This is a genomic window from Bacteroides sp. AM41-16, assembly GCF_003603495.1.
Classification (GTDB): domain Bacteria; phylum Bacteroidota; class Bacteroidia; order Bacteroidales; family Bacteroidaceae; genus Bacteroides; species Bacteroides uniformis.
Genome location: NZ_QTNE01000019.1, coordinates 1 through 57,671, shown reverse-complemented (window position 1 = coordinate 57,671; position 57,671 = coordinate 1). Strand labels below are relative to the sequence as shown.

The following is a 57,671-nucleotide window of genomic DNA, read 5'->3' as shown; positions in this document are numbered from 1 at the left end:
GATGGTGTCTTTACGGTCTGCAAGCTGTAGGATGACTCCATTGCTCAGGTCGGTCTTTTCATTTTCGCCTATGGGATAGGCTATAACGGCTCTGGAAGTCAATGACGCTGATTTGAGATATTCCTTGCAGACTTCTGCAATGGGTATCCCTTCGTGATAAATTCTGTACACATTTGAAAGAGAAAAGGAGAGAGCGGAGATATGTATGGCAGTGTAATCTTCCATATTGTCGGTGTCGATGGGAGGGAGGCTGCTCCATTCCTTGATTTTTCCGGCAAAACTGCTCAGTACGTTGCTGTTGCTCTGCATGGCTGATATGTTAATGATACATTGCGTGCTGCTACTCATTTCCACTTCGGGTATTGCACAACTGTATATACGTCCGCTCCACTCCATAATGAAGGATTGCTTGCCATCATTTATCGTTTGGGGTATGATGATGAATTCCTTGCCGGTAAGTTTGTTGTCTTTGACGCTCCATTCGCCGGAGGCTATGATGTCTTGTGTCCCCGTAAGATTACTGAAAGTCCCGTCTTCCAGATTATAATCGGCCGAGGTCTTGAGCCCGGTTGCGATGATACGCGGATTGGCTTTCAGCAAATCATTGGCAGAGTTGCTTGCGTCGGGTGTCAGAGAGATTGCCAGTTTGGACAGCTTGTGTTGGAACTCCAGGGTTACAGATTTGGTTTTACTGGTGATTCCTTGCGCTTTAGCTACCAAGAAGTCACTTTGTGCGCGGTTTTTCTCATTGCTCTGGTCTATCTGCACAGATACGGGAAGAACGGGTGTACCGGCAGCTACCCCTTCGGTTTGGTAAGGGTGGTAACTGATAAAGTCCAGTGACACATCTCCTTCCGGATAGAATACTGTCTTTTTGGGAACCAGTGTGGAGCCTTCCGTATATTCCAGGGCCAGATTGTCAATATACCGTTTTCCCTTGATGGAGCCGGAGGAAGTGGTTGCAAACAAGCCCATTCTGTCTCCTTTTTCAAAGGCGGTGTTTGTGACCTTGGTACTGGCCTTTTCCATTTTGATAGAGAACGTGATAGGTGTCGTCCCTTCCTCGATTTCCGCTTCTGATTCTTCGTCAATCCGGTTCACACAAGCTGTATTCCCTAAGGACATGCAGCAGAATAAAGAGGCAGCCAAGACTCCTCTTGCAAGAATAAGTTTCTTCATTATATTATTATTGTGGGGCAACGGTTTTTCCGCTTTCCCAATTATACTCAATGAACCTTGTCTTAAAAATATGGATTTAGCAGAGCTATAACCGGTATGGAAAAGTCTTTTACGCTTTTGGATGCTAATTATCAGTATCACGCTTGATGCCGCAGTGCTTTTTAATCTTATTTTTTAATAACTTTTAATAGGTTTCGGGTACAAATGTAATTAAACGTGTTAAATGAAGAGGGATAAATCGATAAAACTTTTATAATTTATTTATCACACTCTGATTTTTTGCCTAACTTTACACGCTAAAATCGTAGACAGTAATAAGTTAAACCATAGATATAAACTCATGCCTTTAAATTTACCCGATAAACTACCCGCTATCGAGTTGCTGAAAGAGGAGAATATATTTGTCATTGACAATTCCCGGGCAACCCAGCAGGATATCCGTCCGCTGCGTATCGTGATTCTGAACTTGATGCCGCTAAAGATTACAACGGAAACGGACCTGGTGCGTCTGCTTTCCAATACTCCGCTTCAGGTGGAAATCTCGTTCATGAAGATAAAAAGCCATACTTCCAAGAACACTCCGATAGAACACATGAAAACATTTTATACGGATTTCGACAAGATGCGCGGTGAAAAGTACGATGGCATGATTATCACCGGTGCTCCGGTAGAGCAGATGGATTTTGAGGAGGTGACTTATTGGGATGAGATTACTGAAATCTTCGACTGGGCGCGTACGCATGTCACCTCTACGCTCTACATCTGCTGGGCGGCGCAGGCAGGGCTCTATCATCATTATGGAGTGCCGAAGTATGCACTGGATAAGAAGATGTTCGGTATCTTTGAACATCGTACCTTGCAACCGTTGCATCCCATTTTCCGTGGATTTGATGATATGTTCTATGTGCCGCATAGCCGCCACACGGAAGTGCGCCGGGAAGATATACAGAAGGTTCCGGAATTGACGCTGCTTTCCGAGTCGGAGGATGCTGGTGTATATATGGCGGTGGCCCGTGGAGGGCGTGAGTTCTTCGTGACCGGCCATTCGGAATACTCCCCGCTGACATTGGATACAGAGTATCGCCGTGACTTGAATAAGGGCCTGCCCATTGAGATACCCCGTAACTACTATGTGGACGATGACCCGGACAAAGGAGTGCTGGTGCGTTGGCGTGCCCATGCCAATCTGTTGTTCTCCAATTGGCTGAATTATTTTGTATATCAGGAGACGCCGTATAATATTAATGAAATAGGGTGAGTTACTCGTAACTAAACGATGATAAAGCAACGTAAAATAGAGCTGCTGGCTCCTGCCAAGAATTTGGAGTGTGGCATAGAAGCAGTGAATCATGGGGCAGATGCGGTATACATCGGTGCACCCAAGTTCGGTGCGCGTGCGGCTGCTGTCAACTCTTTGGAGGATATTGCCGCTTTGGTGGAGCATGCCCATCTGTATAATGCCCGTATCTATGTGACGGTCAATACCATTCTGAAAGAAGAAGAGCTGAAAGAGACGGAGAGGATGATTTGGGAGCTGTACCGCATCGGTGTGGATGCACTGATTGTACAGGATATGGGGATTACGCGGTTGAATTTGCCGCCCATTCCGTTGCATGGCAGTACGCAGATGGATAACCGTACGCCGGAGAAAGTACGTTTCCTTGCCGATGCCGGTTTCCGTCAGGTGGTGTTGGCACGCGAACTTTCTTTGCAGGAGATACGCGGTATCCATGAGGCGTGTCCCGATGTGCCGCTCGAAGTCTTTGTACACGGGGCTCTTTGCGTCAGTTATAGCGGGCAGTGCTATGTCAGCCAGGCTTGTTTCGGACGGAGTGCCAACCGGGGGGAATGTGCGCAATTCTGCCGTTTACCCTTCAGTCTGGTAGATGCCGATGGCAAGACCATTGTGCGTAATAAGCATCTGCTTTCTTTGAAGGACCTCAACCAAAGCGAGGTGTTGGAAGAACTGCTGGATGCCGGAGCCACTTCGCTGAAGATAGAAGGCCGCTTGAAGGATGTGACCTATGTGAAGAATGTGACGGCGGCTTACCGTAGGAAGCTCGATGCCATTTTTGCCCGTCGCAAGGAATATACCCGTGCTTCTTCGGGTACTTGCCATTTCGACTTCCAACCGCAGCTTGACAAGAGCTTCAGCCGTGGTTTCACGCATTACTTCCTACAAGGCAGGGGAGGGGAAATCACTTCATTCGATACGCCCAAATCTTTAGGAGAGGAGATGGGCACTTTGAAGGAACAGCGCGGTGGATATATTACGGTGGCAGGCGTGAAGCCTTTCCACAACGGAGACGGCGTCTGTTTTTTGGACGAGCAAGGACGTTTGCAGGGTTTCCGTATCAACCGGGTGGATGGTAACAAACTCTATCCGGCAGGGGAAGTGCCTCGCATCAAACCTCGTACACGGCTTTATCGCAATTTCGACCAGGAGTTTGAACGTATCCTTACCCGTAAATCCTCCGAACGCAAAATCGGTGTTTGTTGGGAGTTGGCAGATACTTCTTTCGGGTTTAGCCTGACGGCTGCGGACGAGAATGATAACCGCGTGACACTTTCTTTCCCTTATCCGAAAGAACCGGCACGCACGCCACAGGCGGATAATCTGCGCAGCCAACTGGCTAAGTTGGGGAATACCCCTTTCGAGGTAGCCGGGCATTTATCAGAAGAGGCGTCGGGTATCAGGCTCAATCTCTCTGAAAACTGGTTTCTTCCTGCTTCCGTGGTGGCAGACTGGCGTCGGCAGGTGATAGATAGGCTGATTGTGGCTCGGCGTGTTACTTATCGTCGTGAGTTGGCTGTCTGGAAACCGACAAGCCATGCTTTCCCTGCTACTTCACTGACCTATCTGGGCAATGTGATGAACAGTGCTGCCCGGAGTTTTTACCGTGAGCATGGACTTTCGTCTATAGCACCTGCCTACGAGGCACAAGCGGTTCCGGATGCTGTACTCATGTTCTGCAAACATTGCCTGCGTTTCAGTATGGGATGGTGTCCCACCTATCAGAAAGGACATTCTCCTTATAGGGAACCTTATTATTTGGTTGGGACGGACGGCAAGCGTTTCCGCTTGTCTTTTGATTGCAAGAATTGCCAGATGAAAGTCATTGCTCATGAAGAGCCGCTTTAATGAAGGACGAAGAATGAGGAATTACTAATAAAGACTTGAAAATGAGGAGTGAGGAACGGGCACATAATGAAAGGCTGGCAAATGACCGGTACCGGGAAGCGGGCAGGGACAAACATCCTTTGCGTTCACTGCGTTCCCTCCTATTCTGCATTCTTTATTTTTCATGCTTCATTGCTTTAGTTTCCTGCCATTATTCCCGTCCTAATCTTGAAGATGAACATCTGTCTAAGGAGACGCGTGATTCGCTGGCCTATCTTTTTGAGCGGCATTATACTTGGAATACCAATCTGGAAGTGCTGGCAGATTCTGTGAATTTGGCTTGTCTGCCCGTGAAGGACTGCTATAATATGCTTTATCGGGGAGACCGCGTGGTGGTTGCCGAGTTCGCCATCCATCCTGCCGACAGTGTGGATAGTGTATGGGTGAAGCTTGCCCATTCGCAGGAAGTGCAGGGTTGGTTGCGGGAGTCCGAAATGATGCATGCCTTTGTTCCTACAGACAGCATTTCGCAGGCCATCTACTTGTTCAGTGATACCCATGCCTCTTATTTTATCATTATTTTTGCCTTGTTTGTGGCAGTCTGGCTGTTCCGGGCTTTTCGGCGCAAGCAGTTGAGGATGGTGTACTTTAATGATATAGACAGTCTCTATCCGTTGTTGCTATGTCTGCTGATGGCGTTCTGTGCCACTATTTACGAATCTATACAAGTGTTTGCGCCGGAGACGTGGCAACACTTCTATTTTAATCCTACCTTGTCGCCGTTCAAGGTACCGCTTGTGCTTTCTGCTTTTCTGATGGGTATCTGGCTGTTTATAGTGGTGTTGCTGGCGGTACTCGACGATTTGTTTCGCCAGTTAAGTCCGGCGGCGGCCGTATTCTATCTGTTGGGACTGGCCTCCTGCTGCATCTTCTGTTATTTTTTCTTTATCCTGACTACATCTATCTACGTCGGATACTTGTTTTTGACCGCTTTTGTATGGGTATTCCTCAAAAGGCTTCGCATTTCGCTGCTGGCTTCACGCTATCGTTGCGGCAGATGCGGGCAGAAACTGAGGGAGAAGGGAGTCTGCCCACATTGCGGAGCTATCAATGAATAAAAAAGCTTTGTAACTTTTCCATATTCAGTAGGAAAATGTAACTTTGTAGTTGAACTTTTAAAAGGAGGAATTGATTATGAGTAGTTTGGAGTTGGAAGCCGGAAAATTGGAGTTGATTCGTGAGATAGTCAATATCAATAGCAGTACTGCATTGGAGAGCCTCAGAAAATATATGAAGGAGGTTTTGAATAAGAATAGTCATTCCATTCCGACAGCGGCAGATAGCAAATTGCTGACTAAGCGTATGCTTGCAAAGTATGCCGGTAGTTGGAAGGACAATCGTGATTCTGATGAAATCAATGATGATATATATGCATCACGCCTTTCTCGAAAAGAAGAAAACTTTAGCCCCTTTGACGAATGAAACGATATTTGCTTGATCTAATATTTGTGTTCACTTCATGCGTCAGAAATTTGGAGTAGACGAACATATTGAAAAGGTGGGCTGGGAACATTGTTGCATTTCGGAGGTTACGGTAGCAGAGTTGTTGTTCGGTGCAGAGCGAAGTAATAATGTGGAGAGAAACTTGCAGCTTGTTACTGATTTCTGCCAAGATATCAAGGTAATACCTTTGTCCTCGGCTTTATGTTGTTATGCCCGGAGTAAGGCTGCCTTATATAGTCAAGGAACTCCCATTGAGGATTTGGACTTATTTATAGGATGTACAGCGGTGGCTAACCAAATGATAATGGTTACTGAAAACAAGAAACATCTGGAAAGAATACCTAATATTGAAATTGAAAACTGGGTACATAGAGGATAACTTCTCCTCTGTCAGATAGAAACATAGAAACGGTCGTTCGGGTATGCAATGTGTAAGTACCCGAACGACCGTTTCTATTTTCCTTTACTTTCGGAGGGACAAAGCTCTCCAATCAGAACCTGCACCTCAACTCTATTCCCGCCTGCACAGGCCGTCCTTTCTGCATAAATCCGTTCCCCATACTCTCAAAATAGAACGAAGCATACTCTTTGTCCAGTGCATTGCGCACCCAGAAATCAATCTGCCCATGTCCTTTCTGGAAACTGATGCGTCCGTTCAGCGTGCCGTAGAAGGCTTGGCTTACGCTGTTCTCTTCGGTCCAGTAGATGCGTCCGGCACCGGTGTAGTTGGCATTCAGCTGGATGCGGTCCAGCCAGTGCCCCGGACGGATGCGGAAGATGTACTGACCGCCCACGTTCATGGTATGCTTGGGAACAAAGGGTACGTACTTGCCGTTGTAGCTGATTTCCTGAAGCTCCCCATTCACTTTCTCGTTGGTGATGTAATCCTTAAAGGTGGCATAGGTATAACCATAACTTGCATTCAGCGTGAAGTCCGTAGCAACGGCAGCCGTCAAGGCAACCTCTGCCCCCTGGCTGCGGCTTTTGCCGGCATTTGCCGTTTCGCGTCCCAGTCCGCTTGGGGCGAAGCGTGAAATCTGCTGGTCGCGGGTTTCCAGCCAGAAGATGGCGGCGTCGGCATGCAGACGTCCGTCCAGCAGATTCAAGTGTGTTCCTATTTCGTAGTTCCAGGTCTGTTCGGGCTTGTAGACGGTGGCGGATTTTGCATCCGGATTCTCTCCCGCATCGGGGAAGTATTTGCCCACCAGCTCTTTGTAGGCATCCGGCACGTTGGGCATAATCGCCTCTTTGCTTTGCCGCATCATGTCATTCTTCAAACTGGATTGCAGCAAGTCGGAGAACATCTGCACGTTGTAGCCTCCCGAACGGTAACCTTTGCTGACCGCTGCATATACATTTCCTCTGTTTCGCGCAAAGTCATACTGCAAAGCAAACTTGGGCAACAGCTGAAGATAATCCTTATCAATGTTTCCTTGGTAGCGCGACTCTACGGTCAGCGCCGTCTCCGGCATCATCTCTATTTCGCGGATGACGACGTCGCCCCGCTTCATTTCTCCCTTGATGCCCACCTTGTAGTCCAGGCTGGTGCCGGAGTTGTAATCCATCTTCATACGCTCATAATCCAGGCGTAACCCGGCAGTGAACGACACTCCTTTCAGCCCGAATAAATCTCTGAAGGTGGATTGATGAAAGAGTGCCCCATTCAGCAGCGGAGTGTCGAAACTGCCCCCGATGGGCATGGTCCGGCTGCTGATGCCCAGTGAGGGCAGGATATTCATACTCATGGACGGTCCCATCTCTACTTGTATTTGCGATGGGATGACACTGCCCAACATCTGGTTCAGCATCCCCATTCCGGCTTCCCTGAAAGTGACGGGAGCTTCCGTATTCAGCCATTGGTAGAAGCCGAAGGCGCCGGTGGTCCATTGCCAGCGGCTGCCGCTTTTACTCTTCAAGATGATTTCCTCGCTCAGTGCGTGGGAGCGTTGTTTCTGTTGCAGGGTATAGATGTCGTTGGCGGTGAAGTCTTGGTCTATGTCCATGCAGTCCTTTAGAAACTGGTAGCCGGTGACCATGCTCAACGTGAAGTGCTGTGCCTGGTATTCCAGGTTCAGACCCGTGTTCAGCAGGTTGCGGTAGTAGTTGCTACGGGCGTTATTGGAGATTTTTCCGATGTAGGGCTTCAGCGGCTCGCTCTGTGCTTCGGGGGCTAGGCTGCCTTGGTAGAAATACGGGTAGCCACCCTGGTCGCTGTATTCGTAGTTGATGTTTAGGTCCACCTTCCAGTTGTCCGAGGGGAGGTAGATGGCGCGGATGCGTCCGCCTGCCGATTGCCCCTTGTCCGCTTTCTCGTCCCTCACCGTGTTGCGGAAGAATCCTCCTTGATAATCGTAAAAACCTCCGGTGGAAAAGGCGAACCGTTCCGAAAGGCGGTGATAGTGGGTCAGCGAGGTATTATAGGCATTGTACGTACCTGCCCCCATGCGGAAGTCCGTCCCCTGGTAGGAGAAGGGCGATTTGGTGTGCACCTTAATCAATCCGCCCATGGCATTGCGCCCGTAGAGCGTGCCCTGCGGACCGCGTAGCACGTCGATGCGCTCTACGTCGGCATAGCTGAAGTCGAAGGCTGACTTGTCTATATAAGGTATATTGTCTACATAAAGTCCTACGGAGGGAGTGTTGATGCGCGAGCCGATGCCGCGGATATAGACTGCCGAAGTCAGTCGCGAGCCGTAGTCGGGGATAAACATATTGGGCACTACGGATGTCAGATTCTTGATGGAGTTCACCTGTGCGTTCTGCATGTCCTGCTGCGAAAGCAGGGTGACGGCGGCGGGCTGCTCGCGCAGTTTCCGGTTTTCTTTGGGGGCGGCAATGACGGTTATTTCCTCTACATCCACCACTTTCAAGGTGTCTGCCTCTTCGGCAAGTACGTTGCCGGTTGCCAGGAGGCAGAAGATACCGGTCAAAATTCTATATCTATTCATAAACTGGTTTTTTAGCGCCTGCAAAGTAAAGGGATTCTTGCGGAAGGGACAATCCTCATTTATTAGGATTTCGTTCCTGGAGTGCTAATCTTAAATCGTTCCATCATGCGGAAAATATCGTTCCTCCGTGGGGTAAAAATCGTTCCACCATGGTGGAACGATTTTTACCCCACGGAGGAACGATTAGATGTTAGCACATTAGCACACTAATTGGGGCGAAGTTTTTCTGAAAAGACTTCGCTTCTGATGTATCCGGTTGTAGGATTATATTCTGTCCGCTTCCACATATCCGTGCATCACGGCATAGATAGTCAGCCCGGACACGGACTTGATACCCAGCTTCTCGGTGATATTCTTGCGGTGTGAGATGACGGTGGTCAGGCTGATGTTCAGTTTGTCGGCAATCTCCTTGTTGATGAGACCTTTGGTAATCAGCACCAGCACTTCTATTTCGCGGGCGGAAAGGTCGTGCCCGGCGGCTGTATTTATTGCCATATCCGAGTGTCTGGCGGGTGCCGGCTTTCCGTGGTTTTGTCTGTATTGGTTTCCGTATTGGCGCAGCTGCAGAATGTTTTTTGCCAGATTTTGTTCGTCCTGATAGATGTTTAGCGTCGGCATGCCCGACAGTTGGGGGACGGTTTCACCATTGACCAGCACAATGGTTTTGGGCTTGCGCTCCAGAAAGAAAGCGGTATGCTCGAAGTAAATCTGTGAAGAGATGAAATAATGCACATACATGTCAGGCGTATCATCCATCAGTTCGCCAAAGGAACGGAAAGAGCGGATGATGGCTGTCGGGATGATTTCCTCCAGCAAGTTCTGCAGTCCCAGACAGGAGAGGGTGTTGGAGTCGACGATTGCTATTTCAGGAGTCATTCTCGTTTTTTTGTTTCTGCAAAAATACGGATTATTTTTTAGGGTTTGTCTGTGCGGGGCTGCAAAATGAAAAATTCTCCTATGCAGAACTATTCTCCCTCTCCTTTTGGGGAACGGGGAGTGTCTCCTTTCGCATATTGGCTGGGGCTGACATTGAAATATTTCTTAAAGACTTCCCGGAAGTATTTCCCATCGCAGAAACCGGTTCTTTCTGCTACTTCAGTCACGGAATATTTCCCTTCTTTCAATAGCTCGGCAGCATGTTTCAAACGGATATTCCGTACGAAATCTGCCGGTGCCTGGCCGGTCAGCGCTTTCAGTTTACTGTAGAAACTGGTACGGCTCATATTCAGGAGCGAGCACAATACGTCCACTGTGAAATCGGGATTATCCATGTTCTCCTCGATATGTCTCTTTACATTCGACATGAATTTCCAGTCGAGACTGTTGGAGCAAGTGGTAGTTGTGGAGGGCTCTTCTTCTGTATTGATTTCCAAATTCGCATATCTCTTGCGCAGCAATGCGCGGTTGGCAAGCAGATTGGCAATGCTGGCTTTCAGTATGTTTATGCTGAAAGGTTTTACAATATATTCGTCCGCACCGATATGGAGTCCTTCGAGAATGTTCTTTTCATCTCCCAGTGCCGTCAGCAGTACTACCGGGATGTGGGATGTTTCAATATCGTTCTTGATGGCGATGCATAATTCGTCGCCTCGCATTTCCGGCATCATGATGTCGGAAAGAATCAGTCCCGGCCAGAATTGTTTTACAATGGTCAGCGCTTCCTTGCCGTTGTTGCATACTTGTACATTGTAAATCGGAGAGAACGACTGGAAGAGATAGTTGCGCAGCTCGTCATTGTCTTCTACAATCAAGATGCGATGCAGTTTGTCATTGTCTTCAGTCCGGAGTTCTCCGGCAAGTTTCAAAGGAACGGTGGGGACATCCGGTTCATAGAAGGTCTTCTTATCCTTAACGGACAGAGTGAAGTTCTTGAACTGTTCTTTCTCTTTGGGAAGGATGATTCTGACAGTACTGCCTTGGCATTCGGTGCTCTCAATGTATATTTTTCCATTGTGCAGGCTTACCAGCTTCCGCACCAGCATCAGACCGATACCGCTTCCCGTTATTTTGGAGTTGATGGCATTTGTTCCACGGAAGTGCATCTTGAACAGTTTTCTTTGTTCTTTGGCGGGAATTCCTATTCCATTATCTTTGACTTCTAGTCTCCAGGAGCTTTTCATGTCATAAACAGAAATGAGTATATCGCCATTTTGGGGAGTATACTTCAGAGCATTGGATATGACATTTTCCAGGATAGAGTCCATCTTCTCTTTGTCGAACCATACATTCATGTAGCTGAAATTGCTTTCGTATCTGAAAGTGATATGTTTTATGGTGGCATAGGTCTGGAAATTGTTGTATATCTCCTTGATGTAAGTATTCAATTCATATTCTGCTATGTACAGATGAGGGGAATATACTTCTGCCCGTTCAAAGTTTATCAGATTGGTAGTCATGCGCAGGAGGGAGTTGACATTTCTCAGTGCCATGTGCATATTGTTGGTCTCGGCTTCGTTCAGTGTCTTGTTTTCAAGCATTTCTTCCAGAGGTGCCTTTATCAGTGTCAATGGCGTGCGGATATCATGCGCGGTATTGACAAAGAAACGGGTTTTCTCATCGGATATCTTTTTCTGTTTTCTCAGTGCCATGACACGGAAACCGACAACGGACATCAGTACTGTCAGCAGGACATAGCAGGCTATGGCCCAAAAACTGAACCAGACGGGGCGCGCAATGCTGATGTCGATGCTTCGCTCTTCAAAATAAAGATAAGGCTCTTCCTTGGATACCGCCCGTATGTAAAGTTTGTAATCGCCCGAGGCAAGGTTGGTGAAGCGGAGATGCCCTTCTTCACCCAGGCGGTTCCAGTCATCGTAAAAGCCTTCCAGCTTCCAGTAGAAAGTGACATTGTCCGGCGCGTCATAATTGATGGATGAAATACTGAGGGAAAAAGTGTTCTGGTTATATTTCAGCTTTAACCGGTCTGTCTGGTTGATGTTTTCCTTCAAGGGGGAATTCGGACTGCCGGGAAAGACTGTCTGATAGAGTATCTGAAAATCGCTGAGTATCATAGGAGAGTAGATGTACTTGGGCAAACGGGTTCCTTCGGGAAACTCGATGGCTCCGTCTGTGCTGCCAAAGACAAAACCCTTGTTCTTGCGTAGCGTTCCGGAAGAGGCACTGAAGCAGGAGGACATCAGCCCTTGCTCTTTAGTCCAGTTGTGGAATGTCTTCTCCGTAGGGTGGAAACAGCTGATTCCGTTTTCGGTACTCATCAGGATATGCCCGTCCGACTCGGGGAGTATGGTGTAGATGTTGTTTGAAATCAAGGCACAATTGTCCTTGTGATAATGCTTGAACGTACTGTCCTTTGCGTTGTAGACAACCACTCCGGAGCCGTTTGTTCCTATATATAGAGAGAGGTCTTCCGCTTGGTAAAGTGTGTTGATGTAGGTCATCTCTTCCTGCAAGGCGACATATTGGAATCTACCCGACTCTTTGTCCAGCAGATACAGTCCGGCACTTGTCCCAATCCACATGTGTCCGTCATCCTTTTCTGTAATGGCGGTGACGGAATTTATTCCGGGATACAGACGGACGGAATTCAGGGACAAATCGAAGCACTTCAGATTATAGAACCCTCCGGACCAGATATATCCTTTGGAGTCTTTTACAATGTCGCGGATATACTTGTCAGGACGAATGTTGTCCGGATTGAGCAGGTAAGGGGAGAAATATTCTACCGAGAGTGTCCTTTTATTTATTTTGTATACTCCCGAAGTATATCCTCCTGCCCAAATAATGCCGGGTGATACCTCGCATAGCGTAATGAAGATGTGATTCTTGTTTTTCAGTTGATGGTCGAAGGAGCTCAGGAATGAATGCCACTGCCCGGTTTTCGATTGATAAAAGCTGATTCCGTTACTTGTTCCGAACCATAGGTCTCCGTCACTGTCTTCAATGACAGAGTGTACCTGGTCGTTGACCAGCGATTGTCTGTTTCCGATAGAATGCTTTATCCAGTTGTAGCTTTTGTACCGGTTGTCTATAATGGTAATTCCTTCCGGGTAGTTGGCTATCCATATCCGCTTTTCTTCATCAATATAAATGTCATTGATGTTATTGCTGTTCATCTCATTGTGGCTTTTGTAGCTGGAGACGATGTACGGTTCCGAGATACACGAGTTCATGTTGATTTTGTGTATACCCATACCTTCTGTCGCTATCAATAGCTCTGTCTGGTTCAGAGGTTTGATTCGGGCAATGTTTACATCGCTCAAATCCGTATTGGAGTGTATAATCCGTTGTTGCCGTATGTCGTAGGCAAAGACTCCTTTTTCAAAAGTACCGATGAAAAGTCTTTGTGATTCTTGGTGGAAATAGAGTGAACTGATTTGGGCCTGGATTTTGTCAAGAGGTTCAAGAGGGACAATCTGCAATGTCTCATTTTCGAGTTTGACGTATCGCACTCCCTTGTTGGTGGTCATGAAGAAGTGGTCGTTGTCCACTTGTTCGATACTTGTAATGCTACTTTTCAGTTCATTGGGCATTTGATGGGTCTCTCCGGTTTGTGTGTCGTAAAGAGCGATACTGTATCTGCTGCACAGCCAAATCCTATGATTGTGGTCCATATAGCCGTAGCTGATATTGACCGGTGTCTTGGGCAGTTTATATACTTTATTGAACACATCGTGTTCTTGGTTGTATTGAAAAATGCGGCCGGCTTTACCTATGACCCATAACTTCCCCTTCTCTTCAAAATACAACCAGCCGAGATGGATGGGGGAACTCGATTCTTTGTTTTCTCCTATTAATTTATAATGTTTGATGTCTTTTCCATTGTACCGGTCTATGCCTTCGTTGGTGAGGAACCACATGTAACCTATCGAATCCTTTTGAATGTCGAAGATTCTGCGGTTACTCAATCCGTTTTCTACTCCTATGTATTTATAAGTTTGCGCCGTGGCAATGAGGGGTAAAAGGAATAGAAAGCATACAATGTTTATGATGAATCTCATATAAATATTTATCTATAAATACAATATAACAACATGCGTGTGATAATAGTTTACAAATTAAACGAGAAAAAGTGAGATTTCAAAATTTAAATGTCAATATTGCAGCTTAATCAAGGAATGCCTTTGCAGCTTCTGCACACCGTTCGCCGTCAATCCCGGCAGAAACGATGCCTCCGGCATATCCGGCGCCTTCTCCGCAAGGGAACAATCCTTTTATACGTACATGTTGCAGTGTTTCCTTGTCTCTTGTTATGCGTACCGGTGCCGATGTGCGGGTTTCCACTCCAATCATTGTCGCCTCGTTCGTCAATAACCCCCGGCTGTATTTCCCGAATAGCTGGAAACCTTTGCTCAGGCGTTCTGCAATGAAAGAGGGCATCCAGAAGTGGAGAGGTGAGGATACCAAGCCTGGTGCGTATGAGGTTTCCGGCAGGTCGTAGCTTAGTTTCTTCTTGGTGAAGTCCACCATTCTCTGTGCCGGTGCTGTCTGCTTCATATTGCCTTGTTGCCAGCAGAGGTACTCTAGATACTCTTGAAAATGCATCATACTCAATGGAGAATTGGCAGTTGACAATTGACAATTGGCTGCGCTGTCGTGCTGCATAGCAATTGTAAATTGTAAATTGTCAATAGTAAATTGCTCCAAGTCTTCCGGGCGTAGCTCTACCACCATTCCCGAATTGCTCCAACGGGAACCGCGGTTGCTGGGACTCATCCCGTTGACTACAATCTGCTCGGGACCGCTGGCGGCGGGCACAACGAAGCCGCCGGGACACATGCAAAAGCTATATACTCCTCGTCCGTCCACTTGGTTTACAAAACTATATTCGGCGGCAGGCAGATATTTTCCCCGTCCGTTCCGGTTGTGATATTGTATTTGGTCTATCAAGGTGGCAGGGTGTTCCAGTCGTACGCCTACGGCAATGCCTTTAGCTTCAATCTCTACATTGTTGGCGGCAAGCCAGCGGTATACGTCCCGGGCAGAGTGACCGGTGGCAAGTATCACCGGGCCAAGGAAAGTCTTGCCGGTATTTGTTTCAATGCCTTTGACTTCATCCTTCTCTATGAGCAGGGCGTCCATGCGTGTTTCAAAGTGGACTTCGCCACCGCACTGGATGATAGTGTTCCGCATGTTTTCAATAACACGCGGCAGTTTGTCCGTACCTATGTGCGGATGTGCATCTACCAGTATGGAAGTGGAGGCTCCATGTTGGCAGAAGACATTCAGAATCTTGTCTACATTGCCGCGCTTTTTGCTGCGTGTGTACAGCTTGCCATCCGAGTAGGCTCCGGCACCTCCCTCTCCGAAGCTGTAATTGGACTCCGGGTTAACGAGTTGCTGGCGGCTGATTTGCGCCAGGTCTTTCTTGCGTTCTCGTACGTCCTTTCCACGTTCCACAATGACGGGGCGCAGCCCCAGCTCTATCAGTCGCAGGGCGGCAAAAAGTCCTCCGGGGCCGGCACCTACCACTATCACTTGGGGCTTTCCTTCTACATTATTATATAAGGTATGTTGGTATTCATCCTCTTTTGGCATTTCGTTCAAGTAGGCACGCACGTTGAGGTTGACGTAGATGGTCCGTTGGCGGGCATCGATACTGCGCTTCAAGATGCGCGTTGCTGTTATCTCCCGTGCATTCAGTCCTTTCTCATGTACTAAGTACTCTTTCAGGCGTTGCTCGTTTGCCGCTACTTCGGGCAATACGCGCAGTTGGTATTCTTGTATCATAATGATTATCCGAATAGGGCACGGAATGCTTCTTCCACCTTCCGTACCGGTATCAATTCCATTTTAATCTTCTTCGTGTTCAGTCCTTGCATATTATACTTGGGAAGTATGAATCGCTTGAATCCAAGTTTCTCTGCTTCTCCGATGCGCTGCTCTATGCGGTTCACTGGGCGGATTTCACCTGACAGACCTATTTCTCCCGCCATGCACACCTCCGGCTCTATGGCCGTGTCCATGTTGCTGGAGAGGATAGAGCTGATGACGGCAAGGTCTATTGCCGGGTCGTTCACTTTCAATCCGCCGGCAATGTTGAGAAAGACGTCTTTCTGTGCCAGCTTGAAGCCTACACGTTTTTCCAATACGGCCAGCAGCATATTCATGCGGCGGATGTCGAACCCTGTGGCAGAGCGTTGTGGGTTACCATATACGGCACTGCTGACCAATGCCTGCGTCTCGATGAGGAACGGTCTGATACCTTCTATCGCGGAGGCGATGGCTATGCCGCTCATACCTTCATGGTCTTGGCTCAGCAGCAGTTCGGATGGGTTGCTCACCTGCCGTAATCCATCTTGCCGCATTTCGTAAATACCCAGTTCGGCAGTGCTTCCGAAGCGGTTCTTGATGCTACGCAGGATGCGGTACATGTAGTGCTGGTCGCCCTCGAACTGGAGTACGGTATCCACGATATGTTCCAGTACCTTGGGGCCGGCTATGCTTCCTTCCTTATTAATATGCCCGATGAGGATAACCGCCGTATGCGTTTCCTTGGCAAAGCGCAGGATGGAGGCGGAACATTCCCGTACCTGGGCAATACTCCCCGGCGACGATTCAAGGGTTTCGGTAGAAATCGTCTGTATGGAGTCGATGATGACGATGTCCGGGCGGATGTTCTTGATATGGACGTAAATCTGTTCCAGGGAAGTTTCGCACACGATGAGGCAATCACTGGAAGCACTTGTCAAACGGTCGGCACGCAGTTTCAACTGACGGGTACTTTCTTCGCCGGAGACGTAGAGGATACGTTTCTCCGGTATACGGAGTACGGTTTGTAGCACCAGGGTGGATTTCCCGATGCCCGGTTCGCCGCCAATCAAAACAAGAGATCCTTGTACAAGACCACCACCTAGTACCCGGTTCAGTTCGGCATCATGGAGGTCAATGCGCGGTTCGTCATCGGCTACAATTTCATGGAGGGTTATGGGTTTGGCTTTGGCGGTCTCTATGCCCGATACGGGACGCTTGTTCACCACTTCTTTCCGTACCACCTCTTCCACATACGTGTTCCACATTCCGCACGACGGACACTTGCCTACCCATTTGGGAGAGTCTTGTCCGCAGTTGCTGCATACATAAACCGTCTTCTCTTTAGCCATAGTTGTGCATTCTCTTCTAAAATGATTGCCCAAAGGTACAATTTTTCGATGCAGGGCTTGCAGACTCCCATAGAGTTTTTTTATTTTTGTGAGTAGAAAACAATAACATGTTATAAAAGCCATGATAGAAGATATTCTTGCATACAACAAGCGTTTTGTAGCCGAGAAGGGGTATGAGAAATACATCACGAATAAATACCCGGATAAGAAGATTGCCATCCTCTCTTGTATGGATACCCGTTTGACCGCTTTACTGCCGGCAGCCTTGGGCATCAAGAACGGCGATGTGAAGATGATAAAGAATGCGGGTGGAATCATTTCACATCCGTTCGGTAGTGTCATTCGTAGCCTGATGGTGGCCATTTACGAGTTGGGCGTGACGGAAGTGATGGTTATTGCCCACTCCGATTGCGGTGCGTGCCACATGAGCAGCGCCCAGATGATAGAGCATATGAAGGCCCGGGGCATCAAGCAAGAGACGATTGATATGATTCGTTTCTGCGGAGTGGATTTCGAGTCTTGGCTGTATGGATTCGAAGATACGGAGAAATCGGTAAAAGGTACGGTGGAAGCTATTATCAATCATCCGCTGATACCGAATGATATCAATGTCAGCGGTTTCATAATAGATTCTGTGACGGGAGAATTGACCCCGGTGCAGTGATAGTTGTGCTTCACACGGTAATTTCCCCTGCCAGCGGTCGTCCCATCAGTTCGCGTATTTCGGCAGGCGGATAATCGTGCCCCAGAAGGAACATCAGCTTGGTTACGGCAGATTCCGTTGTGCTGTCATATCCGCAGACAACTCCTGCCTGCATCAGTTGGTAACCGGTTTCATAGCGCTCCATTTCAACAGTGCCGGCACTGCATTGGGTGACGTTGACAATGATGATGCCTTGTTCGCAGGCATCATGCAGGCGGCGTAGAAACCATTCCTTTCGGGGAGCGTTGCCGGAACCGTAGGTTTCGAGGACTACGGCCTTCAGTCCTTTAGTGGCAAGTATGGCTGCCACGACATTTTCCTGAATACCTGGAAAAAGCTTCAGTATGGCGATGTTGGTATCAAGCAGATAATGAGGCTCCAGTTCGTGGGGAGTGCCGTGCGTATGAATTTGCACATTATTATATTTAATATGTATACCGGCGGAAGCGAGTACCGGATAATTGAAGGAACGGAAAGCATTGAAGTTCTCCGCGTTCATTTTGGTGGTACGGTTGCCGCGCATCAGGTGGTTTTCGAAGAAGATGCAGACTTCGGGTACGATGGGCTGTCCGTTGGAGTGGCGGTCGGTGGCTATTTCGATGCTGGTCAGCAGGTTTTCCTTGCCGTCTGTGCGGAGCACGCCAATGGGCAGTTGCGAGCCGGTTAGGATGACGGGCTTGTTCAGCCCTTCAAGCATGAAGCTGAGTGCAGAAGCTGTGTAGGCCATGGTGTCTGTGCCATGCAGGATGACGAAGCCTGTATATTGGTTGTAGTTGTTGCTGATGATGCGTACCAGTTTGCGCCAGGCATCGGGGTCCATGTCCGAGGAATCCATGGGCGGGTCGAATTGATAAGTGTCGATACGGAACGCAAATCTCTGAAGTTCGGGAACATGTTTCTGCAACTGCTCGAAGTTGAAGCTTTCCAGGGCGCCGGTTTCTGCATTCTCTATCATTCCGATAGTTCCACCGGTGTATATTAGCAAAACGGAAGTGTTTTCTGGGTTCATGCGCACTTTTCTTTCATGTTTTCCATGCAAATATAATGATATATATTGAGAATGATAGCAAAATGTTAGAAAAGAATAAACGGATATACAGAAAAAAGGTATGGAAAGTGTGAAAGTGTAAGCCGTAAGTTGTGCATATTTCTTGCCTTTTTAGAGGCTTTCTGCATTTTTATCGCAAAAAAGTCGCAAAAAGTGATAGATTGAATGTTTTTATTGTTACTTTTGCAACACTTATCATAAATGATAGAAACAAGAGACTATGAACAAGTACTATCAACATACAGTCACATCCATGTGGACCATGACCCTTAGGGGTTAGGGATAGTATTTTGTGTTTCTACGTGTTACACCATTTTCAAGCAGTTTTTCCATTTAATTAAAGTCAATGCAAGCCGTAGCAGCTTGTTTCCGACACATTGTATCAACCATCTCAACAATATAAAGAGAAATGAAAGTAATGAAATTCGGCGGAACGTCCGTAGGTTCCGTGAACAGTATTTTGAGCGTCAAGAGAATTGTAGAAGCAGTCGATGAACCGGTTATCGTGGTGGTGTCCGCATTGGGCGGCATCACGGACAAGTTGATAAACACCTCTAGAATGGCGGCAGCCGGTGATGCTTCTTACGAGAATGAGTTCCGGGAGATTGTCTATCGTCATGTGGAAATGATTAAGGAAGTGATTCCGGCAGGCGAGGCGCAGGTTGCCTTGCAACGCCAGATTGGTGAGCTGCTCAACGAGCTGAAGGACATCTTTCAGGGCATTTATCTGATAAAGGACCTTTCGCAGAAGACGTCCGATACGATTGTGAGCTATGGCGAACGTCTTTCATCTATCATCGTTGCCCAGTTGACGGGAGCGGAGTGGTTTGACTCACGCAAGTTTATCAAGACGGAAAAGAAGCATTCCAAGCATGTGCTGGATACGGAGCTGACAAATTCGTTGGTGCGCGAGACATTCAGTAGCCTGCCCAAACGCGTATTGGTTCCGGGTTTTATCTCCACAGACAAAATGACGGGAGAGGTAACGAACCTGGGTAGAGGTGGCTCTGACTATACGGCGGCAATCATTGCTGCTGCACTGGATGCCGACAGTCTGGAAATCTGGACGGATGTAGACGGATTCATGACAGCTGACCCGCGTGTGATTTCCAGGGCATACACTATCAATGAATTGAGCTATGTGGAAGCTACGGAGCTTTGTAACTTCGGTGCGAAAGTGGTCTATCCGCCTACAATCTATCCGGTTTGCCACAAGAATATCCCCATTCTGGTGAAGAATACCTTCAATCCGGAGGGTGTGGGAACTGTCATCAAGCGAGAGGTTTCCGACCCGCAAAGCAAGGCCATCAAGGGTATTTCATCCATCAATGATACGAGCCTAATTACAGTGCAAGGCCTTGGTATGGTAGGTGTCATCGGTGTGAACTACCGTATCTTCAAGGCGCTGGCAAAGAATGGCATCAGTGTGTTCCTTGTGTCCCAGGCTTCTTCGGAGAATTCAACGTCTATCGGTGTGCGCAATGCGGATGCTGATCTGGCTTGCGAGGTGCTGAACGAGGAGTTTGCCAAAGAAATAGAGATGGGAGAAATTTCTCCTATTCAGGCAGAAAAGAACCTGGCTACCGTGGCCATCGTAGGCGAGAACATGAAGCATACGCCGGGTATTGCCGGAAAGCTGTTCGGTACGTTGGGGCGTAACGGTATCAATGTGATTGCTTGTGCGCAGGGTGCTTCGGAAACCAACATCTCGTTTGTAGTGGACAGCAAATCATTGCGCAAATCGCTGAATGTCATCCATGATTCTTTCTTCTTGTCGGAATATCAGGTACTGAATCTTTTTATCTGCGGCATAGGAACCGTAGGCGGCAGCTTGATAGAGCAAATTCACAGCCAGCGCCAGAAGCTGATGCAGGAGAACGGCCTGCAGCTGAATGTAGTGGGCATTGCCGATGCAAACAAAGCCATGTTCAGCCGCGAAGGTTTCGATTTGGGACGTTTTCGTGAAGAACTGCAGGAGAAGGGAAAGGACAGCTCTCTGGAAACGCTGCGTAATGAGATTATCGGTATGAACATCTTTAACTCTGTCTTTGTGGACTGTACGGCAAGTGCAGGCGTGGCTTCCCTTTACAAGGACTTGCTGCTGCACAATGTTTCGGTAGTGGCTGCTAACAAGATTGCTGCTTCTTCCGAATACGAGAACTACCGTGAACTGAAACAGATTGCCCGCCAACGCGGTGTGAAGTACTTGTTTGAAACCAATGTAGGCGCCGGACTCCCCATCATCAATACCATTAACGACCTTATCCATAGCGGTGATAAGATATTGAAGATTGAAGCCGTGCTGAGCGGTACGTTGAACTATATCTTCAATAAAATCAGTGCCGACATTCCTTTCAGCAAGACCATTAAGATGGCGCAGGAGGAACGTTACTCCGAGCCCGATCCGCGTATCGACCTCAGCGGAAAGGATGTTATCCGCAAACTGGTGATTCTGGCACGCGAGGCCGGTTACTGTTTGGAACAGAGCGATGTTGAGAAGAACCTCTTTGTGCCCGATGACTTCTTTGAAGGCTCCCTGGATGACTTCTGGAAGAAAGTGCCGAGCCTCGATGCCGATTTCGAAGCCCGCCGCAAGGTGTTGGAAGCCGAGAACAAGCATTGGCGTTTCGTAGCCAAACTGGAAAATGGCAAAGCATCTGTCGGTTTGCAGGAAGTCGGCGCCAACCATCCGTTCTACGGGCTGGAAGGCAGCAATAACATCATCCTGCTGACCACGGCACGCTATAAGGAATATCCGATGATGATACAAGGCTACGGAGCCGGTGCGGGTGTAACGGCTGCGGGGGTATTTGCGGATATTATGAGCATTGCAAACGTTTAATCTAAATCGTAATATAGAAAGATGAAACACATCATTATATTGGGTGATGGTATGGCCGACTGGCCCGTGAAGGCTCTGGGAGGCAAAACCTTGCTGCAGGCGGCTGCAACTCCCTATATGGACAAGCTGGCACGCATGGGACGTGTGGGAAGGCTGGTGACGGTGGCCGAGGGATTTCATCCCGGCAGTGAGGTGGCGAATATGTCCGTTCTGGGCTATAACCTGCCGAAGGTGTACGAAGGCCGCGGTCCATTGGAGGCGGCGAGTATCGGTGTGGACTTGCAGCCGGGTGAGATGGCGATGCGCTGCAACATTATCTGTATCGAGGGAGACAATATCAAGAATCATTCTGCCGGGCACATTACTACAGAGGAAGCGGATGTGTTGGTAAAATACCTTCAGGAGCATTTGGGTAATGACCGCGTGCATTTCCATACGGGCGTGCAATACCGCCATCTGCTGGTAATAAAAGGAGGGGACAAGCGCATTGACTGTACGCCGCCCCACGATGTCCCTTTGAGGCCTTTCCGTCCGTTGATGGTGAAGCCGATGGAGGGTACGGAGAATATTTCGGTCCCCGAAGGCGGTGCAGAGCTTACTCCGAAGCAGACTGCCGATTTGATTAATGATTTGATTCTCCGTTCGCAAGTGTTGCTGGAAAACCATCCGGTCAGCATGAAGCGGAAGGCCGAGGGTAAGGACCCTGCCAATAGCATCTGGCCGTGGAGTCCCGGTTATCGTCCGCAGATGGAGCGCCTTTCAGACAAGTTCCCGCAGGTGAAGCGTGGTGCTGTGATTTCTGCCGTGGATTTGATTAACGGCATCGGCTACTATGCCGGATTGCGGCGCATCACCGTAGAAGGTGCGACGGGGCTTTATGATACCAACTATGAGAATAAGGTGGCTGCCGCCCTTGATGCATTGCGGACGGATGATTTTGTCTACCTGCATATCGAGGCCAGTGATGAGGCCGGTCACGAAGGAAATGTCCCCTTGAAGATTATGACGATTGAGAATCTGGACAGCCGTGCCGTAGGTCCTATCTACGAGGCTGTGAAGGATTGGGAGGAACCCGTTGCTATCTCCGTATTGCCCGACCATCCCACTCCCTGCGAACTCCGTACGCATACGGCCGAACCTATCCCGTTCCTCATTTGGCATCCGGGTATCGAGGCTGACGAAGTACGGACATTTGATGAAGTGGCAGCCTGCGAAGGCAGTTACGGACTGATGAAAGAAGACGAGTTTATTAATGAATTTATGAGTTCCACCACAGAGTAACACAGAGTTTTACGGGGTTTTATTTATAGAGAATTCTGTGAGACTCTGTGGTGAATAAAAAAATACCGCAATGAAATATTATAGCACCAACAAACAAGCCCCCGAAGCCACTCTTGAAGAGGCCGTGGTAAAGGGGCTTGCCGCAGACAAGGGGCTTTTCATGCCCTTTACAATCAAAACTCTGCCACAAGAGTTTTACGATAGCATCGATACACTCAGCTTTCAGGAGATAGCCTATCGCGTGGCAGATGCTTTCTTTGGCGAGGATGTTCCTGCCGATACGCTGAAACAGATTGTTTATGACACACTCAGTTTCGATGTCCCTCTGGTCCGGGTGACAAAGAATATTTATTCGCTTGAGCTGTTCCATGGTCCGACGCTTGCCTTTAAGGATGTAGGCGGTCGCTTCATGGCGCGTTTGCTGGGATACTTTATCAAGAAAGAGGGCAAGAAGCAAGTCAATGTGCTTGTTGCTACCTCCGGTGATACGGGCAGTGCCGTTGCCAATGGTTTCCTCGGTGTGGAAGGCATACACGTCTATGTGCTCTACCCGAAGGGAAAAGTCAGTGAAATCCAGGAGAAACAGTTCACTACCTTAGGGCAGAATATCACGGCTATTGAGGTCGATGGTACGTTCGACGATTGCCAGGCTTTGGTTAAATCCGCTTTTATGGACCGCGAGCTCAACGAACATCTGCAACTGACCAGTGCCAATTCCATCAACGTGGCGCGTTTCTTGCCGCAGGCATTCTATTACTTTTATGCCTATGCTCAACTGAAACGTGCCGGCAAGGGAGGCAATGCCGTCGTGTGTGTACCCAGCGGTAACTTCGGTAACATCACTGCCGGCCTCTTCGGCAAGCGTATGGGACTGCCCGTGGAACGCTTTATCGCTTCCAACAACCGCAATGATATCTTCTTCCAATATTTGCAGACAGGTGTTTATACGCCGCGTCCCAGCATCGCTACCATTGCTAACGCGATGGATGTGGGCGACCCGAGCAACTTTGCCCGCGTACTCGACCTTTACGGAGGCAGCCATGCCGCCATCTCTGCCGAAATCAGCGGTGCCACTTATACCGACGAGCAGATTGCCGAAACCATGCGGGAAGTGTGGAAGAAGGACCATTACCTGCTCGACCCGCACGGAGCCTGCGGCTTCCGGGCCCTGGCCGAAGGACTGAAACCCGGCGAAACGGGCGTATTCTTGGAAACGGCCCATCCGGCGAAGTTCAAGGATACAGTGGAGAAGATTATCGGTGAAGCCGTAGAAATACCTGCCAAGCTTCAGGCCTTTATGCGCGGCGAGAAGAAGAGCCTGCCAATGTCGAAGGACTTTGCGGACTTCAAGCAATATCTGATGCATGTATAAAGAATGGGACGTCAGTAAAGAAAAACACCGGATTGCTTGACATTGCCTTTCGGATGTTGTATCTTTGTAACTGCAATCTTAGTTCAGATTCAATTTTAAATTAGCATAAAAGGAGAGGCGTCGCTTCTCCTTTTTTGTTGTGTTCTTCCGTCACTTCATTAGCCAAAGCTTAGGGTTTACTCTCCTAAACCAGTGTTTTGCAGATTTAATCCTCCACTTCAGCAAGCGGAATGGTGGGCATTTGCTTGGAAAATTCCGGCGGTTTTGACGAAAAGTCCGGATGTTTCGGATGAAAAGCTCCGAGCTTTCGGATGATATATTCAGCGCTGACAGATGGTGTGTCGAGGATAAACGGATGATATGTTCGGGACGGATACATGGTTTGTTCCGGCTATATGAACGGACGATCATGCGTCTGTTCCGTTAATCTTCCATAAATCTGCTCTTGACAAGATTGGCTGCTTTATTCTGTATCGGGTTCTTCCCGGATGATGTTTATCATGCTGCCCAACTTATGATGGTTGTTCCATAGCACAAGCACTTCAATCTTCCGGAGACTGTGCCGGTAAAGAAGCGTATAGTCGGGATGCGGAATGATGTACCGTATGTTCTCTGCTTCGGTGGGCTGTCCGATAAACGGATTCAGCGTGACACGGTACAATGCATTTTGGAACAAGGTGTACAGAGTCCCGCCACACCGTTTGTTGCCATCTCTTTCTTGCGAGGAAATCAGCAGGTCCTTCAGAGCTTCTTTGGCAAGTGGCGACCAGATTATTTGTTTAGCCATGCTTCCACCTCCTTACTGATTGTGACATCCTCTTGTCCTTCTCCCTCATCCAGTTGCCGGCAGGCTTTCTTAAGGTCATGGCGTAGCCGGGTGGAGAATGCGAGGACTTGCTTTGTTTGCTGGGACGATTGCTCTTCTTTAACTTTTGCCATAACGTTATCTCCTTTTTCCTTAAAATTCTTCTATAATCTGCTGAATAGCTTAAAATGAGCGATTTATAAGTGTTCAACCTCAATAGAGGTAATGATTTGGCAATAGTCACAACTTCTGCAATATGCATATGTTTGCTTTGCCTAACAACTCTTTACAGTTGCAAAAATACAAAATAAAAATGAAACCACACTATGTTGGTGCAAAAAAACAATAGTCATAAAACAAAGATTAACTTCGCCTTATGACTATTGTTGTCCACATTAAACTTATTTATCATTTAATTGGTTCCGCATGCACATAGTATTCACTGTTTATAGGGTCTTCCCCGTCAGTTTTAAGTATCAGTACCATGCGAGAATGTTTTGTACGCCAATATGCTTTAATATCAGCATCTTCGGGTAGTGCCTTAAACGTTTTACACAGCGAAGCCTTTTCTGTTTCTTTTATAGTACTATGTGCTTCATAGTACTGGTCCATAATCTTCAACAGACCTTCTCTTTCACGTTCAAGCACGCCTAACATATATTCCTTGTCGTTTTTGTCTTTTGCTCCTTTCAGTACAATACGTAACTCTGCATACGGTTTTGTAATGTCTTCTTTGTAGGCAGTAGGTGGAGTTAGGATAAACTCACGGCTCTTGTCCAGCAAGCAATATTCTGTTAGTTCGGGGTTCTTGGAATTATACCTTACGTTATCCCAATCGTAACCAAAGAATCCATCATTCACCAAATAGAGCCTCTTTCGGGCTTGATAGACAATACGGCCATCTTTATAGCCATTGGCATAGACAATAGTATTGTCATGAGGCGTGAAGAAGTATGTGCTCCACCAATAGGAAGTATTCAAACAGTTTGTCTTACGTTCCATGATTCCAAAGCTATCTGGCATATCACGACAATCACTCGTCCAAGTAATTGAATCGTAGTAGTTGTAATAGGCATTATCTGAAGAGTTGAAACCATATTCATCGGTAAGCTCAAATGTTACAAGGCAGAAGGTCTGAAACACAGGGTCTGTGTTGTCTTTGTCGTCTTCTGCATAGTATGCCTTAATCTTAAACTTGCAGTTGTCGGGAACAGAACGGTCAATATCCGTATCATACGTGTAACTTTTCTTCATCATTTCCAAATCGGTTTCGGTCATGCGTTTATATACAATCATGCCATATATAGACTTGTAACCATTGCTGCCATCACTCGTCGCTCCCAATTTTTGTATGGTGTACATTAAGGTCTTGCCATTCGACTCGTCAAGCTTAAGAATCTGCATGTATCTGCTGTCTGTTGTCTGCTTGTTGCTGCCAAACAGTATGAAGCCTTTGTCCATGTCATAAGTCCATGATACACGACTGAAACAAAAGGCTGGCAAGGCATCACTATAAAAATAACTAAAAGCTTGCTGTGATGTCTCAAACCAAAAGTGTGTAGGGCTGCCACCAAATCTGTCTTTCCAAAATTCCTCCTTGCTCAACTTTCCGTTTTCCTGTACCTCATAAGTGGCAATACTCTCCCAACCATAGCCCTTGACCTTACTCTGTATTTCTTCTGCTGCTATTGGCTTTCTCCCTTTTAGCACACAGCACCCCTCATCATTAACAGTATAGGTTTGGTTGAATAGATTCATATCCAACTTACATTGCTCAACACTCAATTCCTCAGACTTATCGCAACTGCCAAATACAACAGTGCAAGCTACGATGAGTGCTATTAACCAAAACTTCTTAGTCATAATAATCCAAATTTAAAGATTTTACATATAGACAGATTACGGATTTTCAGTGTTTCAAATTCTGCTGTCCAAGATAACTGAGTGCAAAAATACAAAAGTATCAACGTAATAGTGCATTTTTTTATTTTTTATAACACTCAAAACATACTTTTGTGCAAATAAAGGAAGAATAAACTACACCTGACAAATCTATTTACATATTTCTATGCACTGCCTACAGTTGGTACACTCACTTTCTGCAACCGTTGGGAGCAAAATTTCTTCGCCCTCATGGTGGAGCGAGGCGTTTTGGGGTTCCCAAAACATAACCTCGCTCCCTCCTCTAAGAACAAAAGACGAGATATTTGCCTTTCGGCTTTCCATGCCCAAGGTTGCAGACCTTAATTCTCTCAATTTGCGCCAAACATCAAAGCTGCCACATTGAAAGAACAAGGTCACAGACACAAGCTACTTTGTACATGGAGTTTGCAAAGGAAAAGGTGATATTTTCAGTGTGAAACTTGCCAAGTGTTTCAGTTGTGTGTTGTTGATTTCCTTTGTGAACTATGCCGAGTGTGTTATGTGTGCTGTGTGTCCTCGGTATAGTCTGCATAAATCTAATGCCATGCTAAAACACTGCGGAGGTTCGCCCAAGTGGCTGGAGGCGCAAAGCCTCCAAGGAACGTTGCTGCAACCATTTCGGAGAATAGAGCGGTTGCCAATTAATCCACAAGCACATTTTACAGCGTACCAAGTGAGGGCATGTAAAACGTTGAATTGTTGAAGATAGGTGTTATCTTTATGAGAACCAACCACTTATACCCTCAACAAACTCTCAACAAATAGCTCTACACAACAAATTACTGGGCAAAAAAGAAAGAAAGGAATGGTGTTCATGGTTTTCTCTTTTCAACATTATCTTTCTTTTGTTGAGAGATTTGTTGAGAATATGTTGAGCCGTAAATACCTGATGTTCAATACTTCTTTCATCATATTCAACAATTCAACAAAAATAAGGGGTGTTTTGTCCGTCATTTTTATGAACAGAACTCATCCCCCTACAAGTAAGAATGTCATGCTTATGCTTCAGTACTTATTCACGACAGTACGACAGCGCCAAGCCAACAAACAAGCAAGAGGACATTCAACTAAAGGCGGTTGTTCTTCTATTGAGTTGTAGGATAATGACACTACTTTTCTCTTTTGCCCCGTACAATCTCTTGAAGATGGTGGCACGAAACCGAGCTGCCCCGTATGAGTTTATACGGAAGCAAAGGGCAACAATCATCGGAAAGCCATACAACGTTTGCCAAATGCCATTGGAAGTTTCCTGTTTCTGTTGGACTTCCGACACCGTCAATAAACCATCCTTGTATATTGACCTTATCACAGCATGGAGTTTCATGGCGGTGACATGAAGCATATCAACCAATTCACCCTCACTCATCCACAAGTCTTGCAAGTTGGACGGAATGGATAACATTCCATTTCCGTCCACGGTGATTACAGTCCTTTTCATGCCATTCCCCCCATTGTCGGCATATGCCCCTTGATTCGACTTTCAAAAGCTGATATGTCATGCTCCAATTTAGTACTTGTCACCTTTGCGTAAATTTGTGTTGTGGCGATGTCCGTATGTCCCAGTATCTTGCTTACACTCTCTATCGGCATACCGTAGTTTAAAGCCAAAACTGCGAACGAATGCCGGCTTACATGAAATGAAATTCGCTTCTTGATGCCACACATTTTTGCCACTTTCTTTATACGCTTGTTTACCATGTCAAGTGAGCCAATATTAAACAAGTGCATATCTTTTCTCAATGGCTTGTAACGTTCAATTATCTGTATGGCTGCATCTATCAGTTTAATTTTGAATGGTACGCCTGTCTTTTGACGCTGAGAAACTATCCATGGAGACCCACTTATAATGGCAACATTGTCCTCTGTAAGATTCTTGATGTCAATGAAAGAGATACCTGTCCAACAACCAAACATAAACAAGTCTCTCGCAAAAGCAAAGTTGGGATTTTCCAACTCTATTCCTGCCAATATGTCCAATTCTTCCTCTGTCAAGAACTCACGCTCCTTGTGGTCTGGGTCAACGTGGTACATGGCAAACGGATTTCTCTGTATCTTGCCGTTGTAGTGTGCTGCCGTGACGATATGCTTCAATGGTATGGAGTATATCCAAATGGTAGATTGCGTGAGTCCAATGACATTCTTCAAATACAGACAAAAATCACGGATGAACTCCTCGGTAAGCTCATTCATGGACATATCGCTGCGCTTGTACTGAAATTTGATGAACTCGGCAACGTACTTTCTTACCGTCAGATACTTGCGGTAGGTTCGGACAGCTCGGTCTTTTCCCACGCGTTGGGCAAAGGCTGCGTTCTCCTTGTCAAAAGCTCTGAGTAATGTCTCATACTCCGTACCTATGCCTTGATATGCGTTTCTCACCATTTCAGCGGTAACGAACGCCTCACGGTCGGAAAGCCGTTGGTAATGCTTAGCGATTTGAGCCTTGATGTTATCAAGCGCAAAGTTCACCTCATTGGCTTCCTTGCTTCTGCCTTTGGCTCTGTTGCCCTTGGCATCCCATATCGCCTTGGTCACGCTCAGCTTGCAACTGAACTGTGCGATAGTTCCGTTGATTGTCACACGTCCCATGATAGGGACAATTCCGTTTCTCTCCTTGCTTCCGTTTACATAGAAGACTGTCTTGAATGTACTTCTCATAATTGTTTGCTTTTTGTTCAGTGCAAAATTAAACTATGAGAGCTGCATGGCAAATTCACAACCTGTGCAGAATGGAGAAACAAGAACCGACACCGTTAAAAAAGCTCATTAGGGCGTTTTTCTGAGGTAATGAATTGAAAGCGTTTCCACTTCTCAAATCTGCTATTTTCGCATTTCCTCACGAACGTCACTTAAAGCCAACAACTGCCACAACCACTTGAAACTCAAAACAAAAGCCCAAATCTGCTATTTTTTGCTTTTTTAGTCATTCTTTTTCCGAAAAACATTTCAAAGTAATGAATTGTTTGAGGGGAAAAATACGAAGCTGATGAAAGATAAGAAACTGGAAGCCAATCTCAGTATGGTTGCATCGCGCGTCATGGCGGGGTTGAATATGAATGGATTGAAATTTCTGCTCCCTTTGTGGCTGGGTGCATTGACAGGTGTCACGGTGCGTTGTGTCTTTGCTGCCGTGGCATTTTGGATAACAAGCTGGTTTGTAAAGGAGGCACCGGTCACAAGGCGGCAGCGGATAGGGCTGTTCTGTCTGGGAGCTTTCGGACTCTACGGGTTCATGTTCTGCTATCTGCTGGGCATCAGTAAGACGACTCCGGTTTCCAGTGCCATCTTCAACTCCATGCAGCCCATTTGGGTCTTTCTGATATCTGTCTTTTTCCTGCACGAAAAGGCTACGCTGATGAAGATAATCGGCATAGCGCTGGGTTTTGGCGGTGCGTTGTTGTGTATCCTTACGCAAGGCAGTGATGACCTGGCGCACGATGCGTTTACGGGCAACATGCTCTGTATGGTGAGCTCGCTGGTCTTTGCCGTTTACCTGATTGTGAGCAAGAAACTGCTGGAAGAGGTCGGGGTAGTGACGATGATGAAGTACATCTTTGGCGGTGCGGCAGTAACGGGATTGATTGTGTCGTCCATTATAGGCTGGGATGCACCCTTGCTTACGGATGCCTTGCATGGGGAGTGGCACTGGGTGCCGTGGGCGGTGCTGGCGTTTGTGCTGGTTTTCCCTACTTACCTCAGTTACTTTCTGGTTCCGGTGGGCTTGAAGCATCTCAAGACGACGGTTGTAGCCATGTACAGCTATCTGATACTGGTGGTGACTACCGTTGTTTCCCTCACCTTGGGGCAAGACCGTTTCAGTTGGACGCAAGCCGCTGCCATTGCCATGATTTGTATCAGCGTGTACTTTGTTGAAGTGGCGGAAGCGAAGAAGTAGTGACGAATACCAGGTATTCCCCTTCCGCCTCGATGGTGAATTCTGTACTGGTGCATTCGTTGAGTGTGCCTTGCCACCAGTTGGTGAAATCGCTGAGGGGATAGACCAGTCCTTTGCCATGCAGACCGTGTGCAGTGAAGTTGATGATGGATACTTGCTGTCCGGGATGGCTTGGGAAGGTGCGGGTACTCCGGCAGGGGATGAAGATGCCGTAATCGGTATAGGTACGTACATCGGCTCCGGCACGGAGATAGTCGATGAGCAGGCTGATATTTCCCAGTGTATGGTCTTCACGTTTGCCCGTGGCACCGATGATGGCGATACGGCGTTTGCCTTTCGCCAGCAGGAAGTTGACGGCTTTAGTCTGGTCGTTGGTCTCCTGGTCGCTGATACGGTGTAGGATATGTCCGAACTTCCGGCGGTTTTCATCACTGAGGGAGTCACCGTCGCCGATGATTACGTCGGGAGTATGGCCCCGGCGGATGTATTCGTCCGCTCCGCCGTCGCAACAAACCACGTAAGGCGCTTCCGCCAATATCTTTAAAGGTAGGGGACTTGCAGGATATTCCCCATTCGCCAAAACTACGGCATCAATAGTTAATAATTGCTCGTTGCTCGTTGATAGTTCGTCTTTCATGTCTTTCTTAATCCCTAATCTCTAATCCTTCATCCTTGTTCATCATTTTCCTCCATTTGAAGTAGCCAAAGATAGCTATAATTGTGTAAAGGGCATATAGTCCGGCTGTAAAATCAAGTCCTTTGTAGATGTACAGTCCGGCGCTAACGGCATCTACCGCAATCCATGCCCACCATTGCTCTACATATTTCCGTGCCAGCATCCACATGCCGGCTATGCTCAGTGCGGTGGTGAAGGAGTCCAGCCAGGGCACATTGCTGTCCGTGAAGTTTATCAATATCCAGGCAATGCCAAGCAGAGCGGCGATGAATACGGCGGTAAGCGGCAGCAAGTAGCGCGCCGGCATATGGGTGATAGGAAGTTCCAGTTTTTGTTCTTCTGTTCTTGTGTCCTCTCCTTTCTGTCCTGCACCTTTCCGCCGCAAGATAGTCCGGCGCAGAAATGCTCCGTACTTCCACATCATCCAGCCGTAGATGGCAGCACCCAGATAATAGATGTTGATGCCGAAGTCTGCATACAGCCCCGCATCATAGTAGACAAAAATATAGACGGCAGGCATAATGATGCCCGCTATCCAAAGATAAATGCTTGCCCGGTACTCCAACCAGAGATAGAGAATCCCGACCACAGTGCCTATAATCTCAAGAGTATGTTCCATCAGAAATTGATTGCTATATGTCCCAATACATTCGTTCCCGCCTGGGCAGCGTAGCCGGCATAGTTGTAACGGACTTTTCCTCCGTTGTCGTCGTGATAGTATCCGCTGCCTGCGTATCCGTTGTTTTCGTATTCTTCATTGAACAGATTGTAGATGGTGCACCCTACGGTTACCGACTTTACTTTAGGCAACTTGAAGGTATAGGACAGATTCAGGTTGCTTACGAAATAAGCATCTAGTGTGCACTCCTCTTGCTTGGCGTTACTCATGTATTGCTTGCTGATATATTGTGACTGTAACGAGGCCTCGAATCCCTTGAACGTATAGCCGAAGCGGTTGTTCAGTATGAAGTCGGGAGAGAATGCGATGGGGGTATCCCCGTGTTTGATGACCCATGCTTCCGACCCAGCCTCCTCGTTTTCAAAAAGTGTCTCGGTAAAGTTCTGCACACGGTTCTTGCTGAGTGTGGCATTGATGTCCCATTGCAAGCCGCAGTCCAGTTTGATGCCAGCCATCAGTTCAATACCCGTACGGTAGCTGTCGGGCACGTTGCTGGCCATGGCTTCGCCTATCTCGTTCAGCTCTCCCGTCAGTACCAGCTGGTCTTTATAGTCCATATAGTAGAAGTTGGCACCCGCATGGAGCCATGAGTTGGCGAAGGTATATCCCAGTTCGTAGTCGAACAAACGCTCAGCCTTGGGATGTTCGGTGAAGTAGCCGTCGGTGTAGTTGTTGCGCGTAGGTTCTTTATGGGCTACGCTGAACGAACCGTATAAGCGGTGGTTGCGGTCGATTTGCCAGGACAGTCCGGCTTTCGGGTTGAAGAAGTCGAAGTCTTCGTCAATGTCCAATTTTTGCATTCCCGGAGTGGCGGCAGTCCAGTTGTACTTGTCGTTCAGTCCGTTTATCTTGTAGTTGATGTGGCGGTATTGCAGGTCGAGGTAGGCGCTGAGGCCGCTTACCAGTTCATAATTGACTTTCAGATAAATATTTCCGTCATTCTTTGTGGCGTTGTTGCGGTAGTAGTCGTGGTCGGGGTTCAGTTCGCCGATATAGTTCTTTACCCAAAGCACTTTTCCGAAGTGGTCGCCGTCATAGCGGTTCAGTGCACCGCCTAGCGAGGCATGCAGACGGTCGGCTTTGTAGCTTACGGAGAAGATTCCACCGCCAAACCAGTTGTCCATTGCCTTCTTGCGGATAAGGTCGCTTACTTCTACCTTGCCGCCATTGTATTCGAAAGGCGACATACCGTACTCTGTCAACGAGCGTTCACCTTTATATTCTTGATAGTATCCGTCGCCTTTGGTGTAGTGCAGACCGATATTTAGGTTCCATTGCGAGGTGAAATTGTGGTTGAATAGCAGCTGGTAATTCTTTTGCGTATAGTTGTCGGTCTGGTCGTCATAGAAATGCAGTGCACCTCCTTCGTCCGTGAGGTAATGCTTCTCGCCGTTGTCGTCTTTATAATATTCTTTGTTGTATACATGGCCGTCCCGGTCGGTGGCGTACATGAATCCGCAGGAATTATAACGCCGTCCGTAACGTTCCATCTCTTCCTTGCTGGCATAGTTCCATGCGTGGTAAGTGCGCTCTTTGCCGGCAAAGGTTATCAGCTTGATAGAGGTGTTGTCATTGTAGTACCCTCCTTGCAAGTAATAGGAGTTCAGTCCCACAGACGCCCGGTCTATATATCCGTCTGTACTGATGTTGGAGAGCCGCGCGTCGAACGACCAATGATTGTTGATGAGTCCCGTTCCCACTTTCACCGTCTCCTTGTGCGTATGGAAGGAGCCGTAGGAACCGTTGAATTCTGCATAGGGTTTCATGGAGAAATCACCCGTCTGCATGTTGATGCTGGCACCGAAAGCTCCTGCACCGTTCGTTGAGGTACCAGCTCCGCGTTGCACCTGCATATCCTTGACGGAGGAGGCGAAATCCGGCAGGTTGACCCAGAATACCGTGTGGCTTTCCGCATCGTTGATGGGAATACCGTTAGCGGTGACGTTGATGCGTGTGCCATCTGTTCCGCGGACTCTCAGTGTGGTGTAACCCACCCCGGCACCGGCGTCGCTGGTAGTAATGGCGGAGGGTGTCATACTCAACAGATACGGCAGGTCTTGTCCGAAATTCTGTTTTTTCAGTTGTTCTTTGCCTATATTGGTGAATGCCACCGGTGTGCTGTTTGTGGCACGTGTGGAGATGACTTCCACTTCCTGCAGGTTTATCACCCGCAGACTGTCTTGCTCTTGTGTCTGCGCACAGACACCCAGTGCTGCCATAAGGAGGCAGGTCGCCATTGCATGTCTCTTCATTTGCAATTGTTTCGTTTAGATGAATACAGAAAAGGGGAACTTTTCTTCTTTTCCCTCCGCCGGCATTACCCGGATCAGGTTAATGGGTATGATCTCAGCCCGTCGTATTAGGGCACCCCTTAGTTGAAATCGGGAGCAAAGGTAGGAGTTTTCGTCGAAAGTGGCAAGTTAAGTGAACGAAAGTCAGAGTTATTTGTTAATTTTGCAGCATTAATTTTAAAAAAAGAGTATAGTTATGTTATCATCTTTATTCATGGCAGCCTTTGCTGCCCAAGTTGCTGACGATGGTTTCAGCAAACTGCAGATATTCCTTCAGCAATTGATAGATTGGGGCGTAAGTGCCGGTGGACGTATTATTGGAGCTGTCATCATCTTTGTGGTAGGACGGTTCTTGATTTCCTTTCTTAGGAAAATGCTGGCGAGGTTATTGGCAAAAAGACATGTGGATGCCAGTATCCAGAGCTTTGTGAAAAGTTTAGTCAATATCTTGCTGACCATTCTGCTGATTATTGCCGTTATCGGTAAATTGGGAGTGGAAACTACTTCTTTTGCAGCTTTGTTGGCATCTGCCGGTGTGGCTATCGGTATGGCACTTTCCGGAAACTTGCAGAATTTTGCGGGTGGATTGATTGTACTGTTGTTCCGTCCTTTCAAGGTAGGCGACTGGATTGAAAGCCAGGGAGTGTCCGGAACGGTACGTGAGATTCAAATCTTCCATACGATTCTGACCACAGCCGACAATAAGGTAATCTATATCCCTAACGGTGCGTTGAGCAGTGGTACAGTGACTAATTACAGCCGTGAGGATACGCGTCGTGTAGATTGGGTGATCGGTGTAGAATATGGTGAGAATTATGACAAGGTAGAGAGCACCGTGCGTCGTATCATCTCCGAAGACAGCCGTATCTTGAATACTCCCGAACCGTTTGTAGCTCTTCATGCCTTGGATGCCAGCAGTGTGAATGTGGTGATTCGTGTTTGGGTGAAGAGCGGAGACTACTGGGGCGTTTATTTTGATATGAACAAGAAGATTTACTCCGTATTCAATGAGGAAGGTATCGACTTCCCATTCCCGCAGTTGACGGTGCATCAGGCGAAAGACTGAGTGGGCTACAAGTTTCAATTTACTGGCTATCAGCTACTATAAGTTACGGGCTACAAGTGTACTGCATTATCATACTGCAGGACACTTGTAGCCCGTAACTTAATAGTAGTCGGTAACTCCGTAATTTATTTATAACTTAATTCTGCCTCTATTTCTTCGCAGACATCTTGCTCCAGGTTGAGCAGCTGATTGATTTCTTTTCGTTTTTCCAAATCCGTGAAATAGCTCTCCACTACTGCATAGATGTTGAAGCCGGTTGTGGAACCCGCAGCCAAATCCAATGACTCAACCATTTTCTCTACTGCTTGATGAATGCGTTTCTTACTGATAAAATGCAGTTCATTACTATGAATTAAGCTCTTTTCCATGATATTTTCTGTTTTAGTTATTGTAGTTATAACATTCTATCAAGCAAGTAAGTTCATGTAGATTGAACAGATTTGACAGTCGGTCGAATGATATTTTTCCTATATTTGCAAAAAATATAAACGCGGCAATGAAAGAACTGTTTATAAAAATACTCCGTTTTCTGATGTTTGTACTGGTCGTAGCTTTGGGCTGCATCGGATATAACATCTATGAAGATACGTTGGCTGCTGTGTGGATACCCGTAGGGGTAGGACTTGTGGTGGCAGTCGTTACACTTCCTCTATATAAAAAATGGATATGGCTGACAACGATGGAGCAAAAGGCAGTGAATATATTGTGCCATGTGGTGTGCGTGGGTGTCATCAGTTGTTCGCTTTTTCTGGTAGGGAATTATCGGATGGCGGCTCCTGCTTCGACAAAGGAGGTGACGGTTACCGTACTTGAGAAGCTGATAAAAGAACATGAAAAGAGACGTAAAGTAGGCAAGCATCGTTATGTGTCGGACGGAGTACGTAAGGAATATTACTTAAAGGTGGCTTTCGAGGATGGAGCGATAGAGACCTTGCATGTTTCCACAGCCACATACAACAAAGCACGAAAAGGCAAACCGAAAGTCCTGACTTTGCAGAAAGGAGGTTTCGGATTGCCGGTGATAACGAAGGGGCTATAGTTTTCATCCCCCCATGCAAGACATCAGATGAGGAACTGAATGCTCTTCTTAAAGATTTCTGCGTACAAAATGTCCGTCAATCCAAATGGTGGCATGGTGTCCTTTGAATTTCAGTAATACATAATTGGGAGCTGCCGGGCCTTTATCTCCACCTTACCGGTGAGCACTACGCTGTTTCCTTCTTCCTGAAAGCACAAACCTGCTTTCGGATTGGCTGCACCTTTGTTTTAAGACTGTCTTTGCCGGTTGCCAACCATACGGTGGTGGCCCCTTCCGACTTGATATTGCTCATTGGAACGGGGCTGGGATGATATTCTTTATAGGTTGTAAAGATACAGATAAACTGATAGGGAAATCCCTATGTATAAATAGAGAGAATCACGGAAAAGGAGGTTTTTATCATACTACATTTGCTGTATGGATAAATACTAAAACTTTCTATTATGAAAAAGATGTCAGTTGTTTTAGGCTTGTTACTCGCTGTCTTGGTGATGGGCTGTGGCATTTATGAAAGCTACGGGTTTGATTATAAGCAGTTGAGCAGCATTGAACGTGGTATGAGCTTTAAAGAGGTGTGTACCATTTTAGGAGAGCCTGCATTTAGAGATTTGAATAAGGAGGGAGAGGCTTGGACATTCCGCGCTTATACTCCTGCGGGGTGGTCGGCTGTCAAGGTGTGGTTCAAAGACGGAAAAGTGGACGAAATGAAGAGCTATCTGGAGGATACTTATCCGGTTACCACTTCGCGGGACAAGAGTTTCATGAATGAGAAAAAAGAATCTTCCGACAAGAGTAGCGAAACAAAGGTAATAGTTTCGCCGGAAGGGAAACATTACATCAAAATGGGCTCGGTAGTAGTCACTCCCGAAGGCAAGCATATAATAGTACCTTGATTATACCAACATAATCGTTTCCGGATATAGTATAATGTGAATATACCTTTCTATAAAGTGTTGATATTTATAAAGTTCTATATTTTTTGCAGATTTTAGGTATATGTAGTTCAAAGAATGTTATCTGAAATGAAAAGAATGGGCAATGTTTGTCATTGCTCTGTCTTTATCTTATATTTGAGTAGATAATATAGGATATCATTTTAAGAAAGGAACTAATAATAAGATAATAATATGAAGAGTATTGAGAAGGCGACCAATAATATGAAAATGGTATATTCCATTTTGTGCAATCTTAAGAAGTGTACAATCTTTGAATTGCAGAAACTGACGAAGTTCAGGGATGTGGATTTGTGTTTGGCCTTGGGGTATCTGCTGCAGAATAACCAGATTTATCAGAAGCGTATTGATAACATGGTTTACTATGGAGTCATCGCAAAATGAAAAGAGATACAATAGGTTTACCACACATTTTGCTTACATGCTTGCATGGTGCTTTCTAATTGTTTGTTATACCGCATTTTACAGTATGTAAGCAGATGCCATGCAAGTATGTAGGCAAACTTTGCTTGCATGCTGTTTTTTCTTGTGCAAATGGCTGGTCTTCTTTCCGCAAAGAACAGCTCTTTCTCCTACTAAAAGCTTATTAATGACTATTGTGCACGGTTGTGATGCAGTTTCTTCACTATTGTGGTACGGCTTCTCCATACTTGTGGAGAAGACGTACCACAATAGTGCGCATATCTAACTGTCATTTAATCAGTAGATTAAAATCCTATGTTTGAGTAATGAAAGCCTGATAAACAGTCTTTCATTGGCTGTGTATGTACCTTCAAAAGAGTGTGATATGGTAGTGGATAATGTTCATGTCTTACAGTTTTTCAGTGAAACCAATCATTTTCATTGTGATTCTGTTTACAGAGCTTTGAAGGATATGAGGTACAAGGTTGTCCGTATCAAGGATATAAAAGAGGATTTATCCGATTTTGCCGGATATAAGAAGAAATAATCCGATTTGCCCCTAAAGTAAACTTAAAGGATTTAGAAATAAAGCAGTTCAATCCGGAACATCCTTTAAATGAATTGAACAGATTGAATAAACTGAAAAAGTCCAATCCGGAGGCTTTCCATTACTGGTATCAGATTTATAAGATTATTCAAGAGAATGAAGAGAGTAAATAAATTCAAATAAGAAAAACAGCCGCTACAACTGCCAATCACAGTGTAGCGGCTTTTCTTTTAGAGTTTAAAGCATTAAGAGGGTATATGAAGGTGCAAGTTCATTGTTAATCCTATATAACTTTACTAATAATGTTTTTTTTTGTATTTTTGAAGAATTATAAACCAAGAACTTACGTAAACACACAACCGATATGAAATATAAAACCAGTCTGATAACTATTTTATGGGGAAGCCTTTTATGTTTCACTTTACCTGTTGTAGCACAAAATAGCCTGCAACATCAAAAAGACTCTTTGCGGCAAGTGATTGAACACTCCGAAGGTATTGATAAACTGAAGTCATACAATAGATTGTACTATTTATATATGTCGGAAGTTGCCGACGACCAAAAAATGGATACATTGCTGATGCTGTTCACTCAGGTTGAAGCCGAAGCCATAAAGCAGGGAAATGTAGAAATGCAGGGAATGGTGTATGGAAATACCATCATATCTCACATAAACCGGAAGGAGTATGACGAAATCATTCAAAAAGCGCCCGGCTATCTTGACTTTTATATCCGGCACGAATTGTGGAAGTTCTATTATCAGATCAATATGCAGCTAATCACTGCCTATAATCTGAAAGGGGATTATAAACAGGCAGCCGAAGCGGCGGAACTCATGTTCGACCGCGCCAGGAAGCGGGAGGATAAAGCAGGGATGGCATTGGCGCTCTATGCTACCGGAATCACTTATAATGTCCAGAATAGATGGAAAGAGGAAGAAGAATGTTTCAGAGAGTGCGCCGGCTTATTATGGGAAGTTTCGGGATACGACAATATCCTGACGCAATCCTATGCGTTCTTATGCACTGCTCTCCGGGCACAGGCACAGTATGACAAACTATTGCAACTTGTGCCTGACTATGAAAAAGCGATTGCACGATTCGAGAAATCATCCGGAAGAACACAGCCTGAAGCGCGGGGAAATCTCTATGTAGCATTGATGAATACATACATAGATACGAAAGACTACGACAAAGCCGGGGAATATCTCTCCAAATTGGAAAGTATTGTCAATAACAATATTTCCAAATATGAGTTGGCGCGCGCAAAGGCTCTGATTTTTCAGTCACAGGGAGACTACCGCAAAGCACTTGCCGTAATAGACAGTGCAACGGCCGGGATTGATGAATCGGACTTCAGCCTCAATGATACCAGAAAAATAAAGATGGAGATACTTGCTCGGATGGGACGTGTTGACGAAGCGTTAGCACTATTGGATCAGTTCATAGCTACCAATGATACTATAAAAAACGTGGAGGTCAATGCCCGGTTCGATGAATTACGTACCCAATATGAAGTGGAAAAACATATTGCCGGGAAAGAGCGTAATTTCCATTACCTCCTTTTTGCTCTTGCCATTTGTCTGGTTCTCGCTTTGCTCTTGGCAGGTGCTTTCTATTACAACCGGACTATTGCCCTCAAGAATCGTAAGTTGTATGAACGAATTAAAGAACAAGATCGGTTAGCGGATGAACTATCCCGATTGGAGAACATTCGCCAATCGGAATCCTCCCCGGAGGATTCCGGCAAAACAGCCGGAGCTACGGAACTATTTGCACCTTCCGGCGAACAGCAGAATCTGGTTATTCGATTGCAGGAGTATCTGCTCTCCGATGATAACCTGTCCAATACTGACATTAACCGCGATGATATAATCTCCGCACTTGGCACCAATAAGAACACATTGACAGATGCCGTCAAAGCCGTTACTGGAAAATCTCCCATGGAGTATATGCGTACTCTGAAAGTGGAAGAGGCACGCCGGAAGCTCGACAGCCATCCCGAACTTACGATTGAGGCGATAGCTTTCAGTTGTGGCTTTAATATACCGAGCACTTTTTATCGTCTGTTCCGCAAACAATATGGCATTAGCCCGACAGAATACCGGAAAATGGCAACGTCCCAAGAAAAATAAAAAATACTGCTCCAAAATTCAAAAGCACGGTGAATCCGTGCTTTTTTTATGTCCGAAAGCCTGAAAAACGGCAGAAAAGGACAAAACGCCACAAACTTGGGACAAAATGCAATAGTTTTCAGCCCGTATTTCACATCCTTTGTACCAAGAAAAAGAAATATCTATGGACAATTACATTTTCCTTATCGCACTGGGACTTGTTTTCTGCTCGCTTGCAATTGTGGCTTTGGTCTTTTTGCATTGCCGGAAGATAGTTGAGAAGTGCAATTATTATATGGCGAAAGGCATCCGTGAGCAGGATTGTTTAGCTAAGCAATTGGAACGAACACGCATAGAAAAAGAAATGATGGAAAAGGTGATTAAAGCAGAACTGTCGGAAGCTGTTAAATCTTCCATGACAGGAGAAAAAAACGATGGCTGCACGACTGACTGTAAGAGACAGATATCGCGGATAGAGATAACCTATTTCATTTAATATACATATAATAAATGAACTTTATGAAACAATTACAAGAAAAACTACTGGCTTTGCTTCTGATGGCTTTATTGACCGGAACAGGAGCTTACGCGCAAGAGGCATCGGATAAACAAAAGACACCGGATTATCGGTTTGCCGTCCGCACGAATGTGCTGTATGATGCCTTCCTGCTGCCCACATTGGGTGTAGAGTGGCGTATGAATGAGAATGTCGGCATCAAGCTGGACGGCAGCCTCGCATGGTGGGGTGGCAATCACGGCAAGGTGCAGAAGATGTGGCTCGTCAACCCCGAAGTGCGGTGGTATCTGCTGCGCGAGAAACGCTTCTATGTAGGAGCATCGGGAACCTACGGCGAGTACAATATATATAAGTACCCGCTTGGCAGCATCCTCTTGAAAGACACCGGCTATCAGGGCAAGCTGTGGAACGCCGGATTGACCGTGGGCTACCGGCTTTATCTGTCTCGCGGCTTCTCCATCGACTTCAACCTCGGTCTGGGCTACACCCGTTCCGAATATGACAGTTTCGGCATGACCGATGGCATACGTGTATATAAGGAACGGAACAGAGCAAAGAACCTATGGGGGCCGACACAGGCTGGCATCAGCCTCGTGTGGACGCTTGGCAGCAAATAAGTAGAACTATAAAAATACGATATATGAAAAATTCGATTACATTACTTTGTGTCTGGGCGACAGTCCTCCTCCTTGCAGGTTGCGATGTGAAAGATCCGATTTACAACACTCCGCATCCCGACAAAGGGCAAATCACCTTGACAACAGACTGGACGCGGCGCACAACGGGCGTGGATATACCGGCAAACTACACGGTGGCATCCGGTGAATACATGGCTACCGTGAGCGATGCCACCAACACGCTCGACCGCCTTTTTGAGCCGGGTGTTTGCCACTTGCGTGTTTACAACACGCCGGAGCACATCACCGTGAGCGGCAGTGTGGCAACCGTCGCCGGGGCTTCGGGTAACGTGGACGGAGCGGGGCTATTCATACAAGAAATGCCGGGCTGGTTGTTTACGGGCGTGACGGAAACTACGATAGAAGCGGACACCGACCACACCCTTACCGTTGCGATGCAGCAGCAAGTACGCCAACTGACGCTCTTCATCGAGCCGACGGGCAGTACCACGGAAAGGATAGAGCGAATCGAGGGCTACCTTTCGGGGGTTGCCTCGACGCTGGATATGGATAACGGCACGCATGGTACGCCGCTGAACGTGGCACTGGCGTTTTCGAAAGTAACGGAAGGAGCCAATGCCGGAAAATGGGCGGCCACGGTGCGCCTGCTCGGCGTGGCGGGTGTGCAGCAGAAGCTGGATGCCAAACTCTACTTTGCAGGAGACAGTCCAAAGCCGGTCACTCTCGACAGTGATCTCACCACGGAGCTTGCCACCTTCAACGCCGACAAGCATAAGCCACTCGCCTTGGGCGGGAAAATAGTGGAAACACCTACGGAAGCGGACTTCTCTGCCACCATTACCGACTGGACGCCGGGCAATGGCGAAGACGGTGAAAACGGCTCGGCCGGAATGGAAACGAACAATTGAATCAATAATACTAAGAATGTAAGATTATGAAACTTAGAAATTTATCAATCATTGCCGCAGCAGCCCTTGCGCTTGCCGCCTGCAACAACGACAACGAAGCAACCACCGACAACTGGAACGGCGAAATCCGCCTCACCAGCGGCATCACCTCCCAGACCCGTTCCTACGGCCTCGACACACAGCTTGGCGCAGGCCTGCAAGTATCTGCCTGGGTGGACGACAACAACAACCTCCCCCTCTACCAGAACAACCTGCTCACCGCCGACGGCACCGGCGGCTTCACTTACGCCAGCGACATGTACTACATCTCGCCCGACCCCGTGAACATCTATGCCATCCATGCCAACCCTGCCCCGGTGGGAAAAGCCTTCCCCGCATCGGTGTCCCACGAAGTGAAGGCCGACCAGACCACGAAAACCGCCTACGCCGCCTCCGACCTGCTCTATTCCACCAAGCGGAACGTGGCCCCCACCGCCTCTAACGTGACCCTCACTTTCTACCATTTGCTATCTAAAGTAGAAGTAGTGCTGAAGCGCGGCAACGGCGCCCCCGACCTCTCCGGTGCCATCGTGACCCTGGAGAACACCGCCCTGAAGGCCACCTTCACCCCCAAGAAAGCCGCTGACATGAGTAACAAGACCGAACGCCAGGCGATGATAGCCCTCGCTGCCAACCCCAACCCCGCCACTCCGATTACCATCCCCACGGTGGTGACGACAGACTTTAACGCCACCAATCTCCAGTACGCTGAAGCCATCGTGGTGCCCCAGGAACTAACCGCAGGCACCGTCTTTATCCGCGTGAAGCTGGCGGACAATACGAACTTCGTCTACAAAATCCCCGCCGGAGATGCCTTGGAGCTGCAAAGCGGCAAGCGGTACATCTATAAGATAACCGTGGACTATTACGGCCTGACGCTGGAAACCGACATCAAGAACTGGGAAACCATAGGCGCACCCGTAGAAGGCTCTGCATTTCAGGAGTAATCCGTAAACAATAAATATAAAGAAAAAAATGAAGAAGACGAACATACCAATATATATAATGTACCTGTGGGCAGCCTTGGTTTTGGCTGCCTGCACAGGCGATGACGATGCGGCATGGCCCGAAGGCGGCGTGCCGCTGGAACTCTACGCAGCCGTAGAGGGATATTCCTCCGCCAACGCCCAGACACGGGCTACCACTGAAAACAGGTGGGAAGGGGGAGAAAGGGTGAGGCTGTGGATTAGCTCTAGCTTCTCCGGGCCGGCTCAGGATGTATACTCCTCCGTCGATTCCGATGGAAAGCTGATTATGAATGGAGCCCTATCCAACTGGGTAAGCCCGGATGAGGAAAAGGGGATTCAAGGGTTATATCCGTTGTCGAGGAATATTGTTTCATTCTCTGTACAGGCCGACCAGAGAGATGAAGGATATCAGGATAGCGACTGCATGGCTGCTCCCTACCTCCGCATCGCCGTAACGTCCCCCGATAAGACCCTCGTTTTCCGCCACGTCATAGCCAAAGTGGTGGTACACCTCAAAGCGGGCAACGGCGTGACCGACGATGAACTGCAGCGCGCCACTGTAACCTTTGAAAACCTCACGTGCACGGGAGGGAGTATCGATTTCAGCAATGGAACCGCAGGGCAAGTGACCCCCGACATCGACCGCATCACCCCCAACGAAGTGACCCCTGCCGCCGACGGATACGTACGCACCGTGCGCGCCCTGCTTCCTCCCCAGAACAAGTCGGGACAGAAGTTCGTGAAAATAGTCATCGGAGGAAAGACCTTTTACTACACCCCCGCCGCAGGCGAAGCGGACTTCTTCAGTGGCAAGATGTACGAGTACCGCCTCACCGTGACCTCGGAAGGTATCGAAAATATCGACGTGGAAGGAGAAGGAGGAGGTACGTGGCATCCGGTCGAGTAGAACAGTAACAACTAAATTCATCAATAAAAAAAGAAACCGTATGAAACAACATCATTCCATATTTCCCCCGGCAGCATCCCTGGCCTGCGCCCTCATCCTGATGCTGGCGGCATGCACGTCCGACGCACTGGACGAACTGCCCCCTGCCGGCACCGACCCCGATGCCCGCCCCCTCACCATCACCGTGAGCGACGGCGGCATGTACGCCACCGGACAAACCCGCGCCCAGGAACGCGGTTACAGCACCGTCTTCACCGAAGGCGACCGCATCGGCCTCTACGTGGTGAAGGACAAAACCCTGGAGGTGGAGAACCTCTGCCTTACCCTACAGGGAGGCAAGTGGACGCTGCCTGCCGGCACTTCCCAGCTCTTATACTCACCCGACAGGAGTTATCATGCCTATTATCCCTACCAGGACAATAGCTATATGAGCGGCAGGGTATCGCCCGGCGATGAAGACTTCTTTAAGTCTGTAGTCTATGATTGGCCTGTTAAAATCAACCAGAGTACCTACGCCCAATACACCGCCTCCGACCTGATGACGGCCCGTGGTGTGTATAGCAACCACACGCTCAGCTTCGCGATGGAGCACCGCATGTCTCTGTTCATCCTTCAGGTGCCAGCTACGAAATATACCTATACCGAAAAGATAGACGGCCAAGAGATTTCTAAGAGCTATTACCGCTACACGGCGGTGATCAATAAAAATGTATATTGGCAGGAGAATCCCTGCACGGCCCGCCTGCTGGTGAATACTAACACCCCTACGGCCTCGGATCCGGGACCGTATGAGTATTACTACAAGGGAAATCGGAAGACTTTCTATTTTGACTATTCCCAATTAAATCTTCAGCCCGGAAAATATACCGTCCACGAGATTGACGGCGATGAGGCGATAGAAGAGCGGCCGTTAGCGGCGGGTGACTACTATATGCAGGACGGCAGCATCCTGCCCGGGAATGAAGATGGCAGTCTGTCCCGTGATGAACAGGAGAGTTGTCTCGGCGTAGTCTTCTGGGTGGGTGAGAAGCCTAATCGTCTACTCTACTCCTATCATTGGACGCATACCGCCAATAAGCGGGGCGACCACCTGCTGATGCACGACCATCCCGGCTGCGTGCACGGCATTGTGGTGGCGCTCACGAATGCTGGTAAGACAGAATGGTCTTCTACAAGTATGGGCAATACGTACACATGGCTCGTGAGTTATGCGGCTACCGGACAGGAAGCGGAAAAGAAATTGATGCTTGAGTCTACCCACACTTTTGGTTACAATACTAGCCGCTGTATCCAATGGTATCGGGATTACGGAGGACAACGCACCGAAGCCTATGATGCCATAGAAGTTTTTGCAAGAACCAATCCTACACCGGTCGGTTGCAGCGGTTGGTACTTCCCCAGTGATTATGAGATGTACATCATGACCCGCGGAACGCTCGATCTCGATGAAGACTACCACATGGACACCCTCCTCGATGCCCAATTCGAGAAAGCCGGAGGCAGTAAATTTAATACAGATGACTTCTATTGGAGCGGTACTGATTATAAACACGAGAGCCATTGTATGACATTTGGCTATCATTCTAATTCTTTGGCAGACAAACGGAATAAGTACTACGTCCGTGCCGTGCTGGCCTTTTAGCGGCCTGCGTGCGGAAGCTGCGAAATAAAACGATTTATTAACCCCCGTCCTGCTAAAGAAAGGAGGTTATTGATTGAGTGGATTTAACAAGAACAAACCCTAAACACAAGTGAATTTCTTCGCTTGCATCTAAGGCTCGTTCTATGTCTTTCCCTAAATATTCAATCAAAGGAACTTCGGAGCATTGGTGGGTAATTGGTCGGCTACGGGAATAGAGTTATGAACATATACGCTGCCAACAGAATATGTCTTTTTAATTGACGATGTGAGGTGATAGTACAATTATTAAAGCATTCTTTTTCTCAGTAGGCATAAGGGGGACTAAAAGAGGGGGGCAGTCAGACGGCACGAAGTGCCGGATGGCTGCGCCATCCGTCGCTTCGTTTACTCTTGGTCTAATAGTTCATTTTTGAACCTATCCAATTTGACTTTAGCGCCGTCCTTATTGCTACGCTTCGTATCAAAATAGTCTTTGATGATGGGTTCGGACAACTTGCACATTGTGCCTTTCTTGCCGTCTCCATATCGGGAGTAAGTTATCCCGTGGCACTCCAACAGGTAAGAAATTCTATCAAGCACATCATTTACGGGGATATATAAATCGCTACCCGTTTCAGCTTCAAATTCACTTCTCATATTCAATAAGAACTTCTGGCTTCTTTAACTGAACCATGTAAACCAGTGCGATTTAGGCATAAAAAAAGAGAGCTACTTTGATGTAACTCTCTGAATTTTTGGTGATCCGCCTGGGGCTCGAACCAAACGTTATTTCTTCCTCAATATCAGTACTTTCAGAAATTTAGGCTTTGTGTCCGTCACGCTTTAGTCCTTAAAAACTGTCTGCTGTTGTCCAGTGTCTGTCTGCCAACATCTTGGGTTCAAATGTACGCATTATTTTGGGATTATGCAAACCGTTGAAAATAAACATTCTAAGGTTAGTGCAAGGTGCAAGCTATATATAGATATATACTTACACCTTGCACTAAATGTAACTGTTGTTCGTACCGCCCCCGCAAGGTAGCTACCTTGCGGGGGAGACGGGGTAAATGTAGGGAGGATTTGCGGAAATGCGATCAGGCGGGGCATATTTATCGAAAACGGTGGATTGTCGGGAGGTAAGGGCGGGGATGTTGAAGGAAATGGTTATTTTTGCAACCGGATAAATCGGCTATGCTATGGATATTTGGAGCAAGAAGAAGCGTTCTGCCGTCATGGCGAAGATACGGAGCAAAGACACGAAACCGGAGTGGATTGTGCGTCGTTACCTCTTTTCGCGCGGCTACCATTACCGCAAGAATGTAAAAGGGCTGCCGGGCACGCCGGACATCGTGTTGTGCAAGTATGGCATCGTGATTTTCATACACGGTTGTTTTTGGCACGGGCACGAGGTGGATGGTCATATTCCCCATTCCAACAGTGAGTTTTGGCGCAAGAAGATTGAACGCAACAGGCAACGTGATGAACGGAACAAGGGGGAATTGAAGAAGTTGGGCTGGCGGGTGATGACGGTCTGGGAGTGCCAATTGAAGCCGGTGGTGAGGCAGCAGACGTTGTTGGAGATTGAATATCATATTAATCATACGTACTTGGAGCGTTTTAAATCGGAAAAGGTAAAACCTTATGAGATAGAGGAGAAGGAAGCCACCGGCATGGTGGCTGAGGAAAGAGTAGAATATAGAAAATAGATATTGGTAGATACTGGATTTTTGTAGAGTTGTTATTTCTGTTTTTCACTTTTGTGTGATGAAAGGGGGGATTCTGCAAGATTTAGAGTAACTTCGCAAAATGAAATTAGAATAAGTATCCTATGAGTGATAAAAGTAACAACCAAGGTAGAGCCTATGAATTTGTTTGCCTATTGAGCCTTGGCGAAGAGATTGGCAAATTTCGTCCTGTAAATATTGTCCAAAACAGTAGTTATTTGGCAGCAGAATATGCTTGGAATACCTTGTCTCCTGAAATGAAAAATATATACAAGGTGAGTTCTTATGCTGCTGTCATTCAAATTTTTGAATTGGAACCCCGTATAATGGAAAAAGGAGGTGACGTGTTGGAATTGCGAATACAATCAGATACTAAGGGGAAAGAAGGAGATGTACGAGACATTTTGATTGTCCGTCATAATATTCAATGGGAAATCGGATTGAGCCTTAAACATAATCATTTTGCAGTAAAACATAGCCGCCTTAGCCAAAAGCTGGATTTTGGGGCAAAATGGTATGGAATCCCTTGTTCTCAAAAATACTGGGAAGATGTAAGACCTGTATTTACTTATCTTGTTCAAGAAAAAAACAAAAATACATTGTTTGACAATTTGCCTGATAAAGAAAATGATGTTTATATACCATTATTGCAAGCTTTTATTGCTGAAATAAATCTCCAAAATCAGATACATCCAGATATACCAAGTAGATTAGTTGAATACCTTTTAGGAAAACATGATTTTTATAAGGTTATTAGTATTGACAAACAGCGGACAACGCAAATCCAATCTTACAATTTGCATGGTACTCTTAATCGAAATGGCACATATCGAAAAGCATCTATGGAGATACCTATTGCATCATTGCCTACCCGCATTGTTAGTTTGGATTTTGTCCCTAATAAAGCGAATACGGTTGAGCTTTATATGGATGGAGGTTGGCAATTCTCTTTTCGCATACACAATGCAGAGAAGAAAGTTGTCCCAAGTTTAAAATTTGACATTCAAATAGTAGGCATGCCTACTACTATAATAACTATAAATTGTCTTTGGAAATAAAATAGAAATATAATGGAATTAATTAGTCTTTTCTCCGGTGCAGGAGGTTTAGATTTAGGTTTTCATAAAGCGGGTTTCAGAACTGTTACGGCAAATGAGTTTGACGCTAAGATTTGTCCGACTTTCCGTGCAAACTTTCCGGAAGTGAATCTAATCGAAGGGGATATCCGGGATATTCCTTCTTGTGAATTCCCTGATAATATTACTGGTATAATAGGAGGTCCTCCTTGCCAATCATGGAGTGAAGCAGGTTCGTTAAAGGGAATAGAAGATGCCCGTGGTCAGTTGTTTTATGAGTATATCCGTATTTTACGAGATAAACAACCTTTGTTTTTTGTTGCAGAGAACGTATCTGGAATGCTTGCCAAACGCCATTCGGATGCCGTTAGTGGTTTTATGAAATTGTTTGATGAAGCGGGCTATGATGTGAATTTGAAAATGCTTAATGCCAATGATTACGATGTACCGGAAGACCGTGACCGGGTATTTTACATCGGATTCCGTAAAGATTTGGATATACATGATTTTGAATATCCTACCCCTTTAAAGCATAAACCTACTTTGCGTGAAAGCATTTGGGATTTGCAAGATTCTGCGATTCCGGCACTTGAAAAGAACAAAACTAATGGGAATGCTTGTAAAGTCCCTAATAACGAATATTTTATAGGGGCATATTCACCTATATTCATGTCACGCAACAGAGTACGTTCATGGGATGAACCGGGTTTTACAGTTCAAGCTAGTGGTCGCCAATGCCAGCTACATCCACAGGCACCTAAGATGATAAAAGTTGAAAAGAATCTGCAAAAGTTTGTAGAAGGGAGTGAGCATCTTTATCGCAGGATGACTGTACGTGAAGTTGCACGGGTACAAAGTTTCCCGGATGAGTTCAAATTTGTATACGAAGACGTAAACTATGCCTATAAAATGATAGGCAATGCAGTTCCCGTTAATTTGGCTTACCATGTGGCTATGCAAATAAGGAAAACATTGGTGGAAAAAGGAATTGTCATTGCTTAAAGGAATGAAAGTCGCATCTTTCTTTGCAGGATGTGGCGGATTAGACCTTGGCTTTGAGCAAGCAGGCTATGAAGTTGTTTGGGCGAATGAATTTGATGAAGCAATACATAAAACTTATCAATTCAATCACCCAAATACTTATTTGTGTAAGTCAGACATTCGAAAATTAAAAGGAGAAGATATACCCGATTGCGATGGGTTTATCGGAGGACCTCCTTGCCAATCGTGGAGCGAGGGAGGAAGACAATTAGGATTGGATGATGAACGGGGGCGATTATTTTTTGATTATGTCCGATTGATAAAAGAAAAGCATCCAAAGTTCTTTCTCATCGAAAATGTACAAGGGATTATAAACGACAAACATTTTAGTACATTCCTATCATTCCTTTCTACTCTTGAAGGAGCTGGATATGTAGTAAACTATTCTTTATTGAATGCAGCAGACTATTATATTCCCCAAGACCGTTATCGTGTGTTTGTTGTCGGTTTCTTAAAAGAGTTGAACTGTACGTTCAATTTTCCAAAGCCATTCGGAAAACCTTATGTCACATTAAGAAAGGCAATTGGAGATATAATGGAGAATCCTCACCCATATACAAATGAAGGTGTGGACCAAGAATATAGGAAGTGGCTTAACCATGACATTTTTGCAGGTCCATGGGATGCAAAATTCATGGCACGTAATCGTGTTCGCTCCTGGGATGAAACTTCATTTACAATACAAGCGCAGGCAAAGAACTGCCCCCTTCACCCACAAGCTCCCAAAATGAAATATATATCACAAACCCAACGTGTTTTTCAGCAAGGAGCAGAACATTTATATCGCAGGCTAAGTGTTCGGGAATGTGCAAGAATCCAAACTTTCCCGGATAAATTCCGCTTTTTCTATGAAGATATAAAAGACGGCTATAAAATGGTTGGCAATGCTGTACCACCTCGTTTGGCTAAATTCTTAGCTTTGTCAATAAAGAAAGCATTGGTCTCTGTTGAAGAAAGAAAAGCAGAAACCATTAATGTGTTAGTTGCTTATTACAAGGATAATAATCAACTTCGACAAACTTTGAAAAACAAACTTTATTATGTGCGTGCCGGATTGCGCCGTGGAGCGTTACAAATCCCCATAGGCATGTCCTATCCCATTTATTTACTATTACATAATCATAATAACAAGTTTTTGTTTCGTATCATTCCTGACTACCCAAAACTAATATCTGCATCCGACTTGATTAAATTAGGTTTTATGCCCTCAGGTAAGGAATATTTTGCTTTTCGGTTGGAAAGTGCCCAAAGCATAAACATTGTAGGTGTAGATTTGTCAAAAGTGCAGATTAAAGGAAAAAACCACAATAAAGCTATACCATATATTACTCCTATTCAAGATTTTATTTATAGAATAAATGCCTAATTGCATAAAATCTCGTATTCTTAATACTTTCCCTTCTTTGTTTCTGTTCTGAAGCAAATAGAGTTATTGTAATTTTCTTTAAAAGAATCACTTAGAAATCCATTGTAGACAATAGTCCGTTGTGTGATTGTCTACACCCTCATAATTTTGCACCGCTATGGATATAAATGAAGTTTTTGGAAAGAAAGTGTTGGAGAGAAGACTATCTCTCAAAATATCACAGGAGACATTAGCCAATATGGCTGATATTGATAGAACCTATTTACCTGATATTGAAAAAGGTAAAAGGAACGTGTCTCTAAGAGTTGCGGACAAAATCGCAAAAGCATTGAATGTTTCACTTAAAGACTTATTATAATTATGCCTGATTTTATCAATACAGAACATTGTGTAGAAAAACTATTCCCTGTAGGAACGACCTTTTCTTTTGAGGGGAAAAAATATCAAGTTGCACTTTGTGGGAAACCTCGTCCTGCGCGTGGTGAATGTAAAACAGATGTTTATATTAAAGGGATAGCTTCTGATGGAGAAGCCAGGGAAATAAAAATATCTGTTAAACAAAAAAATGCAGATTTTTTAGAAAATAAGATGTCTTTTGACAGGGCTTGTGAAATATTTGGGAAAGACGCTTCAGGCATCATTAAGCAATGTTTACTTTCTATACAGGATTCTTTTGTTGCCGATAATTTGGTCTATTTTGAGAAAAAAGGTAAAACAGGAGCACATACAATGAAATTAGGCTGGAAGTTTGAACTACTGAATAAATTAAGCGGTGAAAAATCTGGTGCTTTAAAACTTACTGAAGAACAAAAATACGATATTTTTGCAGGAATTAACCTGTCAGAAAATAAGAAAAATAGTTCTGTAAATGGTCAAATTATTAAGAATTCAGGAGTGGCGAATTATATTTTGAATATTGATGATGAGAATCTAACTCAAGATACATGTTTGAAAATGTTACAACCAATAGAAGAATATGCAAAATTCCAAACTATCTATTTTGCTTGTAAAGCTTTAAACTACAGATTTGATAGAAATAAATGGGATGGACCAAGACCTTTGTCTGTATATGTAGATTGGTTTGTTGATAATGGAAAATTGGACGCACACTTGGCTTTCGACAATCCTTTGGAACATAATGGAAATGAAGTTGGCGAGAAATTAAGAAATATTTTGAACGAATTGAAAATTAAAAAATTTGATGATTTGAGGGGTGTATTATCTCCTAATGTAAAATGTTATTTTGGTAAGTAGCCATTCTTATAGAGTGCTGCCGTTCACCGTGCCGGACAGGTCGAAAAAGACAATATCCGGCACGTGTCCGGCTGTGGCTACATACTCGTCAGCCGTGACTATCGCCTTTTCGGGCGAACTGCACGGCACCGGGTAGGCTTTCTTCCCCAGCCGGGTAAACTGTTCATACGCCATGCGCTTGTAATCTTCATCTGCCCCGACCTGCTCGGCATCCCGATTGCGCATCCCGGCAATGGAGTGTTGGGGGTAGTCGCAATCCACCACCGCCACATCGTAGCCTTTGAGGTAGTAGAGGTAACTCGCCGCCAGCACGGTAAAGGTGGTTTTGCCGACCCCGCCCTTTTGGGTGGAAAAGGCGACATGCAGGGGTGTTTTCTCGTTTTCCATATTGCTTTCTTTCATTATTGGTTGATAGATTTGTTCAATCCAGCCATATTGAAATCTTGCTTTCAATCAATCAAGCTATCAATATTTCAATAAAACAAGATTGCAGAATTACAAAAATAAACTCATCGGTCGGGGAACGCCCAGCGGCAAGGGGCGGGACCACCCGTCCCGACGAGCGAAAAAATCTTTAGTTAGGGAATGTCTTTCTTTCATTGGCAACACGACTTCGGAGTGAATTTGCCCAAGGTGTTTTGCGGCACGGAAAACAGATTTGTGTGCCACAAATCACACCTTGCTGTTATCTGACGATAACATGATTTCATCGGCTGGCAATCCTGTGTGCAGCGTCCAGCTTTTGAGCCAACATTTCCATGTCGTTACTTACCTTCAAATTGGTAATCCTCGCATAAATTTGAGTAGTCCGGATATTGGTATGACCTAAAATCTTAGATACCGTTTCAATGGGAACACCATTGGCAAGCAGTACCGAAGTCGCACAAGAATGCCTTGCGACATGATAGGTTAAGGTCTTTTCAATTCCGCAAATGGCTGCGATTTCTTTTAAGTAATCATTCATTTTCTGATTGCTGATAACTGGTAAAATCTTACCGTTTGGCAATTTGTCTTTGTACTTTTCCAATATGGCTTTTGGTATATCCAGCAATCGGACGGTAGATGTAACATTTGTTTTGTGTCTTTTCCGTATAATCCACAAATTACCGTCAAATCCGGTGCGAATGTCCTCCTGCTTTAACTCGCATACGTCAATGTAGGAAAGTGCCGTGTAACAACTGAAAATGAACAAATCACGTACCTGCTCCAACCGTTTAGAGCTAAACTCGTGGTTGTAAATGGTGGTAATTTCTTCCATAGTCAGGTAATCCCTATCGGTACGTTCAAACCTTACCCGATAACTCCCGAAAGGGTCGGCAGTCACTAAACCCGTATTCTTGGCAAAGTTTACTACCGTGCGAAAACGTTGTACGAACTTCATAGCCGTATTATGGCTGCACCCATAGTTATTCTTGATATACAACAGGAAATCTTCAATGAATACCACATTTATATCTTTAATGAGCATATCGGAAACGGAGTATTTAAACTTCATAAACTCCATAAGCCGTTTCTTTGTCAGTTCATAACGTGAATAGGTCTTGTCTGCGGTATTCATTTTGACCTTTTGCAAATACTGTTCGTTGTGCTGTTTGAAGAACTCTATCAAAGTCCGTTCCCTTGCTATCTTGCCTAAAAAAGCGTTCTTTACCAGTTCTGCGGTTACATATCCGTCTTGCGCCATTAACGCATGGTAATGTTGATGAACTGTGCTACGAATACTTTCCAGCATGGAATTGATGTGTACGGCTTCTGCGGTTCTGCCGGAAGCCTTGCCTAATTCCACGCTCCAGTGAGCCGGATTTATTTCCAGTTTGGTGTTAAACTGGGCTACAACTTGGTCGATAGTGATACGTGCGATAATCGGTGCATTACCGTTCTTCTTTACTGCATTTCGTTTGACGAAATAGAGTAGCTTAAAAGTACTTCTCATAATCTCTTTTTTTTAGTTACAAACTTAAATTGATAAACTGAAAATGAGATATTTGCAGTACGGACAAATCAAGACAACAAACCGCCAATTTGGGACATTCCGTGACCTAAAATCTTAGAGGGTGGACAGGTCACGAATTGGTCACGAAAGTGTGTCTTTTTGTGACCTTTTCGTGTCTTAGGTCACAGACATTATATAAAGAAAAACTCCTACAATACCTTGATATTGTAGGAGTTGTACATTTACTGTCCATTTCTGTCCAGCGTTTCTGTGATCCGCCTGGGATTCTCCTAAGAGAGTTACCACGCTGATATTTAAAACTTTATATTTCTTGCTTCAAGCATATCCCATGAATTATCCCACTAAATTTCTACGTGCTTTTGCGGTAGTTTGCTCATGGAGAATACTGGGGGCAAAGTTATTTGTTTTTATTGTATTAGCAAATAAAAATATAAAATCTATTCTTCATCTCTAAAGAAAAGCTTATAGAAATTTAATTTGCGATGTTCATCGAAACCTTTCTCTAAATATCTAATATCACCATCTATTGTTATTTTGAAGTTTTTATCTAATTTGATTATGTTTTTAATGCTTCTTGATTGTTTCTTAGTCGCATTTTCTGAAATTGTAAAATCATCCGCAATTACAACTTCTCTTTCTTCTTCAAATGTTTTCTTGTAGCTTTGAAATTCATCTCTAAGACTTTGTTCCTGAATTATTTGGTTAGAGAACTCGTCTATATCAAAGAAATCGTTTTTTGAGAAAAACGATACAGCTTTATTAAGTATATCTGCTTTTTGTACATTATCTATATTTTTGTTTTTAGACACAAAATTTTTGCATAATGAAATAATATTGTTAGTATAATAATATTCATCATTTCTCTGCTTTACATGCAAAAATTCATCTTTCCAATAACGAGCTTCTGAACCTTTACTGGAATTATCAACGATACCAACTAAAAAACCTTTCTCTCTCTCTAAATTAAAGATCAAACATCCCTTGTCCAATTTATTAATATTAATACCAAAATCACTATTAATTTCAAAATCATCCCCTGTAGAAAAAACTCTTAGATAGGTTTCTTTGGTTTCAGATTTAAAAATTCCAACTCCATCTGTTAATTGACCATCTATTACACAGTCTTTAAAATATGCAATATAAAGCTCTCCTCCATTAATTTTAGGATGCATAGACTTATTATATAGGTGCTTTGCTATATTTTTAGATTGTTGTAGAATAGAATCTTTGTTGTCAAATATATTGCTTGCATATACGAAAATCTCATTTAAATTGAGATCAGAATCATGAAATAGGTTATAATACTCATTGCTCTTGAAATTAGCAAAAAAATAATTAACAAGCAACTTACTGATATTCTCATTTACACACAATGGTGATTTTGAAAAGATTACGCCTTCCTCTTCTACTTTATTACCTACTTTATGTAAGCATATCTTGTCTAAAATAACATTATCTATATGTATCATACTATTTTTTTGTAATTACAAAATAAAAATCCAAAATCAATCTCAAAGTCATTAATATACAATGAATCAATAAAAATACATTAAATGAGAATAATATTTTCCCGACTAAGAAAGTAGTTGAGAAAAATATTGGATAAATCATGCCAATCAACAGTAAAAAGCCTTCTACTACAACTATATAAGTGAAATTAATAGTAATAGCTCTATATAATGAAACAGGTTCAGAACCTAACTTTACTTTTTCTATATAACTATTTCGAGCTTTTTCTATATTTGCTCCTTCGGAAGTTAGGAATATAGCAAATACAGAAATTGTAAAACCTAATAGAATGCCAATGACTGAAAGAATATCACTCTGAATAGCATCAACAACGCTATAGAAGCGGCATGAATCCGAATACAAAAAAACAATAATACTTACAATCAGTGGAATAATAACATTCACTAAGAAAATCCTTTTTTCACGTGTCCTTAGAAAATCTATAAAAAGTAATATATACTCCATAATTTACAAAGGCAGAATTAAAGATTTAAGAAAACGATATATTTCCATAGTTTGCACTTGACCTGTTGATTCATTTATAGACACCTTAATAGGTTCTATTTTTTCCATAAAAGTTGTATCAATAAATGTATCTTTGTCATTTTCGTTTTTTCCATAAATTCTTATTTTGGAAACCTCTTGTGCATTATTCTTCTTTTGTCTATTCAAGCGATTAAAAATATCAATACCTACTTCTTTTGCACTTTTATTTCTTTCCGCTTTTAAAGTCAATTTAACTTGGTCTTGTATAGCTGACGTTCTTTCTGAAAACTGAAGAGCGCGACTTCCTAATAATGATTTATTGAAGAAGACATCAATAGATGTTGCTCGTTTTAACTTTTCAAGCTCTGATATAAAATTATCACGAGCTATTTTTGTATATTCTACCGTAAAATTCTTCGTTTTTTTCTTTTTCTTCAAATATTCCCGTGTAAATTGATTTAAATAGCTTATGATATTATTGACTGATACACCATTTCCATTAACTTCTACCAATAAGAAAACCTCATCATTTGTTATTTTTATTGCAAAATGTGTTTTTTCTTTTTCTCCTTCTGTTTGTTTTTTAGGACTCTCTCGTTCTTCGTCTGTTTCCGTATCCCAATAGGGGGGACGATATTTATATGCAGCACTTTTAAATAGCCCTGTTATCAAGATAGAAGAATCTTTAGAATCTTGCTTCATACTAAATGACTCCAAAGAACAAGCTTTGTTACTTTTCAACTTTAAAGATCTTCTTTTGCGCCCATCAATGTAATTAAATACTTCTTTTATTTCATAAAAAGGAATTAATCCTTCTAATCCGTCAGCATTATTAGCCCACATATCTTTTACTAAAGTGTAAAAAGCAATTTTTCGTTCTTTGTCCATTGTGTATCAGTTTTAAGTATGCACAAAAATAACAAAAAAACTATTACGTTATGCGATGATCCAAAGAATTTTGTATAAAGTGAGGTTGAAAATATTAAAATTTGCAGAGGTATGCAAAAATGTAGCTTTTGCAGGATACAAAAGCAGTTTATAATTTGCGATATTTCTTCTTTCTCTTTTGGGATATAGGTATTTGTTCTTCTGGAACATTTGAATTAATTAATAAGTTAGCCCCAAATGGAACTAAGGAGACGAGAGAATCAGGAGAAAAATAGTTTTCTTGAGAGGATGTAAATTAAACTGTGTCAGCAAGGAATAAAGTATTAACT

49 protein-coding genes, 2 pseudogenes and 1 riboswitch (1 of these 52 running past the window's edge) are annotated in these 57,671 nt (G+C 45.3%); of the genes and pseudogenes, 28 read left to right on the top strand and 23 right to left on the bottom strand.

The window, feature by feature from the left end; all coding sequences use genetic code 11:
• Positions 1 to 1,179 carry the 5' portion of a fimbrillin family protein gene (locus DW896_RS15745; protein WP_034525653.1) on the bottom strand. 729 nt of this gene lie to the left of the window's left edge, so 1,179 of the gene's 1,908 nt are visible here — the first part of the coding sequence; the start codon lies at positions 1,177 to 1,179; its stop codon lies off the left edge, out of view.
• 340 nt (positions 1,180 to 1,519) lie between these two features.
• On the opposite strand from DW896_RS15745, the gene metA reads away from it, so the two are divergent.
• From metA to DW896_RS15720, 5 genes are all read left to right on the top strand, one after another.
• Positions 1,520 to 2,437 (top strand): homoserine O-succinyltransferase, encoded by a 918-nt coding sequence (metA, locus tag DW896_RS15740; protein WP_005828529.1) that lies wholly within the window; start codon positions 1,520 to 1,522, stop codon positions 2,435 to 2,437.
• An 18-nt stretch (positions 2,438 to 2,455) separates the two neighbouring features.
• Positions 2,456 to 4,321: a U32 family peptidase gene (locus DW896_RS15735; protein WP_009037251.1), complete on the top strand. Its 1,866-nt coding sequence runs from the start codon at positions 2,456 to 2,458 to the stop codon at positions 4,319 to 4,321.
• 41 nt (positions 4,322 to 4,362) lie between these two features.
• A complete protein-coding gene (locus DW896_RS15730) occupies positions 4,363 to 5,418 on the top strand; it encodes a hypothetical protein (RefSeq protein ID WP_005828525.1) in 1,056 nt (351 codons plus the stop codon).
• A 76-nt stretch (positions 5,419 to 5,494) separates the two neighbouring features.
• The gene (locus DW896_RS15725) at positions 5,495 to 5,782 is read left to right on the top strand and encodes a hypothetical protein (protein WP_005828523.1); all 288 of its coding nucleotides are present in this window, start codon (positions 5,495 to 5,497) and stop codon (positions 5,780 to 5,782) included.
• A gap of 37 nt (positions 5,783 to 5,819) precedes the next feature.
• Positions 5,820 to 6,182, top strand: coding sequence for a type II toxin-antitoxin system VapC family toxin (locus DW896_RS15720; protein WP_022402255.1), 363 nt, complete (start codon positions 5,820 to 5,822; stop codon positions 6,180 to 6,182).
• 112 nt (positions 6,183 to 6,294) lie between these two features.
• Here DW896_RS15720 and DW896_RS15715 read toward each other — a convergent pair whose 3' ends face one another.
• The 5 genes from DW896_RS15715 to radA all read right to left on the bottom strand — a co-directional run bounded on the left by DW896_RS15715 (position 6,295) and on the right by radA (position 16,811).
• Positions 6,295 to 8,751 (bottom strand): TonB-dependent receptor, encoded by a 2,457-nt coding sequence (locus DW896_RS15715; protein ID WP_117991262.1) that lies wholly within the window; start codon positions 8,749 to 8,751, stop codon positions 6,295 to 6,297.
• Positions 8,752 to 9,015: 264 nt separating this feature from the next.
• Positions 9,016 to 9,627: a LuxR C-terminal-related transcriptional regulator gene (locus tag DW896_RS15710; protein WP_005828517.1), complete on the bottom strand. Its 612-nt coding sequence runs from the start codon at positions 9,625 to 9,627 to the stop codon at positions 9,016 to 9,018.
• An 89-nt stretch (positions 9,628 to 9,716) separates the two neighbouring features.
• Positions 9,717 to 13,709, bottom strand: coding sequence for a two-component regulator propeller domain-containing protein (locus DW896_RS15705; RefSeq protein WP_119993539.1), 3,993 nt, complete (start codon positions 13,707 to 13,709; stop codon positions 9,717 to 9,719).
• Positions 13,710 to 13,815: 106 nt separating this feature from the next.
• Positions 13,816 to 15,438 (bottom strand): NAD(P)/FAD-dependent oxidoreductase, encoded by a 1,623-nt coding sequence (locus tag DW896_RS15700; protein WP_009037246.1) that lies wholly within the window; start codon positions 15,436 to 15,438, stop codon positions 13,816 to 13,818.
• Positions 15,439 to 15,443: 5 nt separating this feature from the next.
• Positions 15,444 to 16,811 (bottom strand): DNA repair protein RadA, encoded by a 1,368-nt coding sequence (gene radA / locus DW896_RS15695; protein ID WP_005834974.1) that lies wholly within the window; start codon positions 16,809 to 16,811, stop codon positions 15,444 to 15,446.
• Between the two features lie 121 nt (positions 16,812 to 16,932).
• Between radA and DW896_RS15690 the strand changes: the two genes are divergently transcribed.
• Positions 16,933 to 17,475 carry a carbonic anhydrase gene (locus DW896_RS15690; protein WP_005834976.1) on the top strand — a complete coding sequence of 181 codons (543 nt, stop codon included), beginning with the start codon at positions 16,933 to 16,935 and terminating at the stop codon, positions 17,473 to 17,475.
• A gap of 10 nt (positions 17,476 to 17,485) precedes the next feature.
• On the opposite strand, the gene DW896_RS15685 is transcribed toward DW896_RS15690, so the two are convergent.
• Positions 17,486 to 18,523, bottom strand: coding sequence for an asparaginase (locus DW896_RS15685; RefSeq protein ID WP_005834979.1), 1,038 nt, complete (start codon positions 18,521 to 18,523; stop codon positions 17,486 to 17,488).
• Between the two features lie 448 nt (positions 18,524 to 18,971).
• Between DW896_RS15685 and thrA the strand changes: the two genes are divergently transcribed.
• The 3 genes from thrA (at position 18,972) to thrC (ending at position 24,057) form a co-directional block, all read left to right on the top strand.
• A complete protein-coding gene (gene thrA / locus DW896_RS15675; protein ID WP_005828504.1) occupies positions 18,972 to 21,404 on the top strand; it encodes a bifunctional aspartate kinase/homoserine dehydrogenase I in 2,433 nt (810 codons plus the stop codon).
• Between the two features lie 21 nt (positions 21,405 to 21,425).
• On the top strand, positions 21,426 to 22,685 hold the full coding sequence (locus DW896_RS15670) for a cofactor-independent phosphoglycerate mutase (RefSeq protein WP_117652818.1): 1,260 nt from the start codon (positions 21,426 to 21,428) through the stop codon (positions 22,683 to 22,685).
• 70 nt (positions 22,686 to 22,755) lie between these two features.
• On the top strand, positions 22,756 to 24,057 hold the full coding sequence (gene thrC, locus DW896_RS15665) for a threonine synthase (RefSeq protein ID WP_005828500.1): 1,302 nt from the start codon (positions 22,756 to 22,758) through the stop codon (positions 24,055 to 24,057).
• Between the two features lie 463 nt (positions 24,058 to 24,520).
• Here thrC and DW896_RS15660 read toward each other — a convergent pair whose 3' ends face one another.
• From DW896_RS15660 to DW896_RS15640, 5 genes are all read right to left on the bottom strand, one after another.
• Positions 24,521 to 24,844, bottom strand: coding sequence for a type II toxin-antitoxin system RelE/ParE family toxin (locus tag DW896_RS15660; RefSeq protein ID WP_005834986.1), 324 nt, complete (start codon positions 24,842 to 24,844; stop codon positions 24,521 to 24,523).
• Positions 24,829 to 24,996, bottom strand: coding sequence for a hypothetical protein (locus DW896_RS21495; RefSeq protein ID WP_165860120.1), 168 nt, complete (start codon positions 24,994 to 24,996; stop codon positions 24,829 to 24,831). Before DW896_RS21495 ends, DW896_RS15660 begins: the two co-directional genes overlap by 16 nt.
• Before the next feature lie 274 nt (positions 24,997 to 25,270).
• Complete coding sequence (locus tag DW896_RS15650) at positions 25,271 to 26,725, bottom strand: hypothetical protein (RefSeq protein ID WP_089545425.1); 1,455 nt, start codon at positions 26,723 to 26,725, stop codon at positions 25,271 to 25,273.
• A gap of 1,123 nt (positions 26,726 to 27,848) precedes the next feature.
• A complete protein-coding gene (locus DW896_RS15645; RefSeq protein WP_038606222.1) occupies positions 27,849 to 28,223 on the bottom strand; it encodes a hypothetical protein in 375 nt (124 codons plus the stop codon).
• On the bottom strand, positions 28,220 to 29,443 hold the full coding sequence (locus tag DW896_RS15640; RefSeq protein WP_117677892.1) for a site-specific integrase: 1,224 nt from the start codon (positions 29,441 to 29,443) through the stop codon (positions 28,220 to 28,222). The genes DW896_RS15645 and DW896_RS15640 overlap by 4 nt, the downstream gene beginning before the upstream one ends.
• Positions 29,444 to 29,771: 328 nt before the next feature.
• Between DW896_RS15640 and DW896_RS15635 the strand changes: the two genes are divergently transcribed.
• Positions 29,772 to 30,680, top strand: coding sequence for a DMT family transporter (locus tag DW896_RS15635; RefSeq protein ID WP_118132347.1), 909 nt, complete (start codon positions 29,772 to 29,774; stop codon positions 30,678 to 30,680).
• Here DW896_RS15635 and DW896_RS15630 read toward each other — a convergent pair.
• Genes DW896_RS15630 through DW896_RS15620 form a run of 3 tightly spaced genes read right to left on the bottom strand, consistent with a single transcriptional unit; the run spans position 30,640 to position 34,287 of the window.
• Complete coding sequence (locus tag DW896_RS15630; protein WP_009037242.1) at positions 30,640 to 31,317, bottom strand: thiamine diphosphokinase; 678 nt, start codon at positions 31,315 to 31,317, stop codon at positions 30,640 to 30,642. The genes DW896_RS15635 and DW896_RS15630 overlap by 41 nt on opposite strands.
• Before the next feature lie 7 nt (positions 31,318 to 31,324).
• Positions 31,325 to 31,975, bottom strand: a complete 651-nt coding sequence (pnuC, locus tag DW896_RS15625; RefSeq protein WP_005834990.1) for a nicotinamide riboside transporter PnuC — start codon at positions 31,973 to 31,975, stop codon at positions 31,325 to 31,327.
• Complete coding sequence (locus DW896_RS15620; RefSeq protein ID WP_117703562.1) at positions 31,975 to 34,287, bottom strand: TonB-dependent receptor; 2,313 nt, start codon at positions 34,285 to 34,287, stop codon at positions 31,975 to 31,977. The genes pnuC and DW896_RS15620 overlap by 1 nt, the downstream gene beginning before the upstream one ends.
• A 33-nt stretch (positions 34,288 to 34,320) precedes the next feature.
• Positions 34,321 to 34,417: riboswitch (TPP riboswitch) on the bottom strand.
• 105 nt (positions 34,418 to 34,522) lie between these two features.
• On the opposite strand from DW896_RS15620, the gene DW896_RS15615 reads away from it, so the two are divergent.
• On the top strand, positions 34,523 to 35,392 hold the full coding sequence (locus tag DW896_RS15615) for a mechanosensitive ion channel family protein (protein ID WP_034528887.1): 870 nt from the start codon (positions 34,523 to 34,525) through the stop codon (positions 35,390 to 35,392).
• A 125-nt stretch (positions 35,393 to 35,517) separates the two neighbouring features.
• Here the strand turns inward: DW896_RS15615 and DW896_RS15610 are convergent, their stop codons facing one another.
• On the bottom strand, positions 35,518 to 35,760 hold the full coding sequence (locus DW896_RS15610; protein ID WP_005828479.1) for a hypothetical protein: 243 nt from the start codon (positions 35,758 to 35,760) through the stop codon (positions 35,518 to 35,520).
• Between the two features lie 128 nt (positions 35,761 to 35,888).
• On the opposite strand from DW896_RS15610, the gene DW896_RS15605 reads away from it, so the two are divergent.
• The gene (locus DW896_RS15605; protein ID WP_005828477.1) at positions 35,889 to 36,431 is read left to right on the top strand and encodes a hypothetical protein; all 543 of its coding nucleotides are present in this window, start codon (positions 35,889 to 35,891) and stop codon (positions 36,429 to 36,431) included.
• A gap of 48 nt (positions 36,432 to 36,479) precedes the next feature.
• On the opposite strand, the pseudogene DW896_RS21755 reads toward DW896_RS15605, so the two are convergent.
• A pseudogene (locus tag DW896_RS21755) lies at positions 36,480 to 36,771 on the bottom strand (pyridoxamine 5'-phosphate oxidase family protein).
• Between the two features lie 103 nt (positions 36,772 to 36,874).
• On the opposite strand from DW896_RS21755, the gene DW896_RS15595 reads away from it, so the two are divergent.
• The 10 genes from DW896_RS15595 to DW896_RS15550 all read left to right on the top strand — a co-directional run bounded on the left by DW896_RS15595 (position 36,875) and on the right by DW896_RS15550 (position 46,065).
• Positions 36,875 to 37,324: a hypothetical protein gene (locus DW896_RS15595; protein WP_005828472.1), complete on the top strand. Its 450-nt coding sequence runs from the start codon at positions 36,875 to 36,877 to the stop codon at positions 37,322 to 37,324.
• A gap of 234 nt (positions 37,325 to 37,558) precedes the next feature.
• Entirely contained in the window at positions 37,559 to 37,768 is a 210-nt protein-coding gene (locus tag DW896_RS15590) for a winged helix-turn-helix domain-containing protein (RefSeq protein WP_005828467.1), read from the top strand.
• Between the two features lie 337 nt (positions 37,769 to 38,105).
• Positions 38,106 to 38,333, top strand: coding sequence for a hypothetical protein (locus DW896_RS21370; protein ID WP_009037238.1), 228 nt, complete (start codon positions 38,106 to 38,108; stop codon positions 38,331 to 38,333).
• 364 nt (positions 38,334 to 38,697) lie between these two features.
• Positions 38,698 to 40,467: a helix-turn-helix domain-containing protein gene (locus DW896_RS15580; protein ID WP_009037237.1), complete on the top strand. Its 1,770-nt coding sequence runs from the start codon at positions 38,698 to 38,700 to the stop codon at positions 40,465 to 40,467.
• 163 nt (positions 40,468 to 40,630) lie between these two features.
• Positions 40,631 to 40,942, top strand: coding sequence for a hypothetical protein (locus tag DW896_RS15575; RefSeq protein WP_009037236.1), 312 nt, complete (start codon positions 40,631 to 40,633; stop codon positions 40,940 to 40,942).
• Positions 40,943 to 41,004: 62 nt separating this feature from the next.
• Positions 41,005 to 41,580: a DUF3575 domain-containing protein gene (locus DW896_RS15570; protein ID WP_370448325.1), complete on the top strand. Its 576-nt coding sequence runs from the start codon at positions 41,005 to 41,007 to the stop codon at positions 41,578 to 41,580.
• Positions 41,581 to 41,603: 23 nt separating this feature from the next.
• A complete protein-coding gene (locus tag DW896_RS15565) occupies positions 41,604 to 42,509 on the top strand; it encodes a FimB/Mfa2 family fimbrial subunit (protein WP_009037234.1) in 906 nt (301 codons plus the stop codon).
• Between the two features lie 26 nt (positions 42,510 to 42,535).
• Positions 42,536 to 43,495 (top strand): fimbrillin family protein, encoded by a 960-nt coding sequence (locus DW896_RS15560; protein ID WP_009037233.1) that lies wholly within the window; start codon positions 42,536 to 42,538, stop codon positions 43,493 to 43,495.
• Between the two features lie 28 nt (positions 43,496 to 43,523).
• Positions 43,524 to 44,423, top strand: a complete 900-nt coding sequence (locus tag DW896_RS15555; RefSeq protein ID WP_009037232.1) for a fimbrillin family protein — start codon at positions 43,524 to 43,526, stop codon at positions 44,421 to 44,423.
• Between the two features lie 40 nt (positions 44,424 to 44,463).
• A complete protein-coding gene (locus DW896_RS15550) occupies positions 44,464 to 46,065 on the top strand; it encodes a fimbrillin family protein (RefSeq protein WP_009037231.1) in 1,602 nt (533 codons plus the stop codon).
• Between the two features lie 384 nt (positions 46,066 to 46,449).
• Here DW896_RS15550 and DW896_RS15545 read toward each other — a convergent pair whose 3' ends face one another.
• Entirely contained in the window at positions 46,450 to 46,701 is a 252-nt protein-coding gene (locus DW896_RS15545) for a hypothetical protein (protein WP_009037230.1), read from the bottom strand.
• A gap of 539 nt (positions 46,702 to 47,240) precedes the next feature.
• Here DW896_RS15545 and DW896_RS15540 point away from each other — a divergent pair.
• The 6 genes from DW896_RS15540 (at position 47,241) to DW896_RS15515 (ending at position 52,505) form a co-directional block, all read left to right on the top strand.
• Positions 47,241 to 47,750 carry a very short patch repair endonuclease gene (locus tag DW896_RS15540; protein ID WP_009037229.1) on the top strand — a complete coding sequence of 170 codons (510 nt, stop codon included), beginning with the start codon at positions 47,241 to 47,243 and terminating at the stop codon, positions 47,748 to 47,750.
• Between the two features lie 122 nt (positions 47,751 to 47,872).
• Positions 47,873 to 48,826, top strand: coding sequence for a HaeIII family restriction endonuclease (locus DW896_RS15535; RefSeq protein WP_009037228.1), 954 nt, complete (start codon positions 47,873 to 47,875; stop codon positions 48,824 to 48,826).
• Positions 48,827 to 48,838: 12 nt separating this feature from the next.
• Entirely contained in the window at positions 48,839 to 49,846 is a 1,008-nt protein-coding gene (locus tag DW896_RS15530; RefSeq protein WP_008653042.1) for a DNA cytosine methyltransferase, read from the top strand.
• Between the two features lie 4 nt (positions 49,847 to 49,850).
• On the top strand, positions 49,851 to 51,251 hold the full coding sequence (locus DW896_RS15525) for a DNA cytosine methyltransferase (protein WP_008653041.1): 1,401 nt from the start codon (positions 49,851 to 49,853) through the stop codon (positions 51,249 to 51,251).
• A gap of 157 nt (positions 51,252 to 51,408) precedes the next feature.
• Positions 51,409 to 51,609 (top strand): helix-turn-helix domain-containing protein, encoded by a 201-nt coding sequence (locus tag DW896_RS15520; protein WP_008653040.1) that lies wholly within the window; start codon positions 51,409 to 51,411, stop codon positions 51,607 to 51,609.
• Positions 51,610 to 51,611: 2 nt separating this feature from the next.
• Entirely contained in the window at positions 51,612 to 52,505 is an 894-nt protein-coding gene (locus tag DW896_RS15515; protein ID WP_008653039.1) for a hypothetical protein, read from the top strand.
• Between the two features lie 21 nt (positions 52,506 to 52,526).
• Here the strand turns inward: DW896_RS15515 and DW896_RS15510 are convergent.
• From DW896_RS15510 to DW896_RS15490, 5 genes and pseudogenes are all read right to left on the bottom strand, one after another.
• Positions 52,527 to 52,907 (bottom strand): annotated as a pseudogene (locus DW896_RS15510) (AAA family ATPase); the annotation flags it as partial.
• 304 nt (positions 52,908 to 53,211) lie between these two features.
• Positions 53,212 to 54,438 carry a site-specific integrase gene (locus DW896_RS15505; RefSeq protein WP_009037226.1) on the bottom strand — a complete coding sequence of 409 codons (1,227 nt, stop codon included), beginning with the start codon at positions 54,436 to 54,438 and terminating at the stop codon, positions 53,212 to 53,214.
• 458 nt (positions 54,439 to 54,896) lie between these two features.
• Positions 54,897 to 55,928, bottom strand: coding sequence for a nucleoid-associated protein (locus DW896_RS15500; protein ID WP_009037225.1), 1,032 nt, complete (start codon positions 55,926 to 55,928; stop codon positions 54,897 to 54,899).
• 1 nt (position 55,929) lies between these two features.
• Positions 55,930 to 56,433 (bottom strand): hypothetical protein, encoded by a 504-nt coding sequence (locus DW896_RS15495; RefSeq protein WP_009037224.1) that lies wholly within the window; start codon positions 56,431 to 56,433, stop codon positions 55,930 to 55,932.
• A gap of 3 nt (positions 56,434 to 56,436) precedes the next feature.
• Entirely contained in the window at positions 56,437 to 57,342 is a 906-nt protein-coding gene (locus DW896_RS15490; protein ID WP_009037223.1) for a hypothetical protein, read from the bottom strand.
• Positions 57,343 to 57,671: the final 329 nt, after the last annotated feature.

Excerpts from the sequence above, each read along its gene's own strand:
- metA (WP_005828529.1), top strand. The coding sequence starts at position 1,520 with ATGCCTTTAAATTTACCCGATAAACTACCCGCTATCGAGTTGCTGAAA.
- DW896_RS15735 (WP_009037251.1), top strand. The coding sequence starts at position 2,456 with ATGATAAAGCAACGTAAAATAGAGCTGCTGGCTCCTGCCAAGAATTTG.
- DW896_RS15730 (WP_005828525.1), top strand. The coding sequence starts at position 4,363 with ATGAGGAGTGAGGAACGGGCACATAATGAAAGGCTGGCAAATGACCGG.
- DW896_RS15725 (WP_005828523.1), top strand. The coding sequence starts at position 5,495 with ATGAGTAGTTTGGAGTTGGAAGCCGGAAAATTGGAGTTGATTCGTGAG.
- DW896_RS15720 (WP_022402255.1), top strand. The coding sequence starts at position 5,820 with ATGCGTCAGAAATTTGGAGTAGACGAACATATTGAAAAGGTGGGCTGG.
- DW896_RS15715 (WP_117991262.1), bottom strand. The coding sequence starts at position 8,751 with ATGAATAGATATAGAATTTTGACCGGTATCTTCTGCCTCCTGGCAACC.
- DW896_RS15710 (WP_005828517.1), bottom strand. The coding sequence starts at position 9,627 with ATGACTCCTGAAATAGCAATCGTCGACTCCAACACCCTCTCCTGTCTG.
- DW896_RS15705 (WP_119993539.1), bottom strand. The coding sequence starts at position 13,709 with ATGAGATTCATCATAAACATTGTATGCTTTCTATTCCTTTTACCCCTC.
- DW896_RS15700 (WP_009037246.1), bottom strand. The coding sequence starts at position 15,438 with ATGATACAAGAATACCAACTGCGCGTATTGCCCGAAGTAGCGGCAAAC.
- radA (WP_005834974.1), bottom strand. The coding sequence starts at position 16,811 with ATGGCTAAAGAGAAGACGGTTTATGTATGCAGCAACTGCGGACAAGAC.
- DW896_RS15690 (WP_005834976.1), top strand. The coding sequence starts at position 16,933 with ATGATAGAAGATATTCTTGCATACAACAAGCGTTTTGTAGCCGAGAAG.
- DW896_RS15685 (WP_005834979.1), bottom strand. The coding sequence starts at position 18,523 with ATGAACCCAGAAAACACTTCCGTTTTGCTAATATACACCGGTGGAACT.
- thrA (WP_005828504.1), top strand. The coding sequence starts at position 18,972 with ATGAAAGTAATGAAATTCGGCGGAACGTCCGTAGGTTCCGTGAACAGT.
- DW896_RS15670 (WP_117652818.1), top strand. The coding sequence starts at position 21,426 with ATGAAACACATCATTATATTGGGTGATGGTATGGCCGACTGGCCCGTG.
- thrC (WP_005828500.1), top strand. The coding sequence starts at position 22,756 with ATGAAATATTATAGCACCAACAAACAAGCCCCCGAAGCCACTCTTGAA.
- DW896_RS15660 (WP_005834986.1), bottom strand. The coding sequence starts at position 24,844 with ATGGCTAAACAAATAATCTGGTCGCCACTTGCCAAAGAAGCTCTGAAG.
- DW896_RS21495 (WP_165860120.1), bottom strand. The coding sequence starts at position 24,996 with ATGGCAAAAGTTAAAGAAGAGCAATCGTCCCAGCAAACAAAGCAAGTC.
- DW896_RS15650 (WP_089545425.1), bottom strand. The coding sequence starts at position 26,725 with ATGACTAAGAAGTTTTGGTTAATAGCACTCATCGTAGCTTGCACTGTT.
- DW896_RS15645 (WP_038606222.1), bottom strand. The coding sequence starts at position 28,223 with ATGAAAAGGACTGTAATCACCGTGGACGGAAATGGAATGTTATCCATT.
- DW896_RS15640 (WP_117677892.1), bottom strand. The coding sequence starts at position 29,443 with ATGAGAAGTACATTCAAGACAGTCTTCTATGTAAACGGAAGCAAGGAG.
- DW896_RS15635 (WP_118132347.1), top strand. The coding sequence starts at position 29,772 with ATGAAAGATAAGAAACTGGAAGCCAATCTCAGTATGGTTGCATCGCGC.
- DW896_RS15630 (WP_009037242.1), bottom strand. The coding sequence starts at position 31,317 with ATGAAAGACGAACTATCAACGAGCAACGAGCAATTATTAACTATTGAT.
- pnuC (WP_005834990.1), bottom strand. The coding sequence starts at position 31,975 with ATGGAACATACTCTTGAGATTATAGGCACTGTGGTCGGGATTCTCTAT.
- DW896_RS15620 (WP_117703562.1), bottom strand. The coding sequence starts at position 34,287 with ATGAAGAGACATGCAATGGCGACCTGCCTCCTTATGGCAGCACTGGGT.
- DW896_RS15615 (WP_034528887.1), top strand. The coding sequence starts at position 34,523 with ATGTTATCATCTTTATTCATGGCAGCCTTTGCTGCCCAAGTTGCTGAC.
- DW896_RS15610 (WP_005828479.1), bottom strand. The coding sequence starts at position 35,760 with ATGGAAAAGAGCTTAATTCATAGTAATGAACTGCATTTTATCAGTAAG.
- DW896_RS15605 (WP_005828477.1), top strand. The coding sequence starts at position 35,889 with ATGAAAGAACTGTTTATAAAAATACTCCGTTTTCTGATGTTTGTACTG.
- DW896_RS15595 (WP_005828472.1), top strand. The coding sequence starts at position 36,875 with ATGAAAAAGATGTCAGTTGTTTTAGGCTTGTTACTCGCTGTCTTGGTG.
- DW896_RS15590 (WP_005828467.1), top strand. The coding sequence starts at position 37,559 with ATGAAGAGTATTGAGAAGGCGACCAATAATATGAAAATGGTATATTCC.
- DW896_RS15580 (WP_009037237.1), top strand. The coding sequence starts at position 38,698 with ATGAAATATAAAACCAGTCTGATAACTATTTTATGGGGAAGCCTTTTA.
- DW896_RS15575 (WP_009037236.1), top strand. The coding sequence starts at position 40,631 with ATGGACAATTACATTTTCCTTATCGCACTGGGACTTGTTTTCTGCTCG.
- DW896_RS15570 (WP_370448325.1), top strand. The coding sequence starts at position 41,005 with ATGGCTTTATTGACCGGAACAGGAGCTTACGCGCAAGAGGCATCGGAT.
- DW896_RS15565 (WP_009037234.1), top strand. The coding sequence starts at position 41,604 with ATGAAAAATTCGATTACATTACTTTGTGTCTGGGCGACAGTCCTCCTC.
- DW896_RS15560 (WP_009037233.1), top strand. The coding sequence starts at position 42,536 with ATGAAACTTAGAAATTTATCAATCATTGCCGCAGCAGCCCTTGCGCTT.
- DW896_RS15555 (WP_009037232.1), top strand. The coding sequence starts at position 43,524 with ATGAAGAAGACGAACATACCAATATATATAATGTACCTGTGGGCAGCC.
- DW896_RS15550 (WP_009037231.1), top strand. The coding sequence starts at position 44,464 with ATGAAACAACATCATTCCATATTTCCCCCGGCAGCATCCCTGGCCTGC.
- DW896_RS15545 (WP_009037230.1), bottom strand. The coding sequence starts at position 46,701 with ATGAGAAGTGAATTTGAAGCTGAAACGGGTAGCGATTTATATATCCCC.
- DW896_RS15540 (WP_009037229.1), top strand. The coding sequence starts at position 47,241 with ATGGATATTTGGAGCAAGAAGAAGCGTTCTGCCGTCATGGCGAAGATA.
- DW896_RS15535 (WP_009037228.1), top strand. The coding sequence starts at position 47,873 with ATGAGTGATAAAAGTAACAACCAAGGTAGAGCCTATGAATTTGTTTGC.
- DW896_RS15530 (WP_008653042.1), top strand. The coding sequence starts at position 48,839 with ATGGAATTAATTAGTCTTTTCTCCGGTGCAGGAGGTTTAGATTTAGGT.
- DW896_RS15525 (WP_008653041.1), top strand. The coding sequence starts at position 49,851 with ATGAAAGTCGCATCTTTCTTTGCAGGATGTGGCGGATTAGACCTTGGC.
- DW896_RS15520 (WP_008653040.1), top strand. The coding sequence starts at position 51,409 with ATGGATATAAATGAAGTTTTTGGAAAGAAAGTGTTGGAGAGAAGACTA.
- DW896_RS15515 (WP_008653039.1), top strand. The coding sequence starts at position 51,612 with ATGCCTGATTTTATCAATACAGAACATTGTGTAGAAAAACTATTCCCT.
- DW896_RS15505 (WP_009037226.1), bottom strand. The coding sequence starts at position 54,438 with ATGAGAAGTACTTTTAAGCTACTCTATTTCGTCAAACGAAATGCAGTA.
- DW896_RS15500 (WP_009037225.1), bottom strand. The coding sequence starts at position 55,928 with ATGATACATATAGATAATGTTATTTTAGACAAGATATGCTTACATAAA.
- DW896_RS15495 (WP_009037224.1), bottom strand. The coding sequence starts at position 56,433 with ATGGAGTATATATTACTTTTTATAGATTTTCTAAGGACACGTGAAAAA.
- DW896_RS15490 (WP_009037223.1), bottom strand. The coding sequence starts at position 57,342 with ATGGACAAAGAACGAAAAATTGCTTTTTACACTTTAGTAAAAGATATG.